Origin of the sequence: Aetokthonos hydrillicola CCALA 1050 (assembly GCF_017591665.1) — a bacterium.
In the GTDB taxonomy this organism is placed as follows: domain Bacteria; phylum Cyanobacteriota; class Cyanobacteriia; order Cyanobacteriales; family Nostocaceae; genus Aetokthonos; species Aetokthonos hydrillicola.
The window spans coordinates 1-57,671 of the sequence record NZ_JAAKGC010000030.1; the positions used below are offsets into that span (position 1 = coordinate 1).

The window sequence follows — 57,671 nt, forward strand, 5'->3', positions numbered from 1 at the left end:
TCAATAAAGATGTTTGAAATCTAAAACATTTAAAAATGAATGCAGTTTAATGGTGTTTAATTCTCAATCTAATTAATTCTTATTCCTATATTCTGATTCCTGACTCCTGACTCCTATTTGAATTTTTTACTGAAAATTTTATACAAAAAAGAGGTGCTAAAAAAGATTAACTAACCTCTTTTTTTAGTCTTTAAAAATTGAATAATTTATTATTTTATAATCATTAAATAGCTAAAATATGATATATTAATTAATGTGACATACCCTACATAAATAAAGTTTGTCATGATTAGTGAAGACATCCTGGCTAAAGAATTTATAAGGGTCGTCAATCACTATTACCCAAAATTGGGTGAGTTACTTGACGGTTGTTATGTGAAAGTAATCACCTGTTATTGGGGACGACCTCCTAAACGCTTGCAATATATAGGAATTTATTGCTCTGATAGAATAAAGCCCTATGTGCAAGCGCAAAAACACGTGCTTAGAGAAGTAGCAGAAAATATGGGACTAGCTCAGGTAGTCTTTTTAAATGCTACACGACTACTGCGAGACCCAATGTCAAAGATAAAGCAGGGAGATCCACGTTTGTGGTTGGATTTGCAAATGGTTGCAATCTGAAAATTTATTTCTCCCAACCCCTAATCAGGGTCTCTAACCCGCAACACCCGAGAAAGAGTTATGATGAATAAATCCTTCCTTCCGGCAGATGATTTACCGCCAACTGAGACATCTGGAATCGATAAGATGCTTCGTTGGCAATTAGAGCGATCTACCGGAAGATGTTTTTTTGAAGCTAGTGATCACATCACGCGAGCATTGTTATCTAATTCCCAGTGGTATATCACCACGGATGGCAATACATTAATGCTCGTAATTGATGCCCCTGATATTGTAACTTATTGGCATATAGTTAGCAATATTCCACGGATTGGGAATAGACTACAGCGATTTGCTAGCAGTGCCAAACTTCGTGTTTATCCGCCTTTCGGAAAAGGTTTGCCTTTTGAAATTAGCGTGAATGAAATTGCAGCTTATCGCGATTGGGTGTAACAGTGCTACACTAACTGCAATTTCTCTGTTAAATTTCTAATAATCCTAACGGTGGTGTGATTTCAATACGACCAGCTTCTAAGTCTACGATTGGTGCGATCGCTTTCACAAATGGAATCAAAACAGTTTTTTGGATTTTAGATTCTCCTTGTTGATGCATCTCGACTTCCAACAAATCATTACCCGCGCTGAGCACGGATACAACCGTACCAACGAATTCACCAGATTCCTGCATGAATACAGATGTACCAATCAAGTCTAGAACATGATATTCATCTTCTCCTAGTTGAGGGCGATCGCAAGCCCTCACCATCAACTTACAACCGCGCAACTCCTCTACCTGGTTGCGATTCTCTACACCAGCTAACTTGATTGCGTATAAGTTTTTCCCTTCAATATAACGTCCTGCTAGCAATTCTACAGGTTCGGGTTGCGTCTCGCCTGGTCGTAACAACCACCGTTTTCCTGGTACTTCAAACCTCTCAGGAAAATCTGTATCAGGATAAACCCGCATCTCCCCACGTAATCCTTGAGGTGCAACAATAGTACCAATTTCTAACCATTCATCAGAATTAGTCATGTGTTGGTGTATTTAAGCACTAACGGCGGAATACTGATAAACTTTTTGAGCGACTTTTGCCAAACGCTGCATTCCAGTTGCAATTTCTTCATCGCTACCTGTTAAACTAATACGGCAACACTGGTGCTTGTGTGCCCATTCTTGGTTTAAGCCTGGGAAGAAAGTGCTACCAGGTACAACAATGACTCCTACTTGCTTGAGTTCCTGATAAAATTCCCAATCAGTAATTGGTAGATCCTCCAACCACAACCAAGCAAAAATTGCTCCTTCGCCACGATGTAGGAACCAAGGTAAGTCCTTCGGCATAGCTTCAAATAAAGTATCTTCCAGAACAGTAAATTTATTCTGGTAAAAAGGACGGATAACGTTCTCAGAAATTGCAGCAAGCTCTCCAGAGTTTACAGCATAAGCGGCGATCGCCTGTCCATAACGCGAGGGGTGGAGACAAGCATTTGTTTGGAAACACTCCAGAACGTGAATTAATTGTTTATCACCAATTGCAATACCAATACGTTCTCCTGGTAATCCTGCTTTTGATAAACTCATACAATGCAGGATATTCTGACCAAATATTGGCGTCATTGGAGTAAAGTTCAATGATGGAAAAGGAGGAGCATAAGCAGAGTCAATTAAAACTGGCACATTAAAAGACGCACCCAGTTCTGCAATTTTTTTCACTTCATCATCTGTAAGAACATTACCGGTTGGGTTACAGGGACGAGAGAAGATAATACAACCTGTGTCTTCTGAAATTGATAACTGGCTGAAGTCTGGGCGATATTTAAACTTGTGCGCTTCTGCATCAATATCTAGAGTTGGTTTGTAGGCAATTAACGCTTCTGGTACTAAACAGACACCGCCGTAACCTGTATAATCAGGACTCAGAGGCAAAACAATTTTCTTTAATTCCCCGCTACTGGTATAACCACCAAAAGCATTAGCAGCGTAGAAATAGAGAGTTTGACTACCTGGGGTGATTAGGATGTTACGTTCCGTGAGGTTCAACCCATATCGTTGATTAAAATCATTGGCGATCGCTTTAATGAATGGTGCATAACCCTGACTTGATCCGTAGCGACAAACAACTTCACCATATTCTGAGCTAGCCAGTAGTTGTGCTGTACAATCCCGCCATAACTGCTCTACTTGAGGCAAAATCAACGGGTTACCAGCACTCAAATTAATAAATTGCTGCCCCTCACCAGCTCGCAACGTTTCGATAATGTCCTTCATAATAGCTCTGACGCCAGTCAGGTGGGACATTTGAGCGCCGATTTGAGACAGGGCAGGATTCATAAGCTGTAAAAAATCAAATAATGGACAAATTGTGCAAGTGGTTGCTGACAGATAACTCTTGCCAAAAACTACTGTCACCTTTTACCACTTTAGCGAGAGAATGTATTCATCGTACATTACACCCAAGATAACTGCCTAATTCTGTTGAAAAGCTTAGCGATAAGAATCTAAACGTAAATCTTGCTGATCATTAACCTTTGATGGTGTAAAGATAATTACTGTAATCTTTATTCAATATAATTAATGAACAAAAAATTCCTCCTGACCTTACTTTCTAGCCAGATAGTGTTTGGGTCTGTTATGTCTATGGTCATGATGACCAAACCAGCCCACGCAGATCCAACAATAAATCAAGCCGGAAATCATAATGCGTGTGTAGAACACCCACACGTAGCAACCCATAAACTGGTATGTATCAAGGCTAGTAATACTGCTAACCGTGTACCCAATCAACAGGTAGGTGTAGCCTCATCTCAACCAAATCAAATTGCTGAGTTAAAATTCTCCGACCAAGAAAGCGACGAAGCAATCAAGTTGTTTGGTTGTGATTGCCCACGCTGTATTAACGCTGTTCGAGCTTTGCATGGTTTAGCTCCCATCCCAGTATAGCATGGGGCACGGGGCACGGGGAATGGGGCATGGGGAATGGAGAACAGAGAAAGTATAAATTACCTTCCTGAGCCAGTATATACTCAGTCGTTAGTACCCTATGCCCTATGCCCTATGCCCTATGCCCTATTTGACTTCAATACTCACTCAGACGACCACATCGCCTGAACCCATAAGTCCGGTTTTGCGATGTTTTGGCGCTACTTTCAGCAGTCTGAGTTGGAGGTAACACTGGAGAGAGCGGTTTTTCGCTTACTACGCTGACAACCTCGATCTCAGATTCTTTTTTTGAGTAATGTGTTATATTTAGCCCTACTTCGGAAAAGATTAGGTCATTACTCTTGTTACGAGTCTGTGTTTCGCGTTGTTCTTCAGCGTCGTATAGCTCGGGTTCAGTGTAAAGGATCAGATCAGAATGCAGAAATTGCTCATCTTGAATTTTGGCCATCCTTCCAAATACTCCTGAGTAGTTTATATCAAAGTTATTTACAGAATTGTTAAAAAAAACAGCTGTTTGCCGTCGTTGGAATAATCACTGAGGAGTCTCCACAGAAACCTCTTCCTCAACCCTGATATGGGAGAGGATGATTCCAACTGAAAAATGCTGCTACGCTACTATCTTCTCCTCCTGGACACAGAGGGTAGAAAAAGTTACACAGCAATAGGTTTTTGATGATTACTGAATTAAGAGACTACTCTCTATCCAACTCCGCTTAAGTATTTTTCTGGCCAAGTTGTTAGCACTGGTAGATATTTCCCTGATACAGTAACTATGTCGCAGTGTTTTGATATACAACATAATGGACGTTAATCCATTTTTTGCTGATATCCGAAATAAAGCAACATTCAAAAACGTTACAGAATGTTTACCAGCTCTAATGTGATTTGTCAAATGCTCAGCAATTAGAGTGATGCCCTGTATATCAAAGAAGAGGCAAACATCTGAAGAAAAAATTGTCTTATCCAAAACGAAGAACACATGGTTGAAAACGGTGAATTTATTTTTGGACGCAAAAGAATTTCTGCTTCCTTGAAGCCCATAAATTCATCGCTTCTCGCCGCGTCTCCTCAATAAATAATCTACAAAACTCCCAAATAGCAGGATTGATAGATCAATTTAATAATCGTCTGTTTCGGCATAAATATCTTCAGTGGGAATACATAAAATCAAGGTTTTTTGAAATTAAAGTTTTGGTAAAGTTAGCTAAAAACTAGTAAAAATACGTAAAAAAGAGTAGAAAAAAGTACGAAAGATTAATTTATATTAACACATTCTTATAGAAAGCAATCCTGTAGAAAATAATAAAAAAAGTTTGTTCTTTTTGTTAAAAGCCTTCGTGGGAATGCGTTTTTCTCAGGAAAAACACTTGTGTAATATGCTCAGCTTGCTTAACCGTGAGCTTTGTGATTCAATTTCTAGAGTAATGCTGTTCTAAACTATTGAAAGCGACTATCTATCCTGCGATACTGACCACAAGAAAGCCAAAAACTTCGGTTTTTCCGGAAAAGGAAAACCGCAAAGCAAATTATCGAGATTTTGCATCAGTTATGCACGGGTTCTAAAAGCTGTGTTGATGAGATGCGAGAACCCTATACTGTAAGTGTAGTGACTTGGGTATAGGTCTTTCAATTTAAAGATAATGAAGAGGGGATTAACTGCTTAATATAACTCAACGATCTTGATTACAGCTTATATGCATTTTTAACTATTAAGGAAGTTATGCAGACAGTCATTCTCGTTCTCATTGAAGTGCTAATTGTTATTGGTCTGTCGCGGCTTGTAGGTTTGGGATTTCAGCGAATAAAACAACCACTGGTGATTGGCGAGATTGTCGCAGGAATTATGCTGGGACCATCTTTGTTTGGTTGGCTTGCACCAGAACAAGCTGCTATCCTATTCCCACCTACCGCCGTTCCCTTCTTGAACGTGTTGTCTCAGCTAGGGCTGATATTTTTCATGTTCTTGATTGGCTTAGAGCTAGACCCAAAATATCTTAAGGGTCAAATGGAAGTAGCAGTTCTAACTTCTCATGTGAGTATTTTAGTACCCTTTTCAATGGGAACTCTACTAGCTCTGCTTCTTTATCCTTTAGTTTCTAGTGCTAGTGTATCTTTTACAGCTTTTGCTCTGTTTTTAGGAGCAGCTATGTCAATTACAGCTTTCCCGGTACTAGCTCGGATTATTACTGAGAATAACCTACAAGGAACACGTTTGGGAACGTTGGCACTGACTTGTGCGGCTGTGGACGATGTTACGGCTTGGTGTGTTCTGGCAGTAGCGATCGCAGTCGCTAAAACCAACAGCATGAGCGGTGCATTGCCAACAATTATCTATGCAATGTTATACATTGGGTTTATGGCAACGGCGGGGCGTTGGTTTTTACAACGAGTCGCCACCTACCACCAAAGAGTTAGGCGGTTTACTCAGTTTGCCCTAGCTGCAATTTATGCTAGCGTTATCATTTCTGCACTGATCACAGAAACAATTGGTATTCACCTGATTTTTGGCGCTTTCTTAATGGGAGCAGCTATGCCCAAAAATCCGGAACTGGTGAAGGAATTAGCTGAGAAAACAGAAGACTTTGTTCTAACGATTCTTTTACCCATTTTCTTTGCTTACAGCGGGCTGCGGACAGAAATTGGTTTGCTCAATAAACCAATTCTTTGGTTACTGTGTGCTGCTGTTGTCCTAGTAGCAATTAGCGGTAAGTATATAGGGACATATGTAGCGGCTCGTGTTGGCGGGATTGGAAAGCGGGAAGCTTCAGCGCTGGGTTGGTTGATGAATACTCGCGGTTTGACTGAGCTGATTGTTCTTAATATTGGGTTAGAATTAAAGGTTATCTCGCCGTTGTTGTTCACCATGCTGGTAATTATGGCGCTGGTAACAACTTTTATGACATCACCCCTACTAGAGTGGACTTATCCGAAAAAGCTCATCAAGCTTGACGATATAGAACAAGAAGCGGTTGAAGAGATAGAAGATTGTCCTGTCAATCCTTATCGGGTTATAGTACCAATAGCTAATCCCAATACACAGAAAGGTTTGATGAGATTGGCAGTCGCGATCGCTGGTGATCGATTGCAACACTCAATTGTTCATCCGCTCAGCCTGATTGAAATAGAAGAAAACTATGCTTTTGGTAGCACACCAGCTGAGGCAGATCGATTAATTCAAGAGCGTCGGTTTGACATGCAAGAATTAATTCAAAGTCTGGAACTTCCGCAAACTCGTCAAATTATACGTCCCATTATTCGCACGACCAATAATGTAGCACGAGAAACTGCACAGATTGCTACAATTGAGCAAGCTAATTTAATTATTATGGGATGGCATCGCCCAGCTTTTAGTAGCAATCGTCTGGGTGGGCGAGTAGGTCAAATTCTGAGTACTGGGCGAGTCGATGTGGCGGTGTTTATAGACAAGGGAGAGGAACGTTTAGACACCTTATTAGTGCCTTACTCTGCTAGTATCCATGATGAGCTAGGATTGGAAATCGCTTTAAGGCTTTTAATTAATAGCGATCAGCGTCGTCTCACTATTTTACGGGTTGCCCATGGTGAGCAAACTCAGACTGAATTTGACGATGAGTATAGTTCAATGTTGGAGCATTTACCTACAACATTGCGCGATCGCATGAACCTTCAGGTTATCGAAGCACCAGAACCTATTCATGCTGTGGTAGAAGCATCCGCATCTGTTGATTTAACAATTGCTGGAACCAGCAGCGCTTGGGGAATACAGCGTCAAACTTTGGGGCGTTACACAGACGAACTAGCAATTGAATGTCGCTCCTCGTTACTAATTACCCGTCGCTACAGTCAGGTAACCTCTAACCTCGCTTCTGTGCTTTCAAGTGCAAATGCTGATCTTGCTATAGATGGATCTGGAGTTGGTGTGTCATGAATCATTTAAACGTTAAAACTCTAGCGTTTTATGGTGGCGCTATTGCGGCGGTTCTGTGTCTATTTGGCGTTGTGACTGCTTATGGAACAGATCATCTTAAGGCTCCAGCCGCAATTGATGGTAACTACCCGCTTAAGGCTTCAAATTTACCACCTTGTTTAAAAACTTCAGCAGTGGTGTTAAACATTGAGCAATCTGGTAGATACTTGAGTGGCTCTTTATTACCTGTGGATAACGCTAAACTAAAAGCTGCTCAAAAGAAAATTTCTCTAGATGGTAGTCTGATTAATCAACAGATAAGTTTAGAGGGAACAGTTCCAGCGTTTCCTAGTTGTAGTAATAGTCGGGTTAAGATTCAAGGTGAAGTTAAAGGAAAAACCCTATCTGGTCAGATCAGTTTAGGAGCAGGTACCACGCCAGATCAATTTACTGCTCAACAAGAAGAAGTTCAGCAAAAACAGGAGAAACATTAAGTTGATGGAAACGTGCGATCGCCTTTACAATGGTGACTGTTAAGTAGCTTGATGTTTGGCAAGCCTAAGCGAGGGTGAAAACTAGGGGGGTTCTGCCAAAACCGTTGAAAGGTAGATAGGGAAATGGTTGTAGCGTTTTGATATTGGAGGTAAATAATAATTTATGTCAATAAGCGTGGTTGAAACGAACTTCTTTTTTACTTCTGCCAAAACCTCTTGTGGAGTCTTTGCTCTGTAAGGGTTTCAGGCGACAGACTCGCGCCGACTGCGTTAAGTCGGATTAGTTGGAAACGCTATTTCGCCCCAGGGGATAACCTTATCGATTGCCAGCTCGCGCCGACTGCGTTAAGTCGGATTAGTTGGAAACTGTATTGAATTTAGCAGGATAATTATTGTCGATGACTCGCGCGGACTGCGTTAAGTCGGATTAGTTGGAAACAGAAAAAATTACAACTTACTTCTTAACCACATCATACTCGCGCCGACTGCGTTAAGTCGGATTAGTTGGAAACACCACTTACTTGTATACAAAAACTCTGCAAGTAGACTCGCGCCGACTGCGTTAAGTCGGATTAGTTGGAAACTTGTCTACATAAAATCCATCACTTTGTCGTTGCAAACTCGCGCCGACTGCGTTAAGTCGGATTAGTTGGAAACAGCCTTGAATTTTCTGTCCACCGTCGTGAATCTGGCTCGCGCCGACTGCGTTAAGTAGGATTAGTTGGAAACATTGCGAGAAGCCGGAGGCTACGCTCTTACAAAAATTGGTAACCCCACCGAACCCTTGGAACGTTGCGTTACGGACTTCGTCCTAACGCACCCTACGTGTATTTCAAAAATTAAATATGATTTCTGTTAATGTTTCCTATATTCATTCTTAGTTTCAATTTAAATCTTCTTTTCGTCAATATTTTTAACCCTTATATAAGGTTTATATCAATCAGAGGTAATACTAATAACAGTTATTTAGCTGTGTTAAAACTGGTTTTTAGATTTCAGAATAACTTGAATTTTCTATCCATTATAATCTAATATTCTATCTATAGAAAAAATAGATTTTCTCAAGGGTTTATCTGTACTACTCTCAAGGGTATGAGTTAAAAGCATCACGAAGTTTATAGCTCAGGTCATCAGCAACGTTATAGGGAAAATATATGCTAAAAACTTCTCAAACTGTTCAGACTCCATCTGTGGAATGTTTACGCAAGCTTTGGTCACAGCGTTACGTACTTGACCTGTTTTCTCTATCCAGTCATACCTTATTATTAGAAGCTAGCTCCTCGGAAGGTCGAACCTTGACTGCTAATAAATTGAAGGATCATGTACTGGATCTTAACTGTAAGATGGCATGGATACAAACTAAAACCTTATATAACTACATAGGTAATATTTTAGATTTAAAGGAGGCAAGGCGGATCACTGATTTTGCTTTCCGAATTTATAAGAAGCTACTGGAAATCTACCGACAGCATTCTCTTAGTGAACAAGCTTTCACAACAACAGAACTTGAAACTCATTCTGTTTGTGGATTCAGTATGTCACATATTAGCGAACTAGTATACGCCCTAGAACCAACATTGATGATATTTCAAGAGCAACACCAAGTCTCAAAAGACTGGCGTGCTCTTGGCTTTATGACTTCACAATTGAACTTTACCAATAACTTAATACGCAATAAGCTGACAGATGCTGAGAAAGTTTTGTTGAATCCTTACTTAAGATTTGTTGAGGAGCAAGTCTCTACTCCTTGGCAACGAGTTTGTTATGCTGCTGCGAAATATGAGTTAGATTCGCCACACTTTATCATTGTCAAGCAACTGTTTCCTGCTGCTGACGACATTGCCCGAACTGTTCACCGTCAACTTGCCCAATTGCTCCCGGATCATCATAGCCGTAGGGGAGGTTTGAACGATCCAGGTATAGAACACTCTTGTATTCGCGACCTAACTATGTTTCAAGCCTACTTATGGTTATGTTTTTTAGAGGGTACTTTATCACCAATAGAGCAAGAACTCCTTCCTTTGTGTGTGATGGTTGTAGAGGGTGTGGAAATAAAATGGGAACTGACGGAAAAATGGTGTCAACTATTGGGTGATGAAATTATCCGTCGAGTCAACTCACAACAGCAAGCTTTATTGCGACCTTATACTCAAGGAATGCAAGAGATATTCTTTCAAGAGCGTAAGCGTTTCGGCTTCAAAGAAGAAAACTACACTTTTACAAGAAGCATGTGTACGGTGTAGGCAGTTTCTTCCCTTGAAATTGCTTTTGAAAAATATCCACACCGGGGCGCACTATCAAAATCTTAGGTAAACTTAGGCATCAGTGCTTAAATTTATTGTAAGACGCATCTCCAAGCGCACGCCTTGATACTTGAGTCAGGGAGTCTCAGCGATCGCTTTAAAATATTGACTATCAACTAGCTTGATGGTTGGCAAACTCAGGAGCCATTATTGCACTTCCCAATCTTCTAGACGCAAACCTTCCACTCCTAAATTCGTCAATGTTATGTGTTACTAATATTAGGTCATGAGATAAAGCAATCGAAGCGATTAGCAAATCGTTAAAGCCAATTGGTGTACCGAGATGAGCAAGTTGAGCGCGAATTCGTCCAGCAATTAAAGCTGCAATATCATCGAAGGGAAGTGAGACGAAAACTTTAAGAAAACTCTGCTGCTTCCTCCAAGATGCATCAGGATTTCTGCTTTTCATCGCTCCATAAAATAGCTCCATCTTGACGACAGAACAGACTGCTATGTCTTTCAAATCGACAGATTGTAAACGTCGTCGAAGTCCGATAGGCTCACCATTAAGGTATTTAACACAGACATTAGTGTCAAGTAAAAACCTCATGCTAATTCTTCACTGTCATCAAATACACCGTTAGAATCAATCACTATAGGGTCATCTTTGCAAGAGCCAAAAGTTTCTTCAAAAAAGCCAGGTGGCCATCCTTTTCCTTGTAGCACTTCTTCTTCCATAGTTCTATTTGCAGGCTGCACTGTAACTGTAACTTCTACATCAGCATTTTGCAGCCCTACAGGAACGTCTAGATGTAATATGCCATCGTCACCTACATGATAATTTAGCGTTACACTTTGCATAGGCTATCCTCTGTCTAACTGTTAAATAATCCTACATCTATCATGGCGCAATCAACCTTTGTTGAGATAATAGGACAACTTATCACATATCCTCTTAGAGCGGGAACAGAATTATCAGCAATGGATAGAAGAAACGGGGCAAAAAGTTCAAGTAGCCATCGAACAGTTAGATAGACGAGAAGGCATTGAAAGGAAAGTTGTGATTGAAAGATTACGCTTTCAACTGCGTCAAGCGAGAGAGGCACAAGGTTGAAAGCTCCTTCGAGGTGCGTGAGGTACATTCGTAGGGGCAAACGGCGTTTGCCCTTCCACTATCGCTGTACCTCATTTGTTTCAAAACTGCTGTAGGTAAAATAAGATAAAAAATCTCGACAAAAAGAAGCGAATCGCTTTAAAATAATGACCATTAACTAACTTGATGTTTGGCAACCTTAAGTGGGAGCCAAAACTAGGGGGGTTCTGCCAAAATCGTTGAAACCTAGATAGGCAAATGGTTTGAGCGTTTTGATTTCGGAGGTAAATAACAATTTATATCAATAAGCGTAGCTGAAATGAACCTGTTTTTGACATCTGCCAAAATCTGTTGTAGAATGCTTACCCTGCAAGGGTTTTAGGGGACGGTCTTGCGCCGACTGCTTTAAGTCGGATTAGTTGGAAACCTATTATTAATAATTCTAAATTGGATAGGTCTAGTTCCTTGCGCCGACTGCTTTAAGTCGGATTAGTTGGAAACGGGTGAATGCTGCGATCTCCATACCAGGTACAGCGAAGCAACTAAAAGACAAAAGCAAACCTACATACGCATTACTCTATTAATGTCAACCGTATGAAAACGACGTATAAATGCTTGTGTTAAGCTGCTGCTTTTAGCCTTAAACTCTTTACAATCAGACAACGTAATCATAAGGGTTCCAAATACCTTAATTTTATTTGTCACACGTCGCCCAAGATTATTAAATTACCGCAGGCTGAAAGTATTGTCAATCCGTAGCGTAAAATCTGAAATGTCAGGTTTACTTGACAAAATTTACAATGGAGTTATTTATTTTCCTAATCAAAAAAGGTTTTCAGTTATATAAAAGTTATAAATGATAAGCTGATGTGCAGATCTCTTGTATAAGAGAAAAACGTGAAGTTATTGTAGTGCGGGCAAGATACCCACGTTTGATATAAATCAAGGACTGTTATTTACATCTGGCTCCAAACCATAGCGACGTAATATCAACTTACCGTGAGCAACAGTGTTACTAACACGTATACCTTGGGTGACTCGGAAATGATCAATATTATTCATATTTACATACCTATCGTACTGGATTCCTCCATGTTGTTTGAGAATCGCAGTATCACCGTTTGACTCGTCTAATAAACGTGTAACTGTGGCGAGAGTTTCTTGTAATTTAACTCTTTTGTGTTTTTCCTTAACTTTGTTGTAGTCAGCGCGAAAAGTGTCTTGATATTCCAATCTTGCAAAAGGAATTAAGTCGCCACTAAGTAAATCATCTTTACACTGATTCCAAATTAACTGTCCCCAGGTAGAGAGAGTCATTTTTCCATCAACTTCTGCGAGCATTGTTTCGGGGATTCCGGTTGTTTCTTGGCGAGAAAGTCCAGCACCAGCATCTAATAGGGCTAGCTGCATAGTGTGGGGTTGAATTAAGGAAGTATCGACAGAAATTGGTAAGCGAGGGATTGTAATTAAATCAGATTTTTCTCCTTCAAAGATGTAAATTATTTCATCGGCGTAAAACATACCGATAGTGTTGAGATAACCTTGTAAACTCTTGAAACTACCGACTAAATTAAAATAAATCTTGTATTTATTTGCTTTAAAGGATGGAATCGTTTTTTGCAACCAGACGATCAAGTCATCAATTCCTGTAGAAAAATCTTCTGTACTGGCAGTAGAAAGTCCAGGGGGAGCATAAATGCTAATATTATTTAAACCTTGTTTTCTAAGAAAATCTTCGACAATTTGCGCGGTTGTTTTTCCTTGGATTGTGTCTGTGGCGATGAGAAAGTGGTAATCTTCTTTTCCTTGACTAAAATCTTCTTGGTAAACACCATATATACCATTTAATTCAGCACTGGCGCGGCGGATCTGGGGAATTTTTGCACTGGATAGTTGTGCATCAGCTCTTTGTTTGAGGATGGAAATTAGATTTTTGACGTTTTCTGGTGTTTTTTGTTCGTTGAGATTGGCTGTGTCTCGCAGGTGGGAGTACCAATCTTTTTCGTCTGGGTTTGCGCGGTTGATTTGGTTGGTTAGTAAGCTTGTACCGATGGTGGATAGGATTACGCGACGCATGATGTTTTTTCCTCGTGGGATTTATGGGATGGTGGTTGAAGTTGAGTGCGAAGACAGCGCAACTACTAACGAACGAACTTTCACCACAGCTTTTGAAAAGCACCTGAGCGATTTTTTTGGGAGTTCAGGAACTGGATAAATTTGTTTGATTCGGGAGAGTTGTCGGGGAATATGGTCAAAAATTCTAAGTATTTTGGGGTTGTTTTAGGCATTGGTTTTCCGTTTTCGGGATTTTTGACCAGCCTCACAAAAGGATACATCCGATGCCATAAACGACCTATTCTCCCTATTTGCCCGGTTATTGATGTTCGATAAATTGATCCTTCTGGCTGGATTCCACGAATTTCTTCTTGATAGGGTTCGTGTAACCAAAAGATAGCTTGAGAATCTTCGTTGCTTTCGGCTTCTCTTCCCCAAACTTGCACGTTGTCAGGATGCCACACTTCTCGCCAAGGTGCTTTTTGCGAGGGGTTGGGTGTTATACCTTGAAGTTGCATCCATTCTTGGGCTGTTTGTCTTACTTTGTTGATAAAACCACCAACCTGATCTATATTACGAACTTGTACATCGTTGAGTTGCGATCGCTCTCCCAACCATTGCCAATGACAACCAATCAGCGATTTATATTCATCTTCGTAGTATTCTTCAAAGAATAAGCGATGATCTGCCCTTCGCCATGATTTACCAAAACCGCCGAAAACCATTGCAAACCGAGTTAAAGCTGCAATTAATTTTTTTAGTGCTTCTTCCTGTTCTGGGTTAGGTAGTTGTTTCGCCAACAACCAAGTTAATTCCCCTTCAATATCATAAGTTGGTTGGATATAACCTCCTCTACCAAAGCTTCCAGGCTTATCCTTAAGCACCTGAAAACTCATCCCCAATAATCCAATAATTGCCTCACCTTGAATCCCACCAAATAACCGATTAACAATTGTATCGGCTGTACTTGCTCCCGTCAGTCCGCCAAAAATCCGTAACGCATGACCTCGCACTGCGGCTCGGAAAATATTAGCGCGAAACTCACCCGTCCCATCAATTAGCTTAGCTGCTTGTCCTTGCCCTTTAAGTCGAGTACGATAAAGGACATTACCAGTATGTTTTTCAGGTTGTCCATACCCAGCACAAACGCGACTACCAATTCCTGTAGAGAGGGCTTTTTCCCAAATATTCCAAATAGTTTCCCACTCAGAATCATCTAAGAGAACATTACTAGAAATACCAAATCGCAATTCGGGTTGATGAAGGGAAATCTGAATAAAAGCACCAGAATCTTTGTTATTCGACTTAACTTGCCAATCTTGCTGGGGATGGACAATATCTACTAAATTTTCCGTCCAGGTGGTATCGGTAGGATAACCACCATGAAAGCGTAAAATCCCTGGTTGAAAATCACCATTAACCGATTTACCACAGTAGCGATCTGCCAAGGGCAGCAGCGTTTCGCTATCGCGTTGCTCTTTTGTACAGGCACGGCGAAAAATCCCCTTCATACTACTACCAGGATAAAACGGCCAACCTTTCGCGCCAATAACAGGACGAATCACACCGTCATCCTGTCCGCTATTGGTAATAAATCGCCAAGTGAGACGATAGACACGAGTTTGTACAAATTCAGGAACTTCAGGAAGTTGAGGATAAGTCTTTTCTACCCACTCCGAAGCCCAACGTGTAGCGTCTTGTTCTTCTGCACCAGGAACGAGTCGTTGAATTTGGCAACGTCCATTAACTTGCGCGCGAAACAACATCGGCACTTTTTTCGCAGCATCGGGAATAGCCATAATTAATCATCCTTTGTTAAAGGGTACTGGGGATTGGGGATTGGGGATTGGGGACTGGGTACTGGGAGGAATTTCCGACGGGGATTTTACACAGCAACGCACTGGCTCCTCCTGACTTCTGAATTCTGACTCCTGACTCCTTTACTTATACCTTTGCGTCCACCAAACAACACAATCACATAGCTGGGTTAAAACCGATAAAGCAACTCTTTGCTCGTCTATTCCTAACTTCCAAAGTTCTTCAGACATCGCTTGAATTTGCCTGACATTGTTAACATCCACTGGTTCATTCGGAATTAAAACCCCTGCTTGTTCCATAATTCCTACCAATGCATCCCAAGTTTCTTTCCAATATTGCGATTTAGTACGTTCTTTTTCTTGCAAGCGCAAATGTTCTCCCCAAAAACGTTCCAATCCATAAGCAACAGCCATCCGCATTTTATAAGACTGGTTGAGAGACTTTTCATCACGCTGCTTAGCATCCAACACTAATTTTTGCGCTTCGCGATCCAAATCGTAAGATTTCCAACCCATAATTAATAATCTCCCGCTAATCTCACACGACAATGACCAAATCCAATTGACTCCAACCCACCAAAATAAAGTTCTTCAGATTCTTTACCTTCGCCAAAAGGCTTCCAACCTTTTTCTTTCAAAGCGATAGGAAACACCAAAATACTTCCTTCTGGTAAAGCTTCGACATTAAAAAACGCACCTGTTGCTACCTTCTTTTCGTCATCTTCTAGCTTTACCCGACTTTGACGATAAAGTGCCATGTCGTGCAACATAGCAATATCATTGTCTCCAACTACCAGCAAATTATCAGGATTTAAATCAACTCCACTGGGTACCCAACCTGAAAGATCGCCTTCATGTTCAATTTCGATAAAACCCAGGTTGAAAAATAGAACTCGATGATTTGTACCAACCTGACGACTTTGTAAAGCTTTTGGTGCTGTATAAGGCTCTGGTAAATCTAAGTTAATCTTAGTAACTTGCTTGTAGCGTCTGAGTAACCAAGGACAGGTAATCCAAACAACCGGCTGTCCAGGACAAAATACCGGAAGCCATAAGACTGAAGCATATTCAAACTTTACAGATGCTTCTGTGGTAGTGTTGTCTTTTCCTGATATGGCTTCATGACCATACCATTTAGCAACATTTTCCTCAGAGCGCGATCGCATATCTGCCCTAAATCTACCGCGAATCGAACTACCAGGAATAATCCCTGTCTGAGTAAATTGATCGCGGAAAATTAAGTTAAGATTACCTGTCTCTTCCCCTGCACTTGCTCCAACGTGCAAAGGTGCTAAAGTTTCGATAATACCGTAAGCTTTTTGATACATTTTTTCGACTCCTTATGAATTTATCAAAAAGAATTCAGGAGTCAGGAGACAGGAGTCAGAATAAATGCTGGTCAAAACCTCGTCTACTCGTTTCCGAGACAAGAGTTTAAACTTTTCTTAAAATACCATCCCTTTATGGGTAGTATATTCTGACTCCTGAATTCTGTCTCCTGACTCCTTTTTATAAAGGTAACGCCAAACCACATCCCCAACGCTTTAAAGATGGACCTTCTTTGGGAAACCAGTTAACGTCCCAATCTTGCCAAGGTTTATCTATCCCCTCTTTCAATACGTAAACACTACCCCCAGGAACCGCATAACGTCCCCGAGAAAGTAGTTTTGTTTGTGCATTTCCACCTAAGCGATAACGCATTGGTACAGGACGTTCTGTGAAAAGTGCTTCTAGGTTCCAAACATTTTTTTCCTGTTCGTCAACAGCTAGATTGTGTTTTTCTAAGTAAACAGGTTCTCGCTTCGATAGACGATTGGAACCCCAAACTGCAGGGGTAATTAAGGCGAAAGTGTTTCCTACAGGTTTTTTAAGAAAGTCATTTAGTTTGCTACCAATCGGTTCACATCGCACATCTACCATATGTCCTTCACCACCAAAGCGATACCAACCAGGGTTAAGTTCAGTGTTGGAGAGATAAACCAAGCCAGTACCAGTTTCCATTTGTACGCTGTTTTCTAAAAACAAGCTTCCCTGTTCTTCATGATTTCTGATAACATGTCGTTCATCTTGTTCCAAGCGCGGATGTAAGTGGGGTAAGAACCTCCAAGGATTTTTCTTGATTTCCTCGGGGTTGTTCCAGTTATTAATCGCTAACCAAGTATGACTCTCGAATTTATCAACAGGGCTTTTGCCTTTTTCATTTAACCATTCTTTCTTTTCTCTGTCCCAATGTAATTTCTCGACGATTTTTCCATTTTTAACTAAATAGTTCCGTGGAGTTGGTACGTAAAAGTTCTGTTCGTCTGACTTTTGACTTTTGACTTTTGACTTTTGACTTGGAGCGAAGCGACTGACCTCGTCTATATTCCCCCAAAATGGTCCCGCTAACATCAAATCGCGGATATCTGCTTGTTGTTTGGAAGCTGCGAATAAGCCTGATAAAGTTGCACTACTTGGGGGGAAGTGAGTTCCAGAACGTCCTACTAAGTTTTCTGGTGAGAGAAATCTTCCTGAACTACCGTAAAGTAAACCCAACGGTTCAATAATAATGAGATGGGTAAAAGGAGAACGGGGAGGAAGGTACTTTTCTTTAGATGTGTTGTCTGTGGTTTCTACTGCTGACATAAATGAAATCCGACTTTAGCAAGGTTAATTATCCAGTTGGTTAACGCTTTATTGACTTTGGTTTGGTCTATTTGTTGGGAATTTTCCTTTTGGTAGATTGTGTCCTCTCCTAAAATTCCAGCTTTAGTTTTCGTCAAATCTGCATATTCGGAGTGTAGTAGGTTGTTTTTCACTACATTGACATGCTTGGGAAAATAGATCTTTAACAAACTTAAAGCAATATCTACACCATCATCATCGAAAGCATGACGGGATTCTAAAACCGCGACATCATTGTATATGTGTGTCCAATTTTGTTGTGGTTTACTCTCGTTTTTATCTCGATCCCAATAATTCGACAGCAAACCGGCTTCTAATAACCACCAAGGACACACCCACTCTAAGTGATTTCCGTTATTAAATAAGATCCTAAGAGCAATCCTGTCGCGTCCGTTCTTTTTTGCTGATTTTTCTGCGTCCCAGCAATGTTGTAATACGTCTCGTTGGGGGATTCCTGGGAACGCCCAAACAAAACCAACACTGACAGTAATTTTCTTATCACCCCAAATTTTAGACTTAAAATCGCTAAACCAATCAACACAATACTTTGGTTCTAATTTTACCCCTGAATCTTCTTTATCATAAAATATACCTAAAAAATCATCTCCTCCAGCATAAATAACTCGACCCATTTTCAGTGGTCTAGCTTTGAACCATTTACCCCACTCCCGCATTTCTTTACTAAAAGTATGGGTTTTTTCTGGGTATTTTTTCAGATAGTCGCCAGCTTTATCACCATCTCCGTGAAACCAGCCTTGAAACCCTTTGTCTTGTTGTGTTTGACTATAATCTTTATGTCTGTGCAAATCTTTAAAAGATGATGGTTGTAAATCTTTTGATATTTGTGCAATTTCCTCAATTAGTGGTTCAAGAGTCGTTGTATCTTGAGAAAATTTCTCTTTTATTTTTTCAATTAACTTGTTAGAAACACTTTCGTATGTAATTAAGCGCTTGATTAACTCAGGAATGCTGAGTTCTTCTTTTGGATCAATAAATGATTCCCCTAGTTTCTCGCTGAGTGCTTGGTAGAAAGCTGTGACAAGCTGCTTTTCTTGCTGATAGTTGTACTTCCGAGGGTCGGAAATTTCGCCGAGTTTTGGATGTGCGATCTGCTGAAAGCAGCAGGGCTTCCCTATCGCATCCGCACCAGAAAGAGTAGAACTCTCACCTTGCCAATTTATTCCAGTCCAATCACGGCTACGCTTTCTCTGGTTTAACTTCTCTCTAACATCACTTATACTCTGATTTTCTTTTCCTTGAACCCAGAAAAACTCCCACGCGTATTTTGTCCACAAACCCCAACTTCTTTTCCAGGTTGTGTACTGCCATTCTCCTTTAATATTATCCTCAATCCACTCACGGCAAGTTTCTGTAATACATTTCCAAGCTGTTAAGAATGCCGCTTTTGCATCTTCCTCTCGGAAATCACCCTTAATAATAATTTGATTGGGCATTCCTTGAGTGATATTTATTAAGGCAGGAGAAACGACTTCATAATCATGATTTTTTGCAGCGTTGCAAACTATCCACGATAAATAAGACAGTAAATAGGAACTTCCATACAAATCTCGCAACTTGCGCGATTTCTCTATGAATCCCTGCACAGGAGAAAAGGTAATTATAGTATACTTTTTACTTGTCATAGGTAATTTTAACCATACTGTTTTAGTGATTGCGAGCAATCACAGTGGGTTCGTCAAAGTAATTTATAGATTAGCAGATGCATGGAAGAGGACCCTTCCATCAGTCATTTTTTATAAACTAAGGAAGAAACCTAGAGATGAATCTACGTTTCCTTGGTAACCTGATTGTATTGCCATAACATCTGTTGAAGAGACAACCAGATTATTGCAGCTGCTGCAACGAATAAGGCAATAGTATCATCGTTCAATAACTTGATCAGATATTATAAGTCCTGTACGGTTTAGATTTTAAGGGAATTCAGAAATTTTGTAACATGGTCATCGACACACTCCGCCAAATCGCTGAAACCCTATATTTTTGGTTGGAGTGTGTCGATCGCTTATGGGGTAAGGTTTTGATCTCTATGTCTTGCTTGATTTTTGGGAAGTTGTATAATGTTTTTCAGGAGTGTGTCGATTTGTCGTCTGAAACCCTTACACAGTAAGGGCTCCTAGACGAACTCCCTACCGACTGGGTTAAATCGGATTAGTTGGAAACCAGGAACAAGGTTAATGCCCCTATTATTCAAGCCCTACCGACTGGGTTAAATCGGATTAGTTGGAAACAAATTACGCTACCATAGACTTGATGTGCGCTTGATTAACCCTACCGACTGGGTTAAATCGGATTAGTTGGAAACTAGTGCAATCTGTGGTCAGTCAGTACTGGCCTAAAGCCCTACCGACTGGGTTAAATCGGATTAGTTGGAAACCATAATTCCCCCACGCTCCATTTCCATTGTTCGGAAACCCTACCGACTGGGTTAAATCGGATTAGTTGGAAACGACTGCTAAATCAATCAAGACGATCCGGCGACCAGGTTTCCCTACCGACTGGGTTAAATCGGATTAGTTGGAAACTCTCATTCACTCTTGTATTGGCTATTCTTGCACTTAACCCTACCGACTGGGTTAAATCGGATTAGTTGGAAACATCATATTCGGTCACTATGAATTTTTGGGGATAATCCCTACCGACTGGGTTAAATCGGATTAGTTGGAAACTTCTAAGACATCATGGGAGATGTCTTATTTTTTTCTCCCTACCGACTGGGTTAAATCGGATTAGTTGGAAACCTTTATTTCTTCTCAGTTTTGTCGTTTCCATCACTCCCCTACCGACTGGGTTAAATCGGATTAGTTGGAAACATTAATACCCAGGTGGCAGCTATTGCCAAAAAAAAGCCCTACCGACTGGGTTAAATCGGATTAGTTGGAAACCCCAAGTTTCGCCAAGGAATTGGTATCCCCAGGAACCCTACCGACTGGGTTAAATCGGATTAGTTGGAAACAAAAGTTGAAAATTCAGGAAAGAAACTTTCCCCTACCCTACCGACTGGGTTAAATCGGATTAGTTGGAAACCTGCATCCTGAACCGCGTTCAGAACTGGGTCACCAGCCCTACCGACTGGGTTAAATCGGATTAGTTGGAAACTGTATGATGGTCGTTTTTCGACAGGAGAAATTAGCGGACCCTACCGACTGGGTTAAATCGGATTAGTTGGAAACGGTGCATTCGGATAGTTCCTCTTTGGTGAGGAAACCCTACCGACTGGGTTAAATCGGATTAGTTGGAAACAATTTATCAGAAGAATTTCCCCAAGCGCCACCACCCCCCTACCGACTGGGTTAAATCGGATTAGTTGGAAACTTCCACTGCTCAAAAGGTTCCCAGTCGTTTAGTTTGAAAACCCTACCGACTGGGTTAAATCGGATTAGTTGGAAACATTCTGCAAATCGCCCACTTTTGCTGTTGGATTCGCAGTCAACCCTACCGACTGGGTTAAATCGGATTAGTTGGAAACGTTGGGTTGCGTCTTGCGGCCTTACATTCGGCAACTTCCCTACCGACTGGGTTAAATCGGATTAGTTGGAAACGAGGGGGCTGTGGTTTAGGGATAATGAAATATCCAAACCCTACCGACTGGGTTAAATCGGATTAGTTGGAAACTTGCGGGTTTGCATTGCAATTTCCTGTGCCATCCCTACCGACTGGGTTAAATCGGATTAGTTGGAAACTTATCTTCAACATTTGCAACAAAAGCTATCGCAACTCCCTACCGACTGGGTTAAATCGGATTAGTTGGAAACCATTTTGGTCATTGTTAAGAATATCCCTAAATCCTTAAAAAGACCAAGGATTAATGATTACAACCCCTGTTGAGGCAAAATCTTTTTCGTTACGCGTGACAAGTGATAGAGAGTTATGAAGTGCGATGGCTGCAATGAGAGAATCCATTGCGGGTAGAGATCGCCCCGAAAATTCTAGTTGCCCAACTAAGTTTCCCCACAACACCATTGTTGAGAAATCAATACTTAAAATTCTGTTTTCAAAGCGTAGCGGTAGTGTTTCATTTAACCAAGTTGTTAGAGATTCTTTGCGGTTAGATGCAGTCATTTTGCTAATACCTTTAGCGATTTCGCCAATTGTGATGACGCTTAGATAAAGTGTTTCTGGCACTTGGGCATCTAGCCAATCTAAAACTTGTTGATTTGGTTGTTTGGCAATCAGTTCGGAAATCAAGCAAGTATCAAGGAGGTAGCTCATGGGGTGAAGCTATCACGGGCTTGACTGAGATCTCGGCTTAGGTCTAATTCTGAACTGACTTCAGCTAGGGGGGATTGACGGAAAAACTCTGAGAGTTTGGTGGTTTGTTCTGGGTAGGAGTTGTTATTCTGTGTGGTCAGGCTTTGGGCGAGTAGTTGGATAATGTACAGCTTATCGTTAGCTGAGAGATTCAGGAGTTGTTGTTCGAGTTCTGGGATAACCATACTGGGGGTTAAGTTGAGGATAAATTTATTTTACTTTCCGCATCAGGGATCATCGTTTAATTTGCCGCCAGGCTAGAGTATCCGCCGAGATAATTGCACTCAGGGTTGTGTTATTGCGAAGCTGTAACGCACCTTGAATTTGTGGCGGTGCGCCGCTTGACGACAACACAACAGCAATATTGGGAGAGGAAAATCCACACCCCAATTTGCCTCCCCTAAGTTAATATTTCTTAACATAGTTTGAAATATTAACGCCGACTTACTTAAGCGATCGCCTCCAGGTGATCGCTGTTTATTTGGGAGAATAGCTGATAGGTAAAAGCGTCTTCCACCCATAGGTTTTAATAGAAAACAAGAAAACAAAAACCCAAAACGAAGGGTAAAAGAGCATGAGAAATCTTCATCGAGTGATGATTATTGCTGATGGCGATAACGCTTTTATGGCTGCGCATAATTTTAATCGCAAAATAGATTGGTGTAAGATGCGGGACTATTTAGCTGACCCAAAAGAAGGGAGAGAGTTAATTGAAATGGTGATTTATATCGGTTTACCTCCTGCAAAAGAAAGATTTGAGGAACAGCGAAAAAGTAAAGAAAAATTTATTTATTGGGCAAAGAGTAATGGTTTTTTAGTTGTTGCTAGAGAAGGTAAAGCTAAGGGTGAAGATTATGAAAGCAATGTTGATGTTGTCATGGCAATTGATGCGATTCAGTTAGCTTTAGAAGTAAAACCAGATATTGTAGTTTTAGTAACTGGAGATTCTGATTTCGCTTATTTAGCAGAGAAATTGAGAAGACGAGGAATAAGAGTTGAAGTAGCTTCAGTTGAACAATCTTTAGGGAGTGAGTTGAAAATTGCAGCTAATAGCATAGTGGATTTAAGTGAGGTTTTTGATAAATTTGCGCAACATGATGTCAACGAAAATTATCATCGTATAGGCAGTTCCACCGTCTTTGATTGATGAAATCATAGTACTGCAAACAACGAAAAATAAAAGGGTTTTTTATGAAAACAGTCAATGGAAAGTTAATCAATCAAGAACAAATTCAGTGTGATAAATTGACCCATATGACGGAGGAAATTACCCAACGCTGTGATTATTTAGAATCTGAATATCTACAGAAGATAAATCAAGAAATTGATAATACAAAATCTTGTCTTGAAAAGCTAGAGCAAAAAATCTGCTTTTTGGAGGATGTAACATTCAAACAAGCTAAGCAGTTGTCATTTCTTAAAATAATGAGTGTTATTGGTCTACTTGGCTTGTTCTTTATATTTGGCATAAACCATCAACCGCAAAATGAAAGTATTAAACCGCATAAAAAGCAGTCAAAATACACCACCGATAAAGAGATGGTGTTTCAAGAAAAGTTTCAATTTCTGTCTCGTCCACAGAGGATGAGCTTTTAAACAAGTATTTATTCTGACTCCTGATAAAAAATCGAGGAAATAAAATGAGAGCAATTGTCAATGGTAAATTGGTTGATTTACCACAAGGTACAACAGTCGAAGAATTACGAAAAAAAATGCCAGAAATTGGTCAAGATGATGTGATGGAAGAAAGTTTTAGTGGTACTCGTCCTTTGAAGAGTAATGAAGCACTAAAAGAAGGTTCAAAAATTTGGACTATGCCAAAAATTGTGAAAGGGTAATAAAAAGGAGTCAGGAGTCAGAATACAGGAGGCAGAATACACCAACCATAAAGGGATGGCGTTTTAGCACTCCTGAATCAACCCCTCCGCAGAGTAACGAGTAGACAAGGTAGTTCATTCTGACTCCTGACTCCTGACTCCTGAATTCTTCTTCGATTTTTGTTTATCCAATAATCTAGGTTCAGTTTCTGAGTGTTGAATGAAGAGGGTGAAGTATGGCAGTTACAATTAGCCAAGAAAAATCGGGATTTAAACCCAGCGCGCGAATTATACAAGAACTCAAATTGTTAGAAAAAGTAGCCAAAAATGTAATTGTTGGTAGCAAAACAGTAAGTCAGACAAAATACACGGCTATTCTGATTAAGGGGATGCCATTATCTTCTAGAAAGTTTAAAGTTTCCAACACAGATGTTTTGTTTTTATTACCACCAAATTATCCTCAGCTTCCTCCTATTGGCTGCTATCTAAATTATCCATGGAGTACTGTAGGAGAAGGAGACCATCACTTCACTAGACAAAGCTACTATGGAGCACCATTTTTGAGTGAAGAAGGATGGTATTGGTACTGTGTTGGATTAGGTGGAGGATTTAACCATGAAGTGTGGTTAAATTCTTGGAGACCTAGCCATAATCCAGAAAAAGGTCATAATCTTTCTACTTTGTTTGTGACAGCACGCCACGCAATTAATAGTGACGAATAGGAAATTTAAAAATCATGAATAAACCTTCTACAATTTCTGTGCATGTGGCACCAAAAATGTGGTCTGAGTTTCGAGAATCTATGGTTCAGTCTCGGATGTTTAATGAGGAAGTTATTGGTTTTTTATTTTGTCAGCGTCATCAAGTTTCTAAAAGGAAATTCCGATATATTCCTAAAACTTGGGTCGTTCCTGCTTCTGATTGCTATGAACATCAATCAGCTAGTGGGTTAGTTTTAAAACAGCATTTTCATTCTTATCTGTTAGAAAATCATCTTCAACCTGGTATGGATGTAGTTCACATCCACACCCATACAAGTCCAAATTTTCCAGACTTTTCGTATGTTGACGACCGTTATGAATCTGAATATGCAAGATTTATTGCGTCTCATTTTCCTAAAAAACCTCGTTTGATTTCCGGGGTGTTTGACGAAAATCTAAAATATGGTCAATTTCGGATTTGGGATAGGAAAGGGCAGAAATTTGAAAATGTTCAATTCTACAATTCGTTATTTATGGTCTCTAACCCTGAAGAGAACATGAAAAATACAAATTTTATGTTTGCTCGCCAAAAAATATTTGGTGAAGCCAATCAAAACGTTTTGAATCAGCTAAAAGTTGGACTTATTGGGTGTGGTGGAATTGGTTCAATTTTTGCAGAATTATTAGGACGTTTGGGTGTGAAAAATTGGGTATTAATTGATCCAGATCAATTGGAGACAGTTAATCTCAATCGAATGCCTGGTGCTACACAAGAAATGGTAGACCAACAATGGTATAAAGTACATTATGTCAAGCATCTAATCAAAAAAATTTACCATCAGGGTTCTTGTGTCAAAACAATATCAACTACAGTTGAAAGCGAATCAGCCAAGCAAGAAATCGCAAGCTGTGATTTAGTAGTGGTAGCGACTGACAATCATCTTTCTCGTAAAACTGCTCAAGAATTAGCCTTGCAGTATATGCGTCCTTTGGTGTGTTTAGGAACTCATATAGATCTGAAATCAGATCATACACCGCGCATGTATTGCAGAATTACCGTTCCTCCTTTGGGAGGTGGTTGGTGTTTGATGTGCGGTAATATTATCAACCTGCAACGTGCAGCCTTAGAGTCTGCACCTTTAGAGATTAACAAGATGGCTGCAAGTGCTGGTTATTTAGAAGGAGTGAATGACCCAGCCGTATTTTGGTTAAATAGTATTTGTGCAAGTACAGGTGTTGGTGTCATTCATGGGATGATCAGCGGTTTTTTAAATGTTGATTCTGGGATTGATTGGATTTATGAGTTTCCCGTTAGTGATTGGCGTAAGACGAATATAGAGTATTTGCACAATGACGATTGTTACTTTTGCGGGCTTAATAATTCCGAGGAAGTCGAAACCTCCGAAAATTCAGATTTTATAAAGAAGAATTCAGGAGTCAGGAGTCAGGAGTCAGAATACATCCGCTACCTAGAATAAATAGCAACTACTACTCTTTTAAGTTAAACGTAGGTTGGGTTGAGGAACGTAGACGCCCCTAGCGGCTTCCCGCAGGGTAACCCAACATTTTTAGGATTTTGTTGGGTTTCGCTGTCGCTCTACCCAACCTACAATTATCCTTAACCGAACCGTATTGCATTCGCCCCTACATATCGTACCTGTATCATGCTTTTCTTGAAAGTGATAACTGATAACTGTTCACTATTAAAATATCCAGGGAGATGTTATGAAATTTAGAAATGCTAAAGGCAATCTGGCTGTTATTTTTCTCATGACTTTATTTTGCTTAAGTGTTTTTAGTTATGGAGTATACGCAAGCTATTACGGATTGCTATTATTTCAGCAAGGAGCTTTTAATTTTATTATCGGTCTGTTCTTTTTGGTTTGTATTGGTATCCCTAGTATTTACTGGGTGCTCACAACCATGTACAGATATTTTGCTGCTGTACCTTCTTATGTTAATCAAAGAAAAATACGAGTTATTAACCCTCTTTTAGTACACGAGAAAGGATTATATTCTGAAACTGAAAAATGGTTATGTACGAGGGTTAAAGAGTTAGCTCAAGCAGAAGGATTACCCAAAACTCCAGTAGTAGGAATTGAATTATGTGATGACAATCCTAATGCTTATGCAGTGGGTGCAACTCGTTCTTATGCGATGGTTGTTGCTACTACTGGTTTAATCAAACAATTAAGTCACAGAGAAGTTGCTGCGGTGATGGCGCATGAATTAGGACATATTGCGAATCTAGATACGATGGCAAAAACTCTTCTTTCCGCTGCTTTGGATGGTGTGATGCTAATACTTTTTACGCCAATGTTGCTGATTGTTTGGTATTTTGGGAGATTTGTGGCTTTATTAATGCTGGCTGCAGGTGTAATTTATGGTCTGATGGGTAATTGGCAGCACGCAACAGGCTTTTTTGTGGGTGTATTGGTTTGGATTCTTTTAATGATGTTGCCGATGATAACAAAGTTCTTGGTTACATTATTGACTTTTTGGCACAGTCGTTGGCGCGAATATCACGCTGATGCGGTTGCAGCTAGGTTAACGAGCGTTGATGATATGGTATCAGCCTTGGTAAGGCTTGACCGTTTACCTTTCGAACCACCGAAAAAAAATAAAGAACAAATGGCTACTTTATGGATTCGAGTGGCGATGACTCAAGAAACAGGTGTGTTTCACTGGTTAAAGCATACACACCCACCTATTCACAAAAGAATTGAAGCTTTAAGACGTGGATTTTATTTGAGATGATTGCTTGTGGAAATGGCATTTCTCTCAATTGTAATAGTAAACCCTGTTCAAAAATATACTAAAACTAAAGTATGTACAGCTATCATATTGAGTTAAACGGTGAAGTGTTGCACGTTGGATTTAATCGTAATCTTCCGTCTCAGGGCGATCGCATAGTCCGAGATGCGCTAGAAGTCGTAAGCCAAAAAATTGATTCTGGGGAAATTACAGGAGGTAAACGTATTTTAATTGACGGACCACAATCTGTTCCTGTTGCTTACGTGCTTTCTCACAAACTTGCGCATTTATACCAAGTCGTCGCAATTTTAGATCCCAAACTTGGTAGTAAAGTAAGTACACCAAATGGTGCTATTAGACACAAAACTTATATCGTCACCTCTGTACATGGTTCCGCAGAATATCAAGTCGGTGATTTGATCGAAACAACTGAATCTCAGAAAGAGCGATCGCTGATCAAAGTTGTTTTGTGCGGTCCTGCAAAGTCAGGAAAATCCTGTTTGCGAGATGGTTTAAAAAGAGCTATTTTAGGCAGATTAGGTGCACCTTATCCTTATGTCATCACCGCTTGTCCAGATGGGGAAGGCTCTTGGCATCAAGAAGCTTATGAAAACAATCAGTCAGCAGCGAAGGATTATAAGTATAATAATAAAGCAGATTTTACACCTGAGTTTGCACAACAAGCTGCTAAATGGGTACAGGGTGCAAACCAGTTAATCAATATTATTGATGTTGGTGGTAAAACTTCTCCAGAAAATAAAATAATAATGAAAGAAGCAACCCACGCTGTCATTTTGTCAGGAGATGTAAACAAATTTCCTGAATGGGAAGTTTTCTGCCAAGAATTAAATCTTAAAATCGTTGCCAAGATTCACAGCCAATTACATGGCGTTCAAGATGAGGTTATGCAAGCTGATAATTGGCAAGAACAAACGAACGAATTGTTAGAAACCGCCCCATTACTAACAGGTAGCGTACATCGATTAGAACGTGGAGAAAATGTATCAGATCGTCCAATGGTCAAAGCATTGGCTGATGTGTTGAAACATTTAACAAAGTGTTAAGTGTTTCAAATCATCTGATTTAACTCTAATTAAAGAGGGTTGAGAAACATAGCGTTACTCAACCTTTGTTTATGCTTTTTAATTGAGTAAGTACTCATTCATTTTGAGTGAAAAAAATTTCACCACCACGCATGAAAGAGGAATATTCCCTACTCAGAGTTGCCCGAAAGATCCGCCCCATCTGACATCTTGCACCCCGGCTGAATCAGCCCGATATCCTGCCCTACACTTAAGTGTAGGGCTAATAGCTTAAGTCCATTGAAATGGACTGAAATCCTTGCTCAGTCCTCTTGAGAGGACTTTAGCTATCAACAAGCGATTTAAATCGCTGGCTGGCTGACAGCCCAGGTGCAAGATATCAGCCATGCCCTCTTGACGTTTCTCCCTGCAAAATCCCAATAATCGTCCGGGTTACAAACTCTAAATCCTGCGGCACTGGATGCAGAGGCAAATACTGTACCACATGATGTGCAGCGCGATCATACAGACCAAATCGCCAAATTTCCCCGGTTGAAACTGCACCGTACAAAATAGGACTCTCACTTTCTACCCAGCGATCCAGCGCAATTAATTCAACGGCAAGCTGAGTAAAGCCTTTGGTCAAGTCCGATTGTTTTGCTTCAATAATCAGAAGATTACTCGGGCTGGGAATATAGTAGTCTAGGGAGCCTTTTAACCAATTGCTCACACTAACCGTATACTCAATATTGATTGAATAGTCTAACAGATCGCAAATCCGATCAAGCAACGGAAAAATCAATGCCTCCCGACGAGCCTGTTCAGTGGTTGTATTCACCCGTTTGAGTCTGCGCCGCATACTGAGTGCAAGTTCAGGCAGCCAATCTAATTCAGACTGCGTGTAAGGGAGATCTTCGCGATCGCTGCGCTCGATCGTACAGCCCAAATCTGCCAAAATATCTTCCGGTGAGTAAGGCAATTCAAAATACTTGCTAAAGGTGTAGGACTCGTTTGGATCTAAAACCTTGGGCATGGTGTCGATCTCCTCACTGAAACAGTATACCCATTCTATCGAAGCTCCTAACTTTTCACAGTAATTAAAGCAGGAAGCCCATGAAGACAAGGTTATTCTAGATTTAGAACAACCTTGTCTGTTATGCGCGACATGGGAGGAAGGCGACGCGACTTTAGTCGCCGTCAACACTCTTTTCGACTAATAATATTAGTTGACGCCCCCATCTCTCCATTAATTCACTAGCGCTAATACCTTGTTGTTTTGCGGTTTCGGTAATCCCTTTCCATGCAGTATCAGTTAATCTGGTGGCACGAGGTTTTTTGATTTCGTCATAAAGAACTGGTATATTTCGTGTTCTTTTTACTCCTTTCATATGGTTCTTGCGTACTTAGCGTGCTAAATATGTTGAAAAATAAGCTTGAAATCCTTGCTGGGATAAGATGACAGCCATTATTTACTGCCTTTTAGGTCTGATGATTAAAATTTTGGCTATAAGCGCCTGTAAGCCTTGATTTTAAAACAAAGTTATCGACTGTAATTAAAAATTTAGCACGTTAAGTACGCAAGAACCGGGGGAAATAATTTTTTCTCTAACATGTCGCAGTTCGCTGGTTTCCAACTAATCCGATTTAACCCAATCGGTAGGGCTAAATTACCTGAATTCAATCGTATGGGTGTGCTCGTTTCCAACTAATCCGATTTAACCCAATCGGTAGGGCATGCATGTGAAGGAGAACGCAAATGCTCTTATTACTGTTTCCAACTAATCCGATTTAACCCAATCGGTAGGGCAACTGAACCATTAGCTCGTGCTAATGTCAGTAAAGGTTGTTTCCAACTAATCCGATTTAACCCAATCGGTAGGGTGGTGGTTCTAACTGGCCTCATCCTGATCTTTACAGGTTTCCAACTAATCCGATTTAACCCAATCGGTAGGGGGCACTTCAAGAATGACCCAACGCAGATTTCTAGCGTTTCCAACTAATCCGATTTAACCCAATCGGTAGGGTTCTATCCGGGATAACTGGCGGGACTTACCTCCTTTAGTTTCCAACTAATCCGATTTAACCCAATCGGTAGGGATAAAAAAGCACGAACAGAAGAAAAAATCAGGTTTCCAACTAATCCGATTTAACCCAATCGGTAGGGTTGGTTTTTTGCATAACAGTGCAATTGCAGACCAGAGTTTCCAACTAATCCGATTTAACCCAATCGGTAGGGCGCTTTCAAAAAGTGTTGTCCACGCGATTTTATGTTTCCAACTAATCCGATTTAACCCAATCGGTAGGGTCAATGGGTGAAAAATCCCAGCGGTGCGGTTGTTGTTTCCAACTAATCCGATTTAACCCAATCGGTAGGGGTAAGACGACTGTCTTTCTCTAATCCAGAAAGATTATGGTTTCCAACTAATCCGATTTAACCCAATCGGTAGGGACCCGACTATTATTCCCATGGAACTTTCAGGGAAGTTTCCAACTAATCCGATTTAACCCAATCGGTAGGGAGTTCGTCCAGGAGCCCTTACACAGCAAGGGTTTCAGACGACAAATCGACACCATCCTGAAAAACATTATAAACGTTGTGGAAAATCGAGCAACAGACAAGCCTCAAAACCTTACCCTGTAAGCAATCGACACACTCCAACGGAAAATATAGGGTTTCAGCGATTTGGCGGAGTGTGTCGATGACCATGTTACAAAATCTCCTTAATATCTCTAAAATCTAGATCACGTAATACTTTGGCGGTGTCGTTGGTTCTTCACTACCAATAGTTAAGACCCTAGAAACAGCTTCTTGTGAAACCCAGTAAAAGCGGACATTATCCTCAGATGGTTTCACCAATTTCTTCGATTTTTCAAAAAGTTGCCGCATTTCCTCCAAGCTTAAAAAACATTCAAACACAGAAAACTGCACCCTTCGGCCGTAACCCTCTAGAAAATTGGATAACTTCGTACGTCTCTTATCATCAGGAATATCATACACAACGACCACTAACATGTTTATTAGTAAGAATTAATACTTCATAAAAGTATAGATTTTTTTACTTTTTAATACAAATTAAGTAATTATACAAAATCTGATTCATTGAAAAATGAAGTTTTCAAAGGGTTTCAGATAGAAACAAAGTCTCTTCTCCTAAGATGCACATTTTAGAATGCCTGTATAGCAAGGGTTTTAGAACTCCCGAAAAATGTGCTTCTTTCATATGTTGCTAGCACCATTTTGGCGCTAGTTGGAGGCTGACATCTTGCACCATTCTCAATCAGCCCGATATCCCGCCCAGAACTGAAGTTCTGGGCTAATAGCGCGCATTCCATTGAAATGGACTGAGGTTCTTGAGCAGTCCTCTTGAGAGGACTTTAGCTATCAGACAGCGATTTAAATCGCTGGCTGGCTGACAACCTAGGTGCAAGATATCAGTCTTCCCCCTTAAGGTGATTTCCGAGAAAGAAAATACCTGGGGAGTGCGAGTTTCGGCTTCGCTCAACTCAAGGTTTCGACTTCGCTCAACTCACGATCTCTCAGTTGGTTGAGCGAAGTCGAAACCAACGGCGACGGTATATTTATTCCTGTAAATCACCTAAGCTGCTCTTAAAAAAGATTCATAGGGAGTCCCTGATAATAAATAGCGTTTATACCGCCTTACCTGTAATTGAATTACATGTCTATATGTAGCTGCAGAAATTAAATCTGGGTGAGAAACTTCTTCATTCATCCGGCTTTCAAATTGTTTAAGAAACACTTTCCGTGCAGACTGGCTTAAATATACACCTCCCGTACTCGCAACTAGATCAAAATCATTTGGTTTAAATTCATTATTATTAATCACCTTCAAAACCAAACTATCAACAATAGGAGAGCGAAACTCTTCCATCAAATCAAAAGCTAAATATGGCTTGCACTTTTCACCATAATGAAAATTACCTATATACGGTGAAATACCTTCAGCAATAATAAAACTCAACACGTTGTTGAACAAAAGCGTATAACCAAAACTCAACAACGAATTCACTTCATCAATAGGGGGTTGACGAAATCGCTGGGAAAAACTGAAAGCCGAATTGGTAATTAACTTACCAAAAGCCGGAAAATATCTCGCAGCAGCAATACCTTCATAACCGCGCAATGTATCTAAATTGTCTACATATTCCACAGCGTTAATATCTTGATTAATACCATAAATAGCCTTTTCCAAATCTTCTATTTTGCGTCTACGATTAAATCGCATTAACAACTGCTTAGAATTCATTAACTTACCTAAAACAATCGCTTTAGATACGTTATATTGAAAATAATCATCATTGCGTCTCTCTATTTGTATTAGATGTGTTTCAAAATTAATAGATTCTTCACTCCACAGATGACCGTGGTATTGTCCAGATTGGCTCAGAAATAATACAGGAATTTGCTCTTCCAAACAGGCATTAATTACAGGAGTCGATAATTGAATATTACCAAACACTATAATTTGTTGTACTTCTCGAATCGGTACTTCTAGTTTAGGCTTTTCTGAAACATGAATAATAAAACGTTGATAATCCTTATAGATTGAAGTTCCTTGTTCAATAAGGTAAATAGCTGCCATTTCTTGACTCCAAATATTTTTTTGAAAAAGGCTGTTTTCATTATCTTGTTGCTCATTAGTAGATGATTCTATCTCTACCTCTGCTAGATAGGGTTGATGTAAATAAGCAATATTACTAGAAACTACCCCCCCAACCTCATTCTGATTCTCTTGTAATAAAGACTGACTTTCTAATTCTCTTTGCTCATAACCTTGAGGTTCTTCCTGTTTTTTTTTAGTTTGTTTTTTTACTTGCTTTTCCTCTATCCCCGACTTTAACTTAACTGTGTTTGCATCAACCGGAAAAATCGCATTTTCTATAAAACCATGACCTAAAAACCGAAAACCACGGTTAAAATTAGTAATTTGAGTTTTTTCCGTATTTATCGTCAAACCCATTGAATCCAACAAATTGACAATTTCTAATTGAGCTAATAAAATTCTTTCTTGACTGTGGGATAAAACCACAAAATCGTCCGCATAACGCACAAGTTTTAAATCTGTTGCGCTAACTAACTCATCAAATTCATGTAGATAAATATTCGCAAGTAAGGGAGAAACTACCGCACCTTGAGGGATCCCTTTTTGTGGCAATATCAATCCTTCTAATGTTAACATTCCGACAGATATCCAAGATTTAATTAAACATAAAATTCCCGAATTATCTATATGTAATCTTACTTCTTTTAATAACCTGAAATGGTCAATATTATCGAAAAATTTTGCAATATCCGCATCAAAGACCCATACATAACCCATATCTCGCCAATCAGCAATTTTCTCCACAGCATTGATATAAGATAAATTAGGGCGATAGGCAAAACTAACAGGCAAAAATTTTTCTTCAAATACTGGATTTAGTACATTTAATAACGCCTGCTGGACAATTCTATCTCGAACTGTTGGTATTTTTAACTCCCTTTGCTTACCATTTTTTTTGGGAATAACCACCTGTTTATATGGCTGAGGTTCATAAGTGCTATTAGCAACAGCACGAAGTAATTGATAAATATTCACAGTTTGATTAGAAGCAAAGCTATCAATTGTTTCTCCATCTATCCCCGCACCACCCCTGTTTCCAGCAACCTTTTCCCAAGCACGTTGAAAGTTATTTATATCCAGGAATTGGCTAATAATATCTGTCATAAAATCTCCCACAGTAAAATGAAAATTTGTAACCTTTTTGAACAACGTAATCAGAAAGAGTTTTCTAGAAAATTCCTATTTGATATTTCAAATTTAAAACCTTGTCTATGAGTCGATAAGACAGACAATAGGTAGGTTGGGTTGAGGGACGAAACCCAACATTTTTAGATTTTTGTTGGGTTTCACTTCGTACCCCTACGGGGAAGCAAGCTACAACCCAACCCAATACTGCTCGGTTAAGCCGAAAATTTAAATTTAATCTAGGTTGGGTTGAGGAACGAAACCCAACATTTATAAGGATTTGTTGGGTAACGCTTATGCGCTCTACCCAACCTACGATTTTCCAAAACCCCGTGCAGTATTGCAGCCCAACCTACTACTGTATGGTTTTATGAGTCGTTTATTCTGACTCCTGACTCCTGACTTCTGACTCCTTTTTTATCTATAAAGCTGATAAGTAGCTTCCATATCTTCTTTCATACGCTGTCGTAAACTCCAAGGTAAAATTACTTCAACATTTTGTCCCCAAGCTCTGAGACGCATAACGATATTATTATCGTCTTGGCGATAATAAATTTTGCGGTAAACACTGTTTTTATTGGAATTCAATTTTGAAAATAAATATTGTTGTTCTGGGAATGAAGAAGTGTTATTTTTTATTAAAAATTCAACTTGCTTTTGAGAAATTTTTGTAAACATTTCATCTCGTTCAGTTCCTTGGATATTATTAGCGTAAAAATACTGATTAAATCTTAAAACAAGTAATTCCGGTGGCTTGTGGATATCAAATCCCCAAGCTGATAACATTTCATCTTTAATATCTTGAGGACTCGGGGGATATTTACCCCAACATTTAGTTATAAAGCTTTTAGGAATATTGCTATTGCTTAAATCTGTTGGCAATTCATCTAATTTAAGAATGCGATCAAGTCGATAATCGTACCAGTTAATTTCATTCCAACTATGTTCACTATCTCTTTGTGGTGTTTGACCGTAAGCAAATAAATAAAAGCCACGTTGGTAGTAGTAAATACAAACGGGATAAACAATACAAGTAACTGTATCTTGATATAGTTTTGCACTCTTGTATGTTAATTTTATGAATGAAGTTTTATCTTTTGACCAAATTTGTTTCAATTGCTTTTGTAATAATTTTACATGAATGTATAGTTGTGGATGTACTATATATTCTGTATGTATAAAGAACCTTTGAATCCCATTAATTGGCTTAGATAAGGAGTTATTGAGTGCAGATAATTCTTCATGTGTAAATTGCTTACTCGTAGCTCCTAGATTTTCAACACAATCCCAGAAAATTTGTGGTATTTTTTTTACTTTTACATACTTATCTTGATTATCTACTTTTTTTATATTTAACCAGCCAAGATTAACTAATGTCCGAAAATCATAGTCTTTTAAATTACGACAAGTTACAGCAAATAACCTTCCATCAGGTATGGTTTTAGAAAAGCCGTGATATTTTTGACTATTCTGATTATCAGATGAGTCTTGATCTGTGTTGTTAATGCTTCCAGTCAATAGTAAATTTTCTAACTCATCAGATTCAATAGAATAATACTTATGAAATGACTGACACCATTTATTTTTTTCAATGCTTAGATTTGATGTAAATAACCACTCACTTAATTTTCTCGCACATCGGCATTCTTCATGGTGTAAAGTAGGAACATTATCGCGTGCATGATGCTTTGTCGCATCCTGAAAGAATAAATCTCTCCATTGCAGAAAACTAAATTCTTCTTCTAACTCCAATGTTGCTTCATTATTATCACCTCCGTATATAGAATGTAAAATTACCCACAGCCTTATCGCTTTTACTAAGTTTTGTTTCAGAGAACCAGGTACAAGTAGCTTTAAAACTTCTACACTAGGAGGATATTTAAAAATGTCTCTCGTCATGGTGTGTTTTGCTGCTTATCGTTGGATGCTTCTAGATTAACAGCAGATGGAAGAGGCATCTTCCCATTAAAAAATCAACTTCGATTTATGAATATTCAATCCTTGAACATGCCAATTGCTGCGATCTGCGCTCCGCGCAGCAGCGAAGCTATACCAGAACAAGCTTTATCTGAGGAAACTCCCCTGATCATCCCACAGAAAACCTCTGAGTCCAAAATCTTCGTTAATCTTAGCCGAGATAGTCACTTAAACCCCTATGCTAACGATTGGGTTTAACTATAGCTGCTTATTGTCAATCATTAAAAAGCGGTTAGCAGCTAATATATCATGACTACGAGAGGATAACACAGATGATTGATACTGCGATAGAAGCTATTGTTGCACGCGAAATTCTTGACTCACGCGGTAGACCAACAATTGAAGCAGAAGTACATTTGGTAAATGGTGCTGTAGGATTGGCGCAGGTTCCAAGTGGTGCTTCTACTGGAACTTTTGAAGCGCACGAACTACGGGATCAGGATAAGTCCCGTTATGGAGGGAAAGGCGTACTTAAGGCTGTGCAAAATGTCAAGGACGAAATTGCACCAAAATTATTACAAGCGGATGCTCTCAACCAGGAACTACTAGACCGCACAATGATTGCTTTGGATGGTACTCCTAATAAATCTCGTCTTGGAGCTAATGCAATTTTAGCAGTGTCCCTAGCAGCGGCTAAGGCTGGTGCTGAGTCTTTGGCAATTCCCTTGTACCGGTACTTAGGTGGTCCATTGGCGAATTTGCTACCAGTACCGTTAATGAATGTTATTAATGGCGGTGCTCATGCTGCTAACAATGTGGATTTCCAAGAGTTTATGATTGTTCCTGTGGGAGCATCTTCTTTTAGAGAAGCATTGCGCTGGGGTGCTGAAGTGTTTGCAACTCTTAGCCAGGTGTTACATGACAAGGGTTTACTAACTGGTGTGGGTGATGAAGGTGGTTTTGCTCCCAATTTAGAGTCAAATCAAGTGGCTTTGGAATTGCTTGTTGCTGCTATTGAAAAGGCTGGCTACAAGCCAGGTGAACAAGTGGCTTTGGCTTTGGACGTTGCGGCTAGTGAATTTTACAAAAATGGGCAATATGTCTATGATGGTACACCGCACTCTCCTGGTGAGTTTATTGATTACCTGGGGCAACTGGTTGACCAATACCCGATTGTATCAATTGAAGACGGTTTGCACGAGGAAGACTGGCAGAATTGGGAGTTACTTACCCAGAAGTTGGGTTCCCGTGTGCAATTGGTAGGAGATGATCTGTTTGTGACCAATGCTTCTCGATTACAAAAAGGGATTGAGAACAAAGCCGCTAATGCGATTTTGATCAAACTTAATCAAATTGGTTCCCTAACCGAAACTTTGGAAACAATTGATTTGGCGACTCGCAATAGTTTTCGATCAGTTATTAGCCATCGTTCCGGTGAAACGGAAGATACGACTATTGCTGATCTGGCTGTAGCGACTCGTGCTGGGCAAATTAAAACAGGTTCGCTCTGTCGTAGTGAGCGTGTAGCAAAATATAACCGCCTACTCCGAATTGAGGATGAGTTAGGCGATCGCGCTATTTACGCCGGGATTAGATCTTAAAAAGGAGTCAGGAGTCAGGAGTCAGAATTCAGGAGTCAGAAGTCAGGAGCCAGGAGTCAGGAGTCAGAATTCATTATCTCCCCCTGCTTCCTAACTTTTGACTTTTGACTTTTGACTTTTGACTTACCCGGAGGGGTTGCTCCCTGCCCCCTCATTTAGGGATAAAATCCGAACTTCGGTAAACCCAGAGTTTCGTCCCAACCCATCATGACATTTAAACATTGAATTGCTTGCCCTGCCTGCCCTTTGATTAAATTATCAATTGCTGACATGACAATAATTCGGCCAGTACGTTGGTCAACTTCTATACCAAGATAACAAAGATTACTGCCACAAGCCCACTTGGTTTGGGGGTATGTACCTGCTTCACAGACTTTCACCCAAGGGGAGTTGCGGTAGAATGCTTTATATATAGTAATTAAGTCATCTCTTACCAAACCGGGATCGCGTAGTGTTGCGTACACGGTCGCCAAAATTCCTCTTACCATTGGTATGAGGTGCGGTGTAAATTGTACAGTGATTTCGTGTCCTGCTAAATCAGTGCAAATTTGCTCGATTTCTGGCGTGTGGCGATGACGGGCAACATTGTAAGCTCCGAGGGAGTTATCTGCTTCAGCTAGCAATAAGTTAACCTTGGCTTGACGCCCACCACCTGAAGTACCAGATTTTGCATCAATAATAGCTGTTTCTGGTACGATTAACCCTTGCTTGAGAAGTGGTGAAAGTGCAAGCAGGCTAGCTGTGGGATAACACCCAGGACACCCAATAAGCTGCGCCTCAGCAATGCGATCGCGATACAATTCAGGTAATCCATAAACTGCTGCTTGAGCAGTGGCTTGATCGCTTCTTTGAGTATTATACCAACTTGTATAAGTTGCTAAATCTTTAAATCGGTAGTCAGCACTGAGATCCAGAACTTTACATCCTTTCTCAAGAAGTTGTGGCGTTATTTGGCAAGCTAGACCATTTGGCAAAGACAGAAAAACTATCTCACAACTTTGTGCAATAACTTCTGGATCTACCGGCTTAATTTGTTGAGTGACTGCATCAGCTAGATGCGGATAGAGTTCTGCAAACTGTTTTCCAGCACTGCTGTCTCCACCTAAATATACTAGTTCAACTGCCGGATGATCCATCAGCAGTCTGACTAACTGTACTCCGCCATAGCCTGACGCGCCAACAATCCCAATCGGTACGCGCCTCAAATTACTCATAACATGACATCCTTATCCGCTTTGATTTAATTCGTTGTTAGTTATCCTACAAGAAGCTCGTTCCCAGCAGGATACCGCGTTTACTTCTACAGTTCTTGCAAAGTGGGGAACAGTGCACCAAACCAGTTGCGCCGCGTTAGTTTTGTCTTATCAGCTATAGCATAACGGTTAATCGACCGACTGATTGCTCTAGCACTGTCGTTGTGCTCGAGTCCTAAAACCCAATTTTAGCGACAGATATTTTCGCTATGTTATCGAATCATGGCTTCTGAAGGTGTCTAAAAGAGCTACAATTTAAAAGTACGATTTGTTAAAAAAAATTACGTTTGTTAGCTGGAAACTCTCTGTGTCGCAGCCGAAGACCACCAACCAGTCAAATGAGACTTACAATAACTCTCCTGACCAGAATACAGGAGAGGCATCTACTTTTTCAACTCAACCTTTTGAATTCGATTCTATAGAAACCGCTTTGGCAGATCTCAAAGCTGGTCGTGTCATTGTAGTTGTAGATGACGAAAATCGAGAAAATGAAGGTGACTTGATTTGCGCCGCTCAATTTGCTACCCCGGACACAATCAATTTTATGGCGGTGGAAGCACGAGGGTTAATTTGTCTGGCTATGATGGGCGATCGCCTAGATGAGCTAAACTTACCTTTGATGGTTAGTAACATTACAGACACTAACCAAACTGCTTTTACCGTTAGCATTGACGCAGGACCGCATTTAGGCGTAAGTACAGGAATATCCGCTGAAGATCGCGCTCGGACAATCCAAGTTGCAATCAACCCAGCTACAAAAGCTGATGATTTACGGCGTCCTGGTCACATTTTCCCAATTCGTGCTAAACAAGGTGGGGTACTCAAACGAGCAGGACACACAGAAGCGGCTGTGGATTTAGCTAGGCTGGCTGGTTTGTATCCTGCTGGTGTTATTTGTGAAATTCAAAACCGTGATGGTTCAATGGCAAGGCTGCCACAGTTGATCGAGTACGCCAAGTATCATAATCTAAAAATTATTAGCATTGCTGACTTAATTAGTTACCGACTTCAACACGACCGGTTAATCCTGCGTGAAACTGTTGCAGAGCTACCAACTCAATTCGGTAATTTTAAAATCTACGCTTATCGTCACACTCTCGACAACACTGAACACGTTGCAATTGTCAAGGGAGAACCGTCAGAATTCGATGACAATCCAGTGATGGTGCGGATGCACTCGGAATGCTTAACTGGAGATGCTTTGGGTTCTTTGCGTTGTGACTGTCGTATGCAGCTACAAGCAGCACTGAAAATGATTCAAAACGCTAATCAAGGTGTTGTGGTTTACCTGCGACAAGAAGGACGAGGTATTGGACTGATTAATAAATTAAAAGCCTATTCTTTACAAGATATGGGGCTAGATACAGTAGAAGCAAACGAGCGTTTAGGATTTCCCGCTGATTTGCGAGATTATGGGATGGGCGCACAAATGCTTATGGATTTAGGTGTCCACAAGATTCGTTTAATTACTAACAATCCTCGTAAAATTGCCGGTTTAAAAGGATACGGTTTAGAAGTTGTGGATCGTGTACCGTTGTTGATTGAATCGAATGATTACAATTCTTATTACCTAACAACAAAGGCAAATAAGCTCGGTCATATGCTGCTACAAACTTATCTTGTAACAGTAGCGCTCCATTGGGAAGATGATCCACAAGCAGTGACAGAACGGTATGAGCGTTTAGAGACGTTGCGGCACTTAGCAAAAACCCAGGATTTATTATTACAGGAAGAAGCTCGCCCGTTGGCGATCGCCTTATTTGATAAACCATCATTAACTGTACATTTAGGTTTTGACCAGCCTAAGTTAGCATCCCATGAGTGGTACGAAAACAATGGTCATCCTTATGTACAGGCGATCGTGCAGATTCTAGATAAGATAGCAAGTTTACCTTACGTTCACAAGCTAGAGTTTTTGCTTTCTCCTGGCGTTGATCCCCTCAGCAATTTACAAGTACAACTAGATAGGCAAACATTCCCTCCTGGTTTTTTGCCTTCGTCAATTTGCTGTGAGCATTTGCAAACACAGAAAATTTACAGCTTCGAGAAATAACTGTTAGCTGTTTAGATCCTGTTACAGACTAACTTGCCAAGCAATACTTGGTCAATCATTGTAAGGCTCTTTTATATCTCCGTACAGATAGTAACTAGAGCTACACAATGAAAGTCATTTGTAGTTGTTTTTATTTGATGAGAGTAATAGTAACTAAAAAAACTCGTCTAAATAGGGTCTGTAGTTTGTTGTAGTGGAAGCAAGGGCTCGTTGAGTAATTTTGTAGATTCCTTATCTAGATTTACATTCTCTGCTGTTAACAATTCTTTCCAATCAGTTTTTAACCCCTGATCATTAGGATGAGAGACAAGTTGCTGTGCTAGTGTACCAAGGCTATCTTGCCAAATACCAGCTTCTGCATAAATATTGACAAGCTCTTTTGCAGATGCATTTTTTAGCTTTGTTGCCAGTTGAGAGTCAGGGCTAATACGTCGAATTCCACCCTCGACCACTTTATCCTGAGAACGCTCTTTAGGATTGCAAATGACAGAGAAGAACCAACGGTACTGCTTGCCTGCCTCAAGAGAAGTTTGAGTCAGAGGTATACTGACAATTCCACTCTTGCTAGTTGACTTATAGATTTGCTTAGCTAGGACAACTTGTTGGTCGTTATCTTGCACAACAAACTCTATTGTTGCAGAAGTTTGAGGAACATAGAAAAAGAAGACGGGTTTCGCTTGGGTTGTTAACACTATGTTCGATTTAGGAACTATAGCCACCAGATGTTCGTTTGGTGATAAACATTGTTGTTGTATCGAGCGTGAGCCCCCTGCTACACGCCTACCTGGTACTCCTAAACCATCGGGTGCTTTAAATATTATTCGGGCTTGTGCCGTTGTCCAAGGGACGAGAAAGGACAAGCCGAAAATAACAGCTACGGACTTTAGCCAGAGTCGATTGTGTTGTGCAATAGTCTTCATAAGAATAATGGTGCGGGGAAACCTGATTCAATGCATTTGAATAAGGAACCGCCCTCTCCATACTAGGTTGACAAAATGACGTGCATGAATATATATATAGTATACGAATGAAATCACCCAAATGGACGAAATTAGATCACTCTAAAGTAGACATTTTTTTCCCAAAGTTCGTCATAGCCTGCTTTTACGGTAAAATCAAAATTTCTCATAACTTAACGTTTGGGTCAACTACGAGTATTAGGCATCAGGCTTACTCTGTAACTGTCCAGTAGTAGTAGTGATATCTCCACCTCTGGGGGAGGAGTTTCCGGAAATGTTAGCAAATATTTCACTCCTAGAACGCTTAACTTAACGTTTAGGGCAACTACTAGTATTAGGCAGAACCTTCTCAGAGGAATCAGCAATCAGTGTGACTTCTCCTTTGTTGTTGAACACCCAACCCGTGGCAGGTACAATGGCGATGTGATCCTTTGTTTCTAAGGGAACCCTTCGACTAGAAAGACGCTGTGATTCGGATAGTTTTTGTAGGCTGACGATGTTAGGTAATCTATTATCAGACCAAATTGCATCACTGGTGAGTAGGTCATAAGGACTAGGAGGTAACCCACCACGTCCAGTAACCGTCAATTCATTAAATTTCGTTTGACTTGCAGTCGTGCAGCTAGTATCTACTAATCTAGAAGCCTCCACTACAACTGTAGGGAAAGTCATTAAACCTAAGCTTTGATCTATATCCGACGTATTAAAAGTTACTGTACCAGCGCTATTATATTGAGAGCTAACATCAACGTCATTAGTTCTGTTTCCAAAGGTGGCTTGACCTTGAGTTAAACCAAAAATTCGTCTTGAGGAGATTGTAATGTTACCTCCCCTACCTTGAGAAGCACTAGCAATAATATCACTATTTTGTAACAAAGGTGCAACGACAAAACCGTTCTTAGCATCAATCCTAATGTTACCTCCTTTGGCACCAGTATCAGGATTTGCTTTAGCAGAAATGCGACTCCCATTTTGCAATAATAATAAATCTAAACCTTGTAGGGTAATATTAGCTCCAGGATCAGAGCTATCTATTGCAGTTTCAGCCGTCAGATTTCCAGAGTTTAGACGAATCTCTTTAGCAGCGATCGTCAAATTACCTGCTTGCCCACTAGGACTACTGACCGTCAGGCTTCCTGCCTTCTCAATTTGTAACTGTCCAGTAGTAATATTAATATCTCCACCTTTAGCTGTGGAATTTCCGGAAGTGTTGGCAAATATTCCACTTGCAGAAGAGCGATTAGGATTTAGATCTGGGCGATTCTGAGCGCGCCTTATTGCATCAGCTTTAGCTTGTTCAGGAGTAAACCTAGGGGAGCCATCTCTGTTTCTTTGCCTCAAATTATTCTGAGTAAAATCATCAGCGATCAGGTTAAATACAGTAGATCTGTCTGGGTCGACACCTGAGATGATAACACGGTCTTTAACGTTGAGATTGACATCACCTGCATTACCTGTACTAAAAGCAGTAGTGCTCAGTTGCCCACCACTAGTTAGCTCAAAAGTATTTGCAATAATAGTTATATTGCCACCGACAGCATTACTGCTACTTTCTGCTCTTAAAATTGCCCCATCCGATACACGTAAATTTTTGGTAGTAATGTTGATATCACCAGCGTTCGTACCTCTACTTGATTTCTCACTAGTCGTTGCTAACGTAGTGTATAAGTAAGTGCTAGCGCGATCATTATTGCCGCGTGGTATGAGTGGTGCTCTACCTGAAATTTCTACTTGATCTGTGCCGGTGATTTGAATACTACCGGAGTTTAGACCGCTAAATGCTCTGGAGGATATTTCTGCACCACCTGTAACAGAAACAGATCTTCCACTAATACTTATATCACCTGCATTGCCTAGGTTTGGATTAACCTGAGCACCTGGAGATCCCACACCTGTGGAGACTAAGCTATTTTGAAACGAGACTGAACCAGACAAAGATTTTACTGTGATGTTTCCAGAGTTTCCCCGTCTAAAAGCTGTACTTACAAGGGAACTGTTGTTTGCTAGTGAGATAGAGTTGTTTGCTTCAAGTGAAATATTTCCTGCATTTCCTCCAAAATTGCTGACATTCAAAAAAGAATCATTTAATGAGATATCGCCCTTGGCTGTGAGTGATATATCTCCGCTACCAAGACTGTTGCCATTACCTAAGGTGGAAATTACTGAAGTTACTTGCTTATCAGGGCCAGTAAGAAAAATTGAGCCTGTGGCGTCTAAAGAGATATTTCCAGTACGTGCTTTCTGTCCAGAATTACTTGCATCTAGTGCAGTTGTACTTTGATTATTGATGGAAATATTACCACCTTTAATATTAATGTCACCAGCGTTGCGCGCATTTTTAGGAGAAACAACTACCTGAGAATCATTGACCAGAAAAATATCTCCTCGCGTTATATTATCAGAGATATTTAACTTAAGAATATTACCATTTATCCCCAGTCCCACAGTTCCTGCACCTGTCACACTTGCAAGTTCTATTTGTCCACTTGGTGCAGATAATTTTGTGCCATCTAAAGTCAGATTTCCTCCTAGCAATAATAAACTCTGACCTTCTAAAACGCTTAAGTTACTACCTGAATTCGTACTAATCGGTTGTGGCGGTCTGAGGGAAGATAAAAAACCGCTAGGATCGCCAACTAAAGTGAGTAAACTACTAGGACCACCGGGATTAGTTGCACTAAACTGACCTCCATTCGACCACACCAATCCATCTAGCGTTGTAGCGACAAAAGAACCCCTAGTGGTACTGCCTATATTTAATCTTGCATTTTGTCCAAAGACGATACCACTGGGATTGATCAAGAACAGATTCACATTTCCTGCGGAAATTAAACCATCGATTGTAGAGCGAGAACGACCAGTAACTCGTGATATGATATTTTGGATGTTCACACCGCTTTGAAAAGTTGCCGTCTCACCTGTGTTGAGGTTGAAACGTCCAAAGCTGTGAAATAAATTATTGCCTACCGTTTGACCGTCTGTTTGTTGGATAGTGTATCTAGGACCATTTAGGCTTCTCGCCGCACCAAGGGTTCCATCTAAGGTAATGCTTTGCGCAAAAACACATTGGCTGGTGGAAGCGATCGCTCCTCCTATAACAAACGCAAGCCTTAAACTCAATCGCATCCACCCTTCTACCATATTTAACCGCTTTAGGTATAACTGCTGCTTACAATCTCTGTTTACAGTTTATTTGTAGTTGTGACTTTTGTTGTGTTACAAATTGTGAACGTTTCCATAAAGCAATTTGTGATTTTTGTCAATTCCCTTTTTTGCAAAAAAGATTACTTAAAAGAAGGATTTAATTTTTCTTTTTATGTGCAAAAATTTACATGCGTATTTCATGACAATTTACCTGTCAAATTCATTGACTTGTTATTACCACTTGCGTTATTCTTTCTCATAATGAGATAGACCCCAGAGTATGTATAGTTGCACTGGGGTCTTAATGGTTTTCCTGAAATAGTTTGCCGACTGAATATCAGGAAATTAGATATCACAGCAGCCGAAGGACTGTTTGTTCTAGCATGTCAAACTCCAACTACAAAAGCAAAGCTTTAGAAATCTTGACGACAGGCCTAGCACTATAGAGTACGTATTATGAGGGCCGTCGTTTGACAATTGTAACATGAACTATTTTATGAGGTGGGGCGCAATCTACCACGGCCCTCGTTAAAAGTAAGAAGTCTTTGTGCAGCAAGTAGTGAGATAGAAACCAAAAAATCACAATTAACCCCATCCTCATTGAGTTCCCATAACAGTCATGATTTGTGAGAATTGTAAGAAGCACTATGATGACCTAAATACTAGAATTGTGCATAAGCTTTTCAATACCAGCATATTAGTAATTTTGGTCGTAATTTTTACCCTATTTGCAACTCATACTATATTGGGTGAATATTATCCTTCCCAGGATCAAAAACCACCTAGTGGTTACACTGACTCATCAGGAGTCAGATGAAGGTAGTCTGCGTTGACTTCCGAAATTTATGCAACAACAAGTGTAGTATTATATTCAGTTCTGCCTCATATCTAATAGGGCTTTTCCAGGGTTGGCTATTCTACCTGTTCTCTATAGAGAACAGGTAGAATGCCTAGTATATAAAACTCGGAACTTAAAAACATAGAGAAGCCAAAAGCAATGATTAGTCAAGTTTCAGAGAAAAAGATGCATCTCGTCAGGTGGCTGCTGGCGATTGGCTGGCTGACATTAATAGCGTCGTTGTTTTACGATCCGATTTCCACGTGGTTGACAGATCCCAATCATGAATTTAGTCCGTTTCATCTGAACCTATCACATTGTGTAAAAGTGCAAGGAGCGTGCCTACCACAAAAAACATATGGCATGGGAGCAACAATATTCTGGGCAGTAGTTCTACCAATAGGGATCATGACACTGCTAGTGTTCGGTCATGAATTTTGGCGCAGGATTTGCCCATTGTACTTCTTCTCGCAAATTCCCCGCTCGCTGGGCATCCAGCGTAAAAGAAAAATTACCAACCCAAATACTAATACGATTCATTACGAATTAGCAGGGGTAGATAAAGAATCTTGGTTAGGTCGCAATTATTTATTTTTGCAACTGGGTTTGTTTTACCTGGGTTTGAATATCCGGATTTTGTTTGTCAATGGCGATCGCACAGCCATGGGCATCTTCTTCTTATTGACAATTGGTGCAGCCATTAGTATTGGCTTTTTATATAAAGGAAAAAGCTGGTGTCAATACTTTTGCCCAATGGCACCAGTAGAAATGTTTTATACAGGACCAAAGGGTTTACTAGGAAGCGAAGCACACCTCCAGCCACCGCAAAGCATCACCCAGTCAACCTGTAGAACAGTAGACGATTCGGGCAAAGAAAAGAGTGCCTGCGTAAGTTGTCAATCGCCTTGTATAGATATTGATGCAGAACGCTCCTATTGGGAAGGAATCACAAGACTCGACCAAAAACTGGTCTTTTATTGTTACTTCGGCTTGATGTTAGGATTTTACGTATTCTACTTCTTGTATGCTGGTAACTGGGACTACTATTACTCAGGAGCGTGGGCTCATGAAGAAGGGCAGTTAAGCACCTTATTCAAACCAGGATTTTACATATTCGATCAAGCAATTCCAATTCCCAAGATTGTAGCAGCACCGTTAACCCTAGCAGTGTTCGCTGCTCTGAGCTTGATAGTCTGTCAGCTTCTAGAAAACGCTTATAGAGGCTACCTCGAAAGGAAAAACAAATACTTAAACGAAGAACAAGTGTTGCACGTTTGCTTCATGATATGTACGTTTATCTCTTTCAACGTGTTCTTCTTGTTTGGCGATCGCCTGAATGTTGACTTGTTACCCAGTTGGGTGATTATTATCTATAATGCCGTAATTGTGGCATTGAGCAGCTCATGGCTATATCGCAGTATAGGAAGAAGCAAAGAGAGATATTCCAGAGAAAGTCTAGCAGGTAGTCTCAGAAGACAGTTGAACAAACTACCAGTAGACTGGTCCAAGTTGCTAGAAGGACGCTCATTGCAAGATCTACTGCCAGAACAAATCTACGTATTAGCAAAAGTACTACCAGGGGTGAACCGTGCAGACAGAGTACGAGTCTATAAAGGAGTATTACGAGAAGCATTAGCAGAGGGAAATATAGATTCAGCAGAGAGTTTAGAAGTCCTCAAGGATACGCGAAAAGAATTAAACTTAAGCGATGAGGAACATTACTCTGTGTTAACGGAAGTAGGGTTAGAAGACGTCAGCTTACTAGATCCACAAAAGCAACTCACTCGGGAAAACAGATTGCGCATAGAAAGCTATCGACGTGGATTAGAATTATTAATTTTAGAACTGGTTGAAAGTGGGACACCCTTAGCTGAAGTAATGAAGCGTAAGCAAAAGCAAATTATCGCTTTGAGACAGGAGTACGCAATCACTACAGAAGAACAAGAACAAATCCTAGCAGAAATGTTTAATCAAGACGGACCACTGTTGCGGACAGCAGCCGTCTTGTTAGGACAGTTACAAGATTTAGCTGTAAGTAGTCAAATCCTGTACAACTCAGCACCAAATCCGCAAGCACCAGTTTTTGTTTTTCTGAGAACAGCCGTCAAAGAGAAGGAAAAACTCATTGCAATCCAGTTATCCAGCATTTTAGAAATGCTGGGAGATACTTCTGAAGCCGTCAACATTGCTCGTGCAATGGGTGTATTAGCAGCCAATGTAATTGGGGAAATTTTGCAATCTGAGGATGAGTCTGTAAACTGGAATAAGCGTCTGTCTCCAAGAATCATTGCTTCATTACAACAAACTTTCCATTCAACAGAGTCTCTCCAATTATCAACCAACCTTGGGTTCATCACTACTGATTTTAATCAGCAATTAACAACAAGTAGTCCAGATGAATTGATAACGCAACTAGGTGGTAAGCAAGCATCGACACCAAACGCACTTAATGATGTTTTGCTAAAGCTAATACAAGATATAGATCCCCTAGTGCAAGCAGCTAGTCTTTATGCTTTGGATCAAAATAATCCTTCTGTTGGCTTTCAACAAGCTAATCAGATACTCAATACCAAGCAAAATAAAGATTGGCTTTTACAAGAAACAGCCGAACAAATTCTTGGTCAAAATCCCCAGCAAACACAGGGGACAAAGGTACCAACTCTGATTGCACAAGTCAGAGTGATGGGAAAGACACAAACCCGGATGTTTCAGCAGCCAACAATTCAAGTTGGACGAGGACGCGAGAATGATATCGTGATTTTGGATAACCGTGTTTCTCGACAGCATGCAATCTTTTATCTTGACGAGAAAGGCCTTAGCGTCAAAGATTTAGGAAGCAGTAATGGTGTAAGTGTTGGCAAGGAATATATTCAAAACCAGCAAAAGCAATTAAAATCGGGAGATTTTGTCCGGTTTACCAGTGGAGATGATTTAGTCATCCACGTGCAGTGGGAACTACGACCAATGCAAGTACAAACAGTTACAGAATATGTATCAACGCTAGAAAAGCTGTTTTGGCTTTACAGCAGTAGCTTTTTCCAAGGGCTGAACCCAAATGTTTTAATTGAACTAGCTCGAAATTCTTGTGTGCGAGTTTATCGTCCTCACGAAGAAATCTGCAAACTAGGAAAACCTGCTGTTGAACTGATAGTGATCATTGATGGTGAAGCAACTGCATTTTCGATTAATACAACGCAGGCTCGAACTATTCTACCAGGGGAAACAATAGGTGAACTAGATGTGCTAACCCATAGCAATTATTCAGCAACAGTAGCAGCAGGAGAAAGAACTAAGTCTTTAGCTATCAGTGCCAAAGACATTGAGAGAATGCTCTCGTCTAACTCACTTCTTTCGAGAAATCTCTTGAAAATTGTCACCAATCGCTTACAGCAAAATATAGCACAAACATCCGTCACTCGAATATAAAGATTTATAGATTGACATGGACGACATGTCCGTCTCAATCTATAAATCTATAAAATGTCTCTACCAGTATGTTGAAAATCAAAATAATTGATCCGCAAAAGCCAAATCAAGTACAAGAAGTAGATTTAAATCCAGAAAATATGCTCAACCATGAGTGCTTGATTGGTCGGTTTACAAACTGTGATTTAGTTTTAGATAGTGGGGAGATCAGCAGAATGCACGGGAAAATTTGTTACAAGGAGGAAAATTATTATTTTGCGGATCTTGGTAGCAGATGTGGTTCTCGGATTAACGGTGAAAATATCCAAATCAATCAAGATTATCCCCTCAAACCCCAGGATATGATTCAAATTGGTCGGTTTTTCTTGATGATTTTGGACTTTGGTTCAGAGAATAAAGAAAACGTATTACAGGAAGAGACAACAATAGTAGAAAAAAAAGAAGTCCAATCCAAGACTCAGGAAATTGTAGAACCAGTTGCCAAATCTCCCTATGTGTCTCCTGAAGAATATATGCCATTGGCGAAGGTAGAACCTTCACAACTGCAACGTTGGATCAAGGGAGAATTAACAGTTCGTTGTATTGATATTATTGATGAAACTCACGATGTGAAAACTTTTCGCTTCGTGGCTGATCCTCCTGTTTTGTTCACCTACAAGCCTGGTCAGTTTGTCTCCTTCAATCTCCAAATTAATGGTGAAGATATCTCACGATCTTACTCGATCTCCTCAACCCCTTCACGTCCACATACCTTAGAAGTCACTGTTAAACGTGTTCCTCTTCCCCCCAATTCTGGCTCTGAAATCTCAAGAAATTTGGTTTCTAACTGGCTGCATGAAAATGTCACTGTTGGTTCTAAAATCAAGTTGGATGGTCCACTGGGTAAGTTTACCTGCTTTGCTCACCCTAGCCAAAAGCTGTTGTTTATTTCAGCCGGTAGTGGTATAACACCAATGATGTCGATGTCTCGGTGGCTGTGTGATACAGGAGCTAATTGCGATATTGTCTTTTTCCACTTCGCCCGCTCTCCTCGTGATATCATTTTTCGGCAAGAATTAGAACTTATGTCCGCAAGGCATACCAATTTTCATCTAGCAATCTCTATTACTCGGAAGGAGCGAGGTCATAGCTGGATGAGTTTAACTGGTAGGCTGGATGCTAATATGTTACAAGTTGTTGCACCAGATTTTCGCGATCGCACTGTCTACGTCTGCGGACCAGATACTTTCATGGAAAGTGTTAACCTGATAATGGAAAGCATGGGTTTTCCTCTGGAGAACTACTATGAGGAAAGCTTTGGTTCTCCAGGGAAGAAGTCTAAACTGGCTAGCAATACACCTAGTCAGCAAGTCACACCTAACGTGCAACAGCCAAGTTTAAAAGACATCTTCAGGAATTTACCGACAGAGGATCCTTCTCAATCCCCTGTAGAAAGCTAACCTGAGCCTACTGTACAAATTGCTAATAACACTCAAACTGCTGTGGCCTTCTCTAAATCAGGGAAAGAAGTTCCCACAGATGGTGAAGAACTAGTAGAGGTAGGTGGAAATAAAGGTACCATCTAAAATAGGTAAAAAGCTCGCAGGATAAAACTCTTTTTTTTTACTTTTACCTTGTTTTACTTGCCGCTTTTCATCACAATTCCAACAAACTTGAAAGTTATAATTTAGTTGCTTATGCTTGCTGGCTTTAAAAAGATTTTGACACAACCTGCTATTATTGCTAGCGTAATTGTAAGTGGGTTGCTAATTGGGTTTCAAGAGTTGGGAGTGCTAGAGCCTCTAGAATTGCAGGCTTTCGACCAAATGATGCAAAGGCGTCCTGATTTAGGCAAAGATAACAGAATCCTAATTGTAGCATTTACTGAAAACGATATTCAAAAACTAAAACAGTCATCGCCAAATGGTGCCACTTTAGAAAAAGTATTAACTAAATTAGAGCGCTATCGACCAAAAGCAATCGGTTTAGACTTCTTCCGGGATGTTCCAGTAGAGCCTGGTCATCAGAAGCTATTAACACATATAAAGAAAAGTGAAACTATTATCCCTCTATGTAGAGTAGGAGGAGACAAGATTCCGGCGGTACCACCACCAACAGGAATAGACCCTCAAATTGCAGGATTTGCTGATATTCCAGAAGATGGAGATGTCGTGATTCGCCGTAATCTACTAGTGGTATCCCCTGATCCAAAGTCAAGTTGTACAACCCCAGCTTCATTAGGATTCCAGCTGGCTTTAACTTATTTAAATACTCAGCCGCAATTCACACCAGATGGAAATCTAATATTAGGCAAAAAGCTTTTTAAGCCTCTAGAGAGTAACTCTGGTGGTTATCACAAAATAGATGCAAAGGGATTTCAAATTCTGTTGAACTACCGTTCTGAAAAAAACGTTGCTCAGGAAGTTAGTTTAACAGATGTGTTGAGCGATCGCGTCCCGTCAAATTTGGTAAAAAACCGCGTTGTCTTGATTGGTTCAACTGCCCCGAGTTCCCAGGATATTCGCAACACACCCTACAGCGATGGTCGAGTTGATAACTCTGGTAAAATGCCAGGAGTTATGATCCATGCCCAGATGGTGAGTCAAATTCTGGATGCAGTTTCAGACAAAAGACCTTTATTCTGGTTTTTTCCACAATGGGGGGAAATTCTTTGGATATGGTGCTGGACTCTAGTAGGTGGAATTATAGCGTCCCTTATTCAGCATCCTCTTCGTCTAGGGCTTAATATTGCGGGTGTTTTCACAGCATTGCTGTTGAGTAACTTTGTCTTCTTTCTTTATGCTGGATGGATACCAGTAGTATCTCCTGCTTTAGGTCTACTCTTAGGAGCAGGGGTTGTTCTTGCATACATAAGATACGATAATCAACGACAGAAAGAAAAAATAGCAGTTCAGATTAAAGAGCAAAACGAAACTATCTCGCTATTGCAACTCATGTTAAGAGAAGGCGGGAATTCTACAACAGAAGTACCAACAGCAATATTTGACGGCTCACAACCAGAAAAACTACTTAACAAACGCTATAAACTTGCCGAATTACTCGGCTCGGGAGGATTTAGTTACACCTATCGTGCAGAAGATACTTATCGTCCTGGAAACCCTGTATGTGTAGTTAAGCACTTACAACCAGCTCGTAAAGATGAAGGATTTTTGGAGGTTGCTAGGCGTCTGTTTAAAACCGAAGCAGAGATTTTACAGCTTTTGGGTGAGCATGATCAAATTCCATTATTGATGGCTTATTTTGAGGAAAATAAGCAATTTTATCTTGTTCAAGAGTATGTACCAGGACATTCTCTACAGGTAGAATTATCCACTGGTAAACCTTGTACTCAGCTTCACGTTATAGCTTTTCTTAAAGATGTTTTGTCAATATTGGCTTTTGTTCATAGTCAGGGTGTGATTCATCGAGATATCAAACCTAGTAACTTAATGCGACGGGCTACCGATCAACGCATCGTTTTAATAGACTTTGGCGCGGTCAAACAACTTCAGCCTCAGCAACAACAGGAAAGCCACACAGTAGCAGTCGGTACTGTCGGTTATTCACCTCCAGAACAATTTATGGGTCAGCCAAGACTCAACAGTGATATTTATGCTTTAGGAATGGTTGCTATTCAAGCTTTAACAGCAACACCACCCACAGCAATACAACGAGACGAAACAACAGCAGCAATGTGGCGACATCTTGCAAAAGTTACAGATAAATTCGCTGCAATTTTAGACAAAATGGTGGCTTTTGATTTTCAAAAGCGTTACCAGACAGCAGAAGAGGTTTTACAAAGTTTAAATACGCTGTAATGTCTGTGCGATCGCTTATTTTGAGATCTGGAGGGGAATTAAAGCCTAATATAAAAAGAAAAAGGGGAGCTTTTCGAGAAACGTTATTTTTAAGTAAAATTTGTGACCATCACAAAATGGATCCAGAGGCAATACTGCTCGGTTAAGCTAAAAACTCAAATTAAAGGTAGGTTGGGTTGAGGGACGAAACCCAACATTTACAAGGACTTGTTGGGTAACACGAGTGTTCAAGCCAACCTTGGTATCTTAGAAAGAGTAGTATTGCTTCCAGAAGGAATTATTTAAGCTGCAGGCATAGGATAAATTTTAAATCTTACGGTGCTTCGCGATCGCAGAAATTAGTTCTCCCTATCCTTGAAACTTTCATTATGGTTACACCTGTCAGAATATTTAGAAATCCTACATAGATTGTTTTAACTCTTCTGCTTCAGCATCGCTTAAAATACCTGCAAATTTTGCTAAAGGATGGATTGTGCGTGTCCTTTTAACTCTATGTAAAAAATCCAGTACTGTTTGTACTATATCGTCAGGAGCTTGTTCAAGTTCTTGGATCAATTCTTCGCGATTTGTCATTTGGCTCTTTCTTCTTTTGCAACCTAATATAGCTCCAGTATATCTCCTTCTGTTAGGGTTGACTTTTAAAGCTTTCATTACATATCCCGTTCGCGCAGCGTTAAGGGCGAACGGCGTTCGCCCCTACCTGAGACAGGAACATCTAGTATCAGGAATTACGAATTCCCGGCAGAGGTACTAACCAAGAGAATGTGAATTCTCACTTACAGATGAGCTCCCATTAGACTCTGCGTTAACAACCTGCTGTTGTGGTTGCATAGCTACTGTTGTTTCACCTTGCTTAGCAGTTTGATTCCACAAAATCATTGATAGCAGTCCATCAACCAACCCTTTTGTACTACCGTTGTTTCCACCAACTAGCACATCTGGAATCAGGCGAACACCTGAATCACCGATAATCTGCATCATCTGCATTGCAGTGTAACCTTGTGAACCCAATGCATCTACACCAGCACCATAGGCTTCTGCTTTTGCATTACCTGTAGCACGGATGGCTTCTGCTTCTGCATTACCTTTAAGGCGAACAGACTCAGCCTCACCAACAGCTCTTAACCGCATAGATTCAGCTTCCGCAGTTGCTCTTAAACGGATAGACTCAGCTTCACCCGTCATTTCTTTAACTTTAGCATTTGCCTTCAGTTCAGCAATCTTCACTCCTTGTTCTGACTTCACTGTTTCTTGCTGAATATCTGCCTTGGCTTTCAGTTCAGCAATTTTGACCCCTTGCTCTGATTTCACCATGTCTTGCTGGATATCTGCCAAAGCTGTCTCTCTAACAAGTTGTTGGCGTTGTGTTTGCGCCATCTGCTGAACTTCAAAAGTTTTGCGTTGTTCTTCGGCAATTTTCCGATCTGTTTGGGTTTGCATTAGTGATGCTGGTGGCTCAATATCACCAATCAAGGTATCAATTGCCTGTACATCATAAGCGCGCAATGCTGTTCTAATAAACTCAGCAGCTTCAACTTGCCGTTCGCTACGAGCACTGAGAAAATCTAATACTGTATAATCTTGCGCTGAGTTGCGGAAATAGTTGCCGATAGTTGGTTCTAGGACATGGTCTACTAAATTTTGCATTGAACCAACGCGAGAAATCACCTTCGGAGCATCTAAAGCACCTACATGAATAATTTGCGCGACTTCTAAATCAAAAGCAAATCCATCTCTAGAACGTACAGTTAATGAAGCAAGTTTAGCATCATAACTATGACGTTCTGTGCGACCCGACCAATTCAAAACTATATTAGTCGTTGGAACAAGTTCAATCTTCATAATACGGGTGTTGATAGGGTGCTTACCTGGATACAACGGCTCAACCCATACCCCTTTATGTCCCGTATTCACTAAATTTCCATGAGTGAAGGATGCACCACTAATATCTTCATGTGCTTTACCAACGAAAGAAATCACTACACCGACATACCCAATGGGAATTTCAGTCATAGGAACTTGTTCAACTTGAACAAACCAAGGATTCAAGTTCCAAGAACCAGAAAGGAGAATCTGCTCTTGTAAGCCTCTTTGTCCACCACCATCAATAAATTTCTGCCCACTCTGAAAGTTATCGTGTCCCTTAATAATTGGCCCTGCAATTTCGCCACCAGGAATTGGCATACCATCTAGGGTTGTGACTATACCAACTTTATCAGAAGCAACGGTATACACCCGCAATTGTTCAGCAGTCATACCATGGGCGCTGGCATTTCCTGCCATGATGACTTTAAATAGGGCAGTGTTAATGCGGTAAGTGCCAGCCGTCAAAAAACCCATCTGCCGACCTTTTTCCCCTCCTTGTGTCAGAAATTTGCGAGCATCCTGGAAATTATCACAATTTACAATTTTGCCTAATATACGCTCTGGTGGGTTAGAAGCACCATCTGCTGCTACTAGTAGGGCAATTTCACCTTGAGGTACAACGACGACTGATTCTTTACGCACTGAGTACTGCCAAGGCCAATGTCCCCAATGCCAACCAGGAGCAAGGGTATCAGCCTGTAAGCCTGCTTCCCCATTCAGTGCGATCAACCTTCCGGCGGGTAGTGAACGTCCGGAAACAGCAAACTTTTTAACGACAATACCAACTTCACGCTCGCCAATGACTACCAGTCCACCAAAAAACAAGGGAACAAAAATGACTAAACCACCGACGATAATTATACCTACGATTCCAAAAGGCTGACTCTGTGGGATTTGGGCAATTGTTACTGGTTTTATTTGATCAACTTGTACTGGTGCTATGGCGATTTCTTTTGCTGTAAGGGTTTGAGTAGAAGTCGCACTGGCAGAATGTACACCACCAGCGATCGCCTCTGGCGCAGCGCTTTGCGCGTTCGCTTCTAGCGCTGCGCTTTGCGCTATCGCCAAGGTAGCTAAGACAGATGCGGCAAAATTCAGTATTTTATGTGATTGGCACTTTGTAAAGAAATTTTGAGAGCTTTTCATAAGGTTCGCCCAAAAGGGCAATGATTATCTAATCTATAACTTCACCTAGAGTTCCCATAAATTCTTAAAGTCATCATAATTTTTTATCGTTTCTAATAAGACTTAAACAAAATTTAAGCCCAAGATGACAGCGTCAGACGTGCAATTAGCTATCAAATAATTGGTTAAAACGCGTAAACTTGCTTAAATCTCTGCTATACTAATTGCAGTTGAGTTAAGCAAGTTTTAATGCAACATGTCACTCCCAAAGAAGCAGCAAAAATCCTTGGTGTCGTGGGAAAAACCTGCTTAAAACGAGCAACCTTCCCCCATTAAAGGGTTGGGAAGTTCCACTTCTAGGTGTTGAAGGGCAAAACGCGCTGTTTTTAGGCTTTTATTGATACTTCTTGTCATTAAGACAGCGCGTTTTGCCCAAGGTTGCTCGTTTTAAGTAGATAAATGCGTCGTCCACGTTTCCAGCCTTAGAAGATGGGAGAACGAAGGAAAGCTTAAAGCAATCCGCACACCAGGCAACCAAAGGCGATTCGTCCTCGAGGAAGTCGAGAAAGCGGCAGGAATGTCCCGGACAGTTACAACTGTTTGCTATGGACGAGTTTCGACTCATTCCCAATCAGATGATTTGCAACGACAACTTGAACACTTACGCCAACGATACCCAGAGGCGGAAATTATTTCAGAAGTTGGAAGCGGGCTCAATTTTAGGCGGAGAAAGTTCCTCTCAATTCTGGAACGAATCATCGACGGCGATATCCAACGTCTTGTCGTTGCCCATCCTGACCGACTCGTCAGATTCGGATATGAACTGGTTAAGTGGCTATGCGAAAAATTTGAGTGTGAACTCTTGGTTCTCAATGACCGCAAACTCAGTCCAGAGCAAGAACTCGTACAAGATATGCTGTCCATCATCCACTGTTTCTCTAGTAGGCTCTACGGGCTTAGAAAATATAAGACAAAACTCAAAGAAGATTTACAAAAAGAAGTCGCGTCACTCGAAGAATGCGGGAACATCGACAAAGCTTCAGCCCAACAGTGTGCTGAAAATCAGGCTGTATCCTAGCAAGGAATTGCATCAAGTGTGGAAGTGTTGGTTAGCAGCGTACCGTTATTATTACAACGAAACAATTATTCTGTTGCGAATATTCGACGGTGTACAAAAAGTCAGTGCTGAACAACTGGATAAATTATTGCAACAAATAGAAAATATTCCCGACTGGGTGAAAACAATTCCCGGTCACCAACGGCAAGAAGCTTGCTTTGAGGCTTACGACGCATTTAATAGAGCAAAGAAAGATGGAGGTGAGGCAAAGTTCAAATCGGTTAAAGCAGCAAGCCAAACTATCCAGTTCAAGGTCGGGAACTTCAAGAATGGTACTTGGTATTGCAACAAAACCAAGGGATTAAGGTTTACCGCGCTTGGTCAGTCTGTACCAAAAGAGTGTGAGTATGGCACAGAGCTTGTATACCGTCGTGGTAAATGGTTTGGTTGTTTTCCTCAACACAAGGAAGTTGCAACAACCGGGAGCGACAGGGTGATAGCCTTAGACCCTGGTAATCGCACTTTCTTAACTGGC

General features: G+C 40.5%; 44 protein-coding genes, 1 pseudogene and 3 CRISPR repeat arrays (1 of these 48 running past the window's edge). Of the genes and pseudogenes, 21 read left to right on the forward strand and 24 right to left on the reverse strand.

What is annotated here, in order from left to right; translation table 11 throughout:
- Positions 1-285: 285 nt before the first annotated feature.
- Positions 286-621 carry a hypothetical protein gene (locus G4P69_RS16855; RefSeq protein ID WP_208350597.1) on the forward strand — a complete coding sequence of 112 codons (336 nt, stop codon included), beginning with the start codon at positions 286-288 and terminating at the stop codon, positions 619-621.
- A gap of 63 nt (positions 622-684) precedes the next feature.
- Entirely contained in the window at positions 685-1,053 is a 369-nt protein-coding gene (locus G4P69_RS16860) for a hypothetical protein (RefSeq protein ID WP_390692399.1), read from the forward strand.
- Positions 1,054-1,081: 28 nt separating this feature from the next.
- Here the strand turns inward: G4P69_RS16860 and rimM are convergent, their stop codons facing one another.
- Both rimM and G4P69_RS16870 read right to left on the reverse strand, forming a co-directional pair.
- Positions 1,082-1,633, reverse strand: a complete 552-nt coding sequence (gene rimM, locus G4P69_RS16865; protein ID WP_208350602.1) for a ribosome maturation factor RimM — start codon at positions 1,631-1,633, stop codon at positions 1,082-1,084.
- A 12-nt stretch (positions 1,634-1,645) separates the two neighbouring features.
- Positions 1,646-2,929, reverse strand: a complete 1,284-nt coding sequence (locus G4P69_RS16870) for a valine--pyruvate transaminase (RefSeq protein WP_208350620.1) — start codon at positions 2,927-2,929, stop codon at positions 1,646-1,648.
- 243 nt (positions 2,930-3,172) lie between these two features.
- On the opposite strand from G4P69_RS16870, the gene G4P69_RS16875 reads away from it, so the two are divergent.
- Positions 3,173-3,538 (forward strand): hypothetical protein, encoded by a 366-nt coding sequence (locus G4P69_RS16875; protein ID WP_208350603.1) that lies wholly within the window; start codon positions 3,173-3,175, stop codon positions 3,536-3,538.
- 136 nt (positions 3,539-3,674) lie between these two features.
- Here G4P69_RS16875 and G4P69_RS16880 read toward each other — a convergent pair whose 3' ends face one another.
- Positions 3,675-3,986 carry a hypothetical protein gene (locus G4P69_RS16880; protein ID WP_208350604.1) on the reverse strand — a complete coding sequence of 104 codons (312 nt, stop codon included), beginning with the start codon at positions 3,984-3,986 and terminating at the stop codon, positions 3,675-3,677.
- A 1,272-nt stretch (positions 3,987-5,258) separates the two neighbouring features.
- On the opposite strand from G4P69_RS16880, the gene G4P69_RS16885 reads away from it, so the two are divergent.
- The 3 genes from G4P69_RS16885 to G4P69_RS16895 all read left to right on the forward strand — a co-directional run bounded on the left by G4P69_RS16885 (position 5,259) and on the right by G4P69_RS16895 (position 10,161).
- Positions 5,259-7,445 (forward strand): cation:proton antiporter, encoded by a 2,187-nt coding sequence (locus tag G4P69_RS16885; RefSeq protein ID WP_208350608.1) that lies wholly within the window; start codon positions 5,259-5,261, stop codon positions 7,443-7,445.
- On the forward strand, positions 7,442-7,918 hold the full coding sequence (locus G4P69_RS16890; protein WP_208350609.1) for a hypothetical protein: 477 nt from the start codon (positions 7,442-7,444) through the stop codon (positions 7,916-7,918). The genes G4P69_RS16885 and G4P69_RS16890 overlap by 4 nt, the downstream gene beginning before the upstream one ends.
- Before the next feature lie 254 nt (positions 7,919-8,172).
- Positions 8,173-8,647: a CRISPR direct-repeat array (repeat unit 38 nt; unit sequence ACTCGCGCCGACTGCGTTAAGTCGGATTAGTTGGAAAC).
- 425 nt (positions 8,648-9,072) lie between these two features.
- On the forward strand, positions 9,073-10,161 hold the full coding sequence (locus tag G4P69_RS16895; protein ID WP_208350610.1) for a hypothetical protein: 1,089 nt from the start codon (positions 9,073-9,075) through the stop codon (positions 10,159-10,161).
- A 172-nt stretch (positions 10,162-10,333) separates the two neighbouring features.
- Here the strand turns inward: G4P69_RS16895 and G4P69_RS16900 are convergent, their stop codons facing one another.
- From G4P69_RS16900 to G4P69_RS16950, 11 genes are all read right to left on the reverse strand, one after another.
- Positions 10,334-10,771, reverse strand: coding sequence for a type II toxin-antitoxin system VapC family toxin (locus G4P69_RS16900; RefSeq protein ID WP_310833959.1), 438 nt, complete (start codon positions 10,769-10,771; stop codon positions 10,334-10,336).
- Positions 10,768-11,022 carry a hypothetical protein gene (locus tag G4P69_RS16905; protein ID WP_208350611.1) on the reverse strand — a complete coding sequence of 85 codons (255 nt, stop codon included), beginning with the start codon at positions 11,020-11,022 and terminating at the stop codon, positions 10,768-10,770. Before G4P69_RS16905 ends, G4P69_RS16900 begins: the two co-directional genes overlap by 4 nt.
- A 1,174-nt stretch (positions 11,023-12,196) precedes the next feature.
- Positions 12,197-13,330 carry a CRISPR-associated protein gene (locus G4P69_RS16910; protein WP_208350612.1) on the reverse strand — a complete coding sequence of 378 codons (1,134 nt, stop codon included), beginning with the start codon at positions 13,328-13,330 and terminating at the stop codon, positions 12,197-12,199.
- Between the two features lie 80 nt (positions 13,331-13,410).
- A complete protein-coding gene (locus tag G4P69_RS16915; RefSeq protein ID WP_208350614.1) occupies positions 13,411-15,108 on the reverse strand; it encodes an RAMP superfamily protein in 1,698 nt (565 codons plus the stop codon).
- A gap of 141 nt (positions 15,109-15,249) precedes the next feature.
- Complete coding sequence (locus G4P69_RS16920; protein WP_208340401.1) at positions 15,250-15,642, reverse strand: hypothetical protein; 393 nt, start codon at positions 15,640-15,642, stop codon at positions 15,250-15,252.
- Between the two features lie 2 nt (positions 15,643-15,644).
- Positions 15,645-16,454 (reverse strand): RAMP superfamily CRISPR-associated protein, encoded by an 810-nt coding sequence (locus tag G4P69_RS16925; protein WP_208340400.1) that lies wholly within the window; start codon positions 16,452-16,454, stop codon positions 15,645-15,647.
- A gap of 181 nt (positions 16,455-16,635) precedes the next feature.
- Positions 16,636-17,751, reverse strand: a complete 1,116-nt coding sequence (locus tag G4P69_RS16930) for a type III-B CRISPR module-associated Cmr3 family protein (RefSeq protein WP_208340399.1) — start codon at positions 17,749-17,751, stop codon at positions 16,636-16,638.
- A complete protein-coding gene (locus G4P69_RS16935) occupies positions 17,739-19,433 on the reverse strand; it encodes a type III-B CRISPR-associated protein Cas10/Cmr2 (RefSeq protein ID WP_208340398.1) in 1,695 nt (564 codons plus the stop codon). Before G4P69_RS16935 ends, G4P69_RS16930 begins: the two co-directional genes overlap by 13 nt.
- 502 nt (positions 19,434-19,935) lie before the next feature.
- Positions 19,936-21,563: direct repeats of the CRISPR family, unit length 36 nt; unit sequence CCCTACCGACTGGGTTAAATCGGATTAGTTGGAAAC.
- A 34-nt stretch (positions 21,564-21,597) separates the two neighbouring features.
- Entirely contained in the window at positions 21,598-22,020 is a 423-nt protein-coding gene (locus G4P69_RS16940; RefSeq protein ID WP_208340397.1) for a type II toxin-antitoxin system VapC family toxin, read from the reverse strand.
- Positions 22,017-22,244: a hypothetical protein gene (locus G4P69_RS16945; RefSeq protein WP_208340396.1), complete on the reverse strand. Its 228-nt coding sequence runs from the start codon at positions 22,242-22,244 to the stop codon at positions 22,017-22,019. The genes G4P69_RS16940 and G4P69_RS16945 overlap by 4 nt, the downstream gene beginning before the upstream one ends.
- 49 nt (positions 22,245-22,293) lie before the next feature.
- Positions 22,294-22,449 (reverse strand): hypothetical protein, encoded by a 156-nt coding sequence (locus tag G4P69_RS16950; protein WP_208350616.1) that lies wholly within the window; start codon positions 22,447-22,449, stop codon positions 22,294-22,296.
- A 184-nt stretch (positions 22,450-22,633) separates the two neighbouring features.
- Between G4P69_RS16950 and G4P69_RS16955 the strand changes: the two genes are divergently transcribed.
- The 7 genes from G4P69_RS16955 to G4P69_RS16985 all read left to right on the forward strand — a co-directional run bounded on the left by G4P69_RS16955 (position 22,634) and on the right by G4P69_RS16985 (position 28,395).
- The gene (locus G4P69_RS16955; protein WP_208340395.1) at positions 22,634-23,206 is read left to right on the forward strand and encodes a LabA-like NYN domain-containing protein; all 573 of its coding nucleotides are present in this window, start codon (positions 22,634-22,636) and stop codon (positions 23,204-23,206) included.
- A 44-nt stretch (positions 23,207-23,250) separates the two neighbouring features.
- Complete coding sequence (locus tag G4P69_RS16960) at positions 23,251-23,655, forward strand: hypothetical protein (RefSeq protein ID WP_208340394.1); 405 nt, start codon at positions 23,251-23,253, stop codon at positions 23,653-23,655.
- Positions 23,656-23,699: 44 nt separating this feature from the next.
- Positions 23,700-23,897, forward strand: coding sequence for a hypothetical protein (locus G4P69_RS16965; RefSeq protein WP_208340393.1), 198 nt, complete (start codon positions 23,700-23,702; stop codon positions 23,895-23,897).
- A gap of 215 nt (positions 23,898-24,112) precedes the next feature.
- Positions 24,113-24,598, forward strand: a complete 486-nt coding sequence (locus tag G4P69_RS16970) for an E2/UBC family protein (protein ID WP_208340392.1) — start codon at positions 24,113-24,115, stop codon at positions 24,596-24,598.
- 14 nt (positions 24,599-24,612) lie between these two features.
- Positions 24,613-26,055, forward strand: a complete 1,443-nt coding sequence (locus tag G4P69_RS16975; RefSeq protein WP_208340391.1) for a HesA/MoeB/ThiF family protein — start codon at positions 24,613-24,615, stop codon at positions 26,053-26,055.
- Positions 26,056-26,302: 247 nt separating this feature from the next.
- Positions 26,303-27,334: a M48 family metallopeptidase gene (locus tag G4P69_RS16980; RefSeq protein WP_208340390.1), complete on the forward strand. Its 1,032-nt coding sequence runs from the start codon at positions 26,303-26,305 to the stop codon at positions 27,332-27,334.
- A 71-nt stretch (positions 27,335-27,405) separates the two neighbouring features.
- Positions 27,406-28,395 carry a CRISPR-associated protein Csx3 gene (locus tag G4P69_RS16985; protein WP_208340389.1) on the forward strand — a complete coding sequence of 330 codons (990 nt, stop codon included), beginning with the start codon at positions 27,406-27,408 and terminating at the stop codon, positions 28,393-28,395.
- Between the two features lie 358 nt (positions 28,396-28,753).
- Here the strand turns inward: G4P69_RS16985 and G4P69_RS16990 are convergent, their stop codons facing one another.
- From G4P69_RS16990 to G4P69_RS17010, 5 genes are all read right to left on the reverse strand, one after another.
- A complete protein-coding gene (locus G4P69_RS16990) occupies positions 28,754-29,386 on the reverse strand; it encodes a hypothetical protein (RefSeq protein WP_208340388.1) in 633 nt (210 codons plus the stop codon).
- Positions 29,387-29,540: 154 nt separating this feature from the next.
- Positions 29,541-29,741: a hypothetical protein gene (locus G4P69_RS16995; protein WP_208340387.1), complete on the reverse strand. Its 201-nt coding sequence runs from the start codon at positions 29,739-29,741 to the stop codon at positions 29,541-29,543.
- Between the two features lie 238 nt (positions 29,742-29,979).
- Positions 29,980-30,872: a CRISPR direct-repeat array (repeat unit 36 nt; unit sequence GTTTCCAACTAATCCGATTTAACCCAATCGGTAGGG).
- A 218-nt stretch (positions 30,873-31,090) separates the two neighbouring features.
- Positions 31,091-31,366, reverse strand: a complete 276-nt coding sequence (gene cas2 / locus G4P69_RS17000) for a CRISPR-associated endonuclease Cas2 (protein ID WP_208340386.1) — start codon at positions 31,364-31,366, stop codon at positions 31,091-31,093.
- Positions 31,367-31,949: 583 nt separating this feature from the next.
- Positions 31,950-34,079 (reverse strand): CRISPR-associated endonuclease Cas1, encoded by a 2,130-nt coding sequence (cas1, locus tag G4P69_RS17005; RefSeq protein ID WP_208340385.1) that lies wholly within the window; start codon positions 34,077-34,079, stop codon positions 31,950-31,952.
- Positions 34,080-34,517: 438 nt separating this feature from the next.
- A complete protein-coding gene (locus G4P69_RS17010; RefSeq protein ID WP_208340384.1) occupies positions 34,518-35,999 on the reverse strand; it encodes a TIGR03985 family CRISPR-associated protein in 1,482 nt (493 codons plus the stop codon).
- 87 nt (positions 36,000-36,086) lie between these two features.
- Between G4P69_RS17010 and G4P69_RS17015 the strand changes: the two genes are divergently transcribed.
- Positions 36,087-36,275: a hypothetical protein gene (locus tag G4P69_RS17015; protein ID WP_208340383.1), complete on the forward strand. Its 189-nt coding sequence runs from the start codon at positions 36,087-36,089 to the stop codon at positions 36,273-36,275.
- A gap of 74 nt (positions 36,276-36,349) precedes the next feature.
- Positions 36,350-37,618, forward strand: coding sequence for a phosphopyruvate hydratase (gene eno / locus G4P69_RS17020; RefSeq protein WP_208340382.1), 1,269 nt, complete (start codon positions 36,350-36,352; stop codon positions 37,616-37,618).
- Positions 37,619-37,773: 155 nt separating this feature from the next.
- On the opposite strand, the gene argC is transcribed toward eno, so the two are convergent.
- Positions 37,774-38,832 carry an N-acetyl-gamma-glutamyl-phosphate reductase gene (argC, locus tag G4P69_RS17025; RefSeq protein WP_208340381.1) on the reverse strand — a complete coding sequence of 353 codons (1,059 nt, stop codon included), beginning with the start codon at positions 38,830-38,832 and terminating at the stop codon, positions 37,774-37,776.
- 346 nt (positions 38,833-39,178) lie between these two features.
- Here argC and ribBA point away from each other — a divergent pair, with 346 nt between their 5' ends.
- A complete protein-coding gene (ribBA, locus tag G4P69_RS17030; RefSeq protein ID WP_208340380.1) occupies positions 39,179-40,924 on the forward strand; it encodes a bifunctional 3,4-dihydroxy-2-butanone-4-phosphate synthase/GTP cyclohydrolase II in 1,746 nt (581 codons plus the stop codon).
- A 167-nt stretch (positions 40,925-41,091) separates the two neighbouring features.
- Here the strand turns inward: ribBA and G4P69_RS17035 are convergent, their stop codons facing one another.
- Positions 41,092-41,844: a DUF928 domain-containing protein gene (locus G4P69_RS17035; protein WP_208340379.1), complete on the reverse strand. Its 753-nt coding sequence runs from the start codon at positions 41,842-41,844 to the stop codon at positions 41,092-41,094.
- A 348-nt stretch (positions 41,845-42,192) separates the two neighbouring features.
- Positions 42,193-45,024 carry a two-partner secretion domain-containing protein gene (locus G4P69_RS17040; protein WP_208340378.1) on the reverse strand — a complete coding sequence of 944 codons (2,832 nt, stop codon included), beginning with the start codon at positions 45,022-45,024 and terminating at the stop codon, positions 42,193-42,195.
- 1,000 nt (positions 45,025-46,024) lie between these two features.
- On the opposite strand from G4P69_RS17040, the gene G4P69_RS17045 reads away from it, so the two are divergent.
- The 3 genes from G4P69_RS17045 (at position 46,025) to G4P69_RS17055 (ending at position 53,088) form a co-directional block, all read left to right on the forward strand.
- The gene (locus G4P69_RS17045; RefSeq protein ID WP_208340377.1) at positions 46,025-49,291 is read left to right on the forward strand and encodes an FHA domain-containing protein; all 3,267 of its coding nucleotides are present in this window, start codon (positions 46,025-46,027) and stop codon (positions 49,289-49,291) included.
- A 68-nt stretch (positions 49,292-49,359) separates the two neighbouring features.
- Entirely contained in the window at positions 49,360-50,730 is a 1,371-nt protein-coding gene (locus G4P69_RS17050; protein ID WP_208340376.1) for an FHA domain-containing protein, read from the forward strand.
- Positions 50,731-50,967: 237 nt separating this feature from the next.
- A complete protein-coding gene (locus G4P69_RS17055; protein WP_208340375.1) occupies positions 50,968-53,088 on the forward strand; it encodes a CHASE2 domain-containing serine/threonine-protein kinase in 2,121 nt (706 codons plus the stop codon).
- Positions 53,089-53,487: 399 nt separating this feature from the next.
- On the opposite strand, the gene G4P69_RS17060 is transcribed toward G4P69_RS17055, so the two are convergent.
- Positions 53,488-53,661, reverse strand: coding sequence for a hypothetical protein (locus G4P69_RS17060; protein ID WP_208340374.1), 174 nt, complete (start codon positions 53,659-53,661; stop codon positions 53,488-53,490).
- Between the two features lie 177 nt (positions 53,662-53,838).
- The gene (locus tag G4P69_RS17065) at positions 53,839-56,100 is read right to left on the reverse strand and encodes an SPFH domain-containing protein (protein ID WP_208340373.1); all 2,262 of its coding nucleotides are present in this window, start codon (positions 56,098-56,100) and stop codon (positions 53,839-53,841) included.
- A 445-nt stretch (positions 56,101-56,545) separates the two neighbouring features.
- On the opposite strand from G4P69_RS17065, the pseudogene G4P69_RS17070 reads away from it, so the two are divergent.
- Positions 56,546-57,157 (forward strand): annotated as a pseudogene (locus G4P69_RS17070) (IS607 family transposase); the annotation flags it as partial.
- Between the two features lie 16 nt (positions 57,158-57,173).
- Positions 57,174-57,671, forward strand: the 5' end (the start) of a protein-coding gene (locus G4P69_RS17075) for an RNA-guided endonuclease InsQ/TnpB family protein (RefSeq protein WP_310833956.1). It continues 627 nt past the right edge of the window; only the first 498 of its 1,125 coding nucleotides appear in the window; its start codon is at positions 57,174-57,176; its stop codon lies beyond the right edge, outside the window.

Coding starts and splice junctions, on each gene's coding strand:
- G4P69_RS16900 (WP_310833959.1), bottom strand. CDS start 10,771: ATGAGGTTTTTACTTGACACTAATGTCTGTGTTAAATACCTTAATGGT.
- G4P69_RS16920 (WP_208340401.1), bottom strand. CDS start 15,642: ATGGGTTGGAAATCTTACGATTTGGATCGCGAAGCGCAAAAATTAGTG.
- G4P69_RS16895 (WP_208350610.1), top strand. CDS start 9,073: ATGCTAAAAACTTCTCAAACTGTTCAGACTCCATCTGTGGAATGTTTA.
- G4P69_RS17055 (WP_208340375.1), top strand. CDS start 50,968: ATGCTTGCTGGCTTTAAAAAGATTTTGACACAACCTGCTATTATTGCT.
- G4P69_RS16965 (WP_208340393.1), top strand. CDS start 23,700: ATGAGAGCAATTGTCAATGGTAAATTGGTTGATTTACCACAAGGTACA.
- G4P69_RS17015 (WP_208340383.1), top strand. CDS start 36,087: ATGAATATTCAATCCTTGAACATGCCAATTGCTGCGATCTGCGCTCCG.
- G4P69_RS16885 (WP_208350608.1), top strand. CDS start 5,259: ATGCAGACAGTCATTCTCGTTCTCATTGAAGTGCTAATTGTTATTGGT.
- G4P69_RS16880 (WP_208350604.1), bottom strand. CDS start 3,986: ATGGCCAAAATTCAAGATGAGCAATTTCTGCATTCTGATCTGATCCTT.
- G4P69_RS17045 (WP_208340377.1), top strand. CDS start 46,025: ATGATTAGTCAAGTTTCAGAGAAAAAGATGCATCTCGTCAGGTGGCTG.
- G4P69_RS16935 (WP_208340398.1), bottom strand. CDS start 19,433: ATGACAAGTAAAAAGTATACTATAATTACCTTTTCTCCTGTGCAGGGA.
- G4P69_RS17060 (WP_208340374.1), bottom strand. CDS start 53,661: ATGACAAATCGCGAAGAATTGATCCAAGAACTTGAACAAGCTCCTGAC.
- G4P69_RS17035 (WP_208340379.1), bottom strand. CDS start 41,844: ATGAAGACTATTGCACAACACAATCGACTCTGGCTAAAGTCCGTAGCT.
- cas1 (WP_208340385.1), bottom strand. CDS start 34,079: ATGACAGATATTATTAGCCAATTCCTGGATATAAATAACTTTCAACGT.
- G4P69_RS16940 (WP_208340397.1), bottom strand. CDS start 22,020: ATGAGCTACCTCCTTGATACTTGCTTGATTTCCGAACTGATTGCCAAA.
- G4P69_RS16870 (WP_208350620.1), bottom strand. CDS start 2,929: ATGAATCCTGCCCTGTCTCAAATCGGCGCTCAAATGTCCCACCTGACT.
- rimM (WP_208350602.1), bottom strand. CDS start 1,633: ATGACTAATTCTGATGAATGGTTAGAAATTGGTACTATTGTTGCACCT.
- G4P69_RS16860 (WP_390692399.1), top strand. CDS start 685: ATGAATAAATCCTTCCTTCCGGCAGATGATTTACCGCCAACTGAGACA.
- G4P69_RS16930 (WP_208340399.1), bottom strand. CDS start 17,751: ATGTCAGCAGTAGAAACCACAGACAACACATCTAAAGAAAAGTACCTT.
- G4P69_RS17010 (WP_208340384.1), bottom strand. CDS start 35,999: ATGACGAGAGACATTTTTAAATATCCTCCTAGTGTAGAAGTTTTAAAG.
- eno (WP_208340382.1), top strand. CDS start 36,350: ATGATTGATACTGCGATAGAAGCTATTGTTGCACGCGAAATTCTTGAC.
- G4P69_RS16970 (WP_208340392.1), top strand. CDS start 24,113: ATGGCAGTTACAATTAGCCAAGAAAAATCGGGATTTAAACCCAGCGCG.
- G4P69_RS16875 (WP_208350603.1), top strand. CDS start 3,173: ATGAACAAAAAATTCCTCCTGACCTTACTTTCTAGCCAGATAGTGTTT.
- argC (WP_208340381.1), bottom strand. CDS start 38,832: ATGAGTAATTTGAGGCGCGTACCGATTGGGATTGTTGGCGCGTCAGGC.
- G4P69_RS16960 (WP_208340394.1), top strand. CDS start 23,251: ATGAAAACAGTCAATGGAAAGTTAATCAATCAAGAACAAATTCAGTGT.
- G4P69_RS16955 (WP_208340395.1), top strand. CDS start 22,634: ATGAGAAATCTTCATCGAGTGATGATTATTGCTGATGGCGATAACGCT.
- G4P69_RS17050 (WP_208340376.1), top strand. CDS start 49,360: ATGTTGAAAATCAAAATAATTGATCCGCAAAAGCCAAATCAAGTACAA.
- G4P69_RS16910 (WP_208350612.1), bottom strand. CDS start 13,330: ATGCGTCGCGTAATCCTATCCACCATCGGTACAAGCTTACTAACCAAC.
- G4P69_RS16995 (WP_208340387.1), bottom strand. CDS start 29,741: ATGAAAGGAGTAAAAAGAACACGAAATATACCAGTTCTTTATGACGAA.
- G4P69_RS16915 (WP_208350614.1), bottom strand. CDS start 15,108: ATGGCTATTCCCGATGCTGCGAAAAAAGTGCCGATGTTGTTTCGCGCG.
- G4P69_RS16990 (WP_208340388.1), bottom strand. CDS start 29,386: ATGCCCAAGGTTTTAGATCCAAACGAGTCCTACACCTTTAGCAAGTAT.
- G4P69_RS16980 (WP_208340390.1), top strand. CDS start 26,303: ATGAAATTTAGAAATGCTAAAGGCAATCTGGCTGTTATTTTTCTCATG.
- G4P69_RS16925 (WP_208340400.1), bottom strand. CDS start 16,454: ATGTATCAAAAAGCTTACGGTATTATCGAAACTTTAGCACCTTTGCAC.
- G4P69_RS16975 (WP_208340391.1), top strand. CDS start 24,613: ATGAATAAACCTTCTACAATTTCTGTGCATGTGGCACCAAAAATGTGG.
- G4P69_RS16905 (WP_208350611.1), bottom strand. CDS start 11,022: ATGCAAAGTGTAACGCTAAATTATCATGTAGGTGACGATGGCATATTA.
- G4P69_RS17065 (WP_208340373.1), bottom strand. CDS start 56,100: ATGAAAAGCTCTCAAAATTTCTTTACAAAGTGCCAATCACATAAAATA.
- G4P69_RS16985 (WP_208340389.1), top strand. CDS start 27,406: ATGTACAGCTATCATATTGAGTTAAACGGTGAAGTGTTGCACGTTGGA.
- G4P69_RS16855 (WP_208350597.1), top strand. CDS start 286: ATGATTAGTGAAGACATCCTGGCTAAAGAATTTATAAGGGTCGTCAAT.
- cas2 (WP_208340386.1), bottom strand. CDS start 31,366: ATGTTAGTGGTCGTTGTGTATGATATTCCTGATGATAAGAGACGTACG.
- G4P69_RS16890 (WP_208350609.1), top strand. CDS start 7,442: ATGAATCATTTAAACGTTAAAACTCTAGCGTTTTATGGTGGCGCTATT.
- G4P69_RS16945 (WP_208340396.1), bottom strand. CDS start 22,244: ATGGTTATCCCAGAACTCGAACAACAACTCCTGAATCTCTCAGCTAAC.
- G4P69_RS17040 (WP_208340378.1), bottom strand. CDS start 45,024: ATGGTAGAAGGGTGGATGCGATTGAGTTTAAGGCTTGCGTTTGTTATA.